The 49,026-nt window shown below is 64.1% G+C and carries 41 protein-coding genes, 3 tRNA genes and 1 other RNA gene (1 of these 45 running past the window's edge); 14 read left to right on the top strand and 31 right to left on the bottom strand.

Annotation, left to right across the window (positions count from 1 at the left end):
- Nucleotides 1-129: 129 nt before the first annotated feature.
- Nucleotides 130-1,641, bottom strand: a complete 1,512-nt coding sequence (locus tag E4J93_RS03720) for an IMP dehydrogenase (RefSeq protein ID WP_147588127.1) — start codon at nucleotides 1,639-1,641, stop codon at nucleotides 130-132.
- A 131-nt stretch (nucleotides 1,642-1,772) separates the two neighbouring features.
- Here E4J93_RS03720 and E4J93_RS03715 point away from each other — a divergent pair, with 131 nt between their 5' ends.
- Nucleotides 1,773-2,111, top strand: a complete 339-nt coding sequence (locus E4J93_RS03715) for a winged helix-turn-helix domain-containing protein (RefSeq protein ID WP_255431900.1) — start codon at nucleotides 1,773-1,775, stop codon at nucleotides 2,109-2,111.
- A gap of 4 nt (nucleotides 2,112-2,115) precedes the next feature.
- Here the strand turns inward: E4J93_RS03715 and E4J93_RS03710 are convergent, their stop codons facing one another.
- The 4 genes from E4J93_RS03710 to E4J93_RS03695 all read right to left on the bottom strand — a co-directional run bounded on the left by E4J93_RS03710 (nucleotide 2,116) and on the right by E4J93_RS03695 (nucleotide 6,259).
- Nucleotides 2,116-2,682 carry a manganese efflux pump MntP family protein gene (locus E4J93_RS03710; protein WP_147588125.1) on the bottom strand — a complete coding sequence of 189 codons (567 nt, stop codon included), beginning with the start codon at nucleotides 2,680-2,682 and terminating at the stop codon, nucleotides 2,116-2,118.
- Nucleotides 2,683-2,740: 58 nt separating this feature from the next.
- Nucleotides 2,741-3,772, bottom strand: a complete 1,032-nt coding sequence (locus E4J93_RS03705; protein ID WP_147588124.1) for a PLP-dependent transferase — start codon at nucleotides 3,770-3,772, stop codon at nucleotides 2,741-2,743.
- Between the two features lie 104 nt (nucleotides 3,773-3,876).
- Nucleotides 3,877-5,637 carry a threonine--tRNA ligase gene (gene thrS, locus E4J93_RS03700; RefSeq protein ID WP_147588123.1) on the bottom strand — a complete coding sequence of 587 codons (1,761 nt, stop codon included), beginning with the start codon at nucleotides 5,635-5,637 and terminating at the stop codon, nucleotides 3,877-3,879.
- Between the two features lie 190 nt (nucleotides 5,638-5,827).
- Nucleotides 5,828-6,259, bottom strand: a complete 432-nt coding sequence (locus tag E4J93_RS03695; RefSeq protein ID WP_147588122.1) for a zinc ribbon domain-containing protein — start codon at nucleotides 6,257-6,259, stop codon at nucleotides 5,828-5,830.
- A gap of 268 nt (nucleotides 6,260-6,527) precedes the next feature.
- On the opposite strand from E4J93_RS03695, the gene E4J93_RS03690 reads away from it, so the two are divergent.
- The 3 genes from E4J93_RS03690 to E4J93_RS03680 are packed head-to-tail and all read left to right on the top strand — an operon-like array spanning nucleotide 6,528 to nucleotide 9,672.
- On the top strand, nucleotides 6,528-7,973 hold the full coding sequence (locus E4J93_RS03690; RefSeq protein ID WP_147588121.1) for an NAD(P)/FAD-dependent oxidoreductase: 1,446 nt from the start codon (nucleotides 6,528-6,530) through the stop codon (nucleotides 7,971-7,973).
- The gene (locus E4J93_RS03685) at nucleotides 7,970-9,295 is read left to right on the top strand and encodes an NAD(P)/FAD-dependent oxidoreductase (RefSeq protein WP_147588120.1); all 1,326 of its coding nucleotides are present in this window, start codon (nucleotides 7,970-7,972) and stop codon (nucleotides 9,293-9,295) included. Before E4J93_RS03690 ends, E4J93_RS03685 begins: the two co-directional genes overlap by 4 nt.
- Nucleotides 9,292-9,672, top strand: coding sequence for a DUF1667 domain-containing protein (locus E4J93_RS03680; protein WP_147588119.1), 381 nt, complete (start codon nucleotides 9,292-9,294; stop codon nucleotides 9,670-9,672). The genes E4J93_RS03685 and E4J93_RS03680 overlap by 4 nt, the downstream gene beginning before the upstream one ends.
- On the opposite strand, the gene E4J93_RS03675 is transcribed toward E4J93_RS03680, so the two are convergent.
- Nucleotides 9,669-10,760 carry a Xaa-Pro peptidase family protein gene (locus E4J93_RS03675; protein WP_147588118.1) on the bottom strand — a complete coding sequence of 364 codons (1,092 nt, stop codon included), beginning with the start codon at nucleotides 10,758-10,760 and terminating at the stop codon, nucleotides 9,669-9,671. The two genes, E4J93_RS03680 and E4J93_RS03675, sit on opposite strands and share 4 nt — an antisense overlap.
- A 381-nt stretch (nucleotides 10,761-11,141) precedes the next feature.
- On the opposite strand from E4J93_RS03675, the gene E4J93_RS03670 reads away from it, so the two are divergent.
- Nucleotides 11,142-12,203 (top strand): RlpA-like double-psi beta-barrel domain-containing protein, encoded by a 1,062-nt coding sequence (locus E4J93_RS03670; protein ID WP_255431899.1) that lies wholly within the window; start codon nucleotides 11,142-11,144, stop codon nucleotides 12,201-12,203.
- Between the two features lie 134 nt (nucleotides 12,204-12,337).
- Here the strand turns inward: E4J93_RS03670 and E4J93_RS03665 are convergent, their stop codons facing one another.
- From E4J93_RS03665 to gdhA, 7 genes are all read right to left on the bottom strand, one after another.
- Nucleotides 12,338-13,711: a folylpolyglutamate synthase/dihydrofolate synthase family protein gene (locus E4J93_RS03665; RefSeq protein WP_147588116.1), complete on the bottom strand. Its 1,374-nt coding sequence runs from the start codon at nucleotides 13,709-13,711 to the stop codon at nucleotides 12,338-12,340.
- 298 nt (nucleotides 13,712-14,009) lie between these two features.
- On the bottom strand, nucleotides 14,010-16,715 hold the full coding sequence (locus E4J93_RS03660; RefSeq protein WP_147588115.1) for a valine--tRNA ligase: 2,706 nt from the start codon (nucleotides 16,713-16,715) through the stop codon (nucleotides 14,010-14,012).
- Nucleotides 16,716-17,017: 302 nt separating this feature from the next.
- Nucleotides 17,018-18,436: an ATP-dependent Clp protease ATP-binding subunit ClpX gene (clpX, locus tag E4J93_RS03655; RefSeq protein ID WP_147588114.1), complete on the bottom strand. Its 1,419-nt coding sequence runs from the start codon at nucleotides 18,434-18,436 to the stop codon at nucleotides 17,018-17,020.
- Nucleotides 18,436-19,062: an ATP-dependent Clp protease proteolytic subunit gene (locus E4J93_RS03650; RefSeq protein ID WP_147588113.1), complete on the bottom strand. Its 627-nt coding sequence runs from the start codon at nucleotides 19,060-19,062 to the stop codon at nucleotides 18,436-18,438. Before E4J93_RS03650 ends, clpX begins: the two co-directional genes overlap by 1 nt.
- Before the next feature lie 147 nt (nucleotides 19,063-19,209).
- Complete coding sequence (gene tig / locus E4J93_RS03645) at nucleotides 19,210-20,502, bottom strand: trigger factor (RefSeq protein WP_147588112.1); 1,293 nt, start codon at nucleotides 20,500-20,502, stop codon at nucleotides 19,210-19,212.
- Nucleotides 20,503-20,577: 75 nt separating this feature from the next.
- Nucleotides 20,578-20,661, bottom strand: a tRNA-Leu gene (locus E4J93_RS03640).
- A gap of 171 nt (nucleotides 20,662-20,832) precedes the next feature.
- The gene (gdhA, locus tag E4J93_RS03635) at nucleotides 20,833-22,188 is read right to left on the bottom strand and encodes an NADP-specific glutamate dehydrogenase (protein WP_147588111.1); all 1,356 of its coding nucleotides are present in this window, start codon (nucleotides 22,186-22,188) and stop codon (nucleotides 20,833-20,835) included.
- A 202-nt stretch (nucleotides 22,189-22,390) separates the two neighbouring features.
- On the opposite strand from gdhA, the gene E4J93_RS03630 reads away from it, so the two are divergent.
- Nucleotides 22,391-22,467: transfer RNA gene (locus tag E4J93_RS03630), tRNA-Pro, on the top strand.
- Nucleotides 22,468-22,470: 3 nt separating this feature from the next.
- A tRNA-Gly gene (locus E4J93_RS03625) sits at nucleotides 22,471-22,544 on the top strand.
- A gap of 271 nt (nucleotides 22,545-22,815) precedes the next feature.
- Here E4J93_RS03625 and E4J93_RS03620 read toward each other — a convergent pair.
- Complete coding sequence (locus tag E4J93_RS03620) at nucleotides 22,816-26,277, bottom strand: exo-alpha-sialidase (RefSeq protein WP_147588110.1); 3,462 nt, start codon at nucleotides 26,275-26,277, stop codon at nucleotides 22,816-22,818.
- A gap of 369 nt (nucleotides 26,278-26,646) precedes the next feature.
- Here E4J93_RS03620 and E4J93_RS03615 point away from each other — a divergent pair, with 369 nt between their 5' ends.
- Both E4J93_RS03615 and E4J93_RS03610 read left to right on the top strand, forming a co-directional pair.
- Nucleotides 26,647-28,005 carry a chloride channel protein gene (locus E4J93_RS03615; protein WP_147588109.1) on the top strand — a complete coding sequence of 453 codons (1,359 nt, stop codon included), beginning with the start codon at nucleotides 26,647-26,649 and terminating at the stop codon, nucleotides 28,003-28,005.
- On the top strand, nucleotides 28,002-28,976 hold the full coding sequence (locus E4J93_RS03610; RefSeq protein WP_147588108.1) for a diacylglycerol kinase family protein: 975 nt from the start codon (nucleotides 28,002-28,004) through the stop codon (nucleotides 28,974-28,976). Before E4J93_RS03615 ends, E4J93_RS03610 begins: the two co-directional genes overlap by 4 nt.
- On the opposite strand, the gene E4J93_RS03605 is transcribed toward E4J93_RS03610, so the two are convergent.
- The 3 genes from E4J93_RS03605 to E4J93_RS03595 all read right to left on the bottom strand — a co-directional run bounded on the left by E4J93_RS03605 (nucleotide 28,973) and on the right by E4J93_RS03595 (nucleotide 33,022).
- Nucleotides 28,973-30,433: an MFS transporter gene (locus E4J93_RS03605; RefSeq protein ID WP_147588107.1), complete on the bottom strand. Its 1,461-nt coding sequence runs from the start codon at nucleotides 30,431-30,433 to the stop codon at nucleotides 28,973-28,975. The genes E4J93_RS03610 and E4J93_RS03605 overlap by 4 nt on opposite strands.
- A gap of 204 nt (nucleotides 30,434-30,637) precedes the next feature.
- On the bottom strand, nucleotides 30,638-31,603 hold the full coding sequence (locus E4J93_RS03600; protein ID WP_147588106.1) for an alpha/beta fold hydrolase: 966 nt from the start codon (nucleotides 31,601-31,603) through the stop codon (nucleotides 30,638-30,640).
- Between the two features lie 138 nt (nucleotides 31,604-31,741).
- Nucleotides 31,742-33,022, bottom strand: a complete 1,281-nt coding sequence (locus E4J93_RS03595; RefSeq protein ID WP_147588105.1) for an O-acetylhomoserine aminocarboxypropyltransferase/cysteine synthase family protein — start codon at nucleotides 33,020-33,022, stop codon at nucleotides 31,742-31,744.
- Nucleotides 33,023-33,115: 93 nt separating this feature from the next.
- Between E4J93_RS03595 and E4J93_RS03590 the strand changes: the two genes are divergently transcribed.
- The gene (locus E4J93_RS03590; RefSeq protein WP_147588104.1) at nucleotides 33,116-33,574 is read left to right on the top strand and encodes a C-GCAxxG-C-C family protein; all 459 of its coding nucleotides are present in this window, start codon (nucleotides 33,116-33,118) and stop codon (nucleotides 33,572-33,574) included.
- On the opposite strand, the gene E4J93_RS03585 is transcribed toward E4J93_RS03590, so the two are convergent.
- Nucleotides 33,571-34,209 carry a YigZ family protein gene (locus tag E4J93_RS03585; RefSeq protein WP_147588103.1) on the bottom strand — a complete coding sequence of 213 codons (639 nt, stop codon included), beginning with the start codon at nucleotides 34,207-34,209 and terminating at the stop codon, nucleotides 33,571-33,573. The genes E4J93_RS03590 and E4J93_RS03585 overlap by 4 nt on opposite strands.
- A gap of 192 nt (nucleotides 34,210-34,401) precedes the next feature.
- On the opposite strand from E4J93_RS03585, the gene rnpB reads away from it, so the two are divergent.
- From rnpB to E4J93_RS03565, 4 genes are all read left to right on the top strand, one after another.
- An RNA gene (rnpB, locus tag E4J93_RS03580) (RNase P RNA component class A) lies at nucleotides 34,402-34,757 on the top strand.
- Between the two features lie 195 nt (nucleotides 34,758-34,952).
- Complete coding sequence (locus E4J93_RS03575) at nucleotides 34,953-36,002, top strand: inorganic phosphate transporter (protein ID WP_147588102.1); 1,050 nt, start codon at nucleotides 34,953-34,955, stop codon at nucleotides 36,000-36,002.
- A gap of 62 nt (nucleotides 36,003-36,064) precedes the next feature.
- Nucleotides 36,065-36,688 (top strand): DUF47 domain-containing protein, encoded by a 624-nt coding sequence (locus E4J93_RS03570; protein ID WP_147588101.1) that lies wholly within the window; start codon nucleotides 36,065-36,067, stop codon nucleotides 36,686-36,688.
- A gap of 8 nt (nucleotides 36,689-36,696) precedes the next feature.
- Nucleotides 36,697-37,233 (top strand): nitroreductase family protein, encoded by a 537-nt coding sequence (locus tag E4J93_RS03565; protein WP_147588100.1) that lies wholly within the window; start codon nucleotides 36,697-36,699, stop codon nucleotides 37,231-37,233.
- 169 nt (nucleotides 37,234-37,402) lie between these two features.
- On the opposite strand, the gene E4J93_RS03560 is transcribed toward E4J93_RS03565, so the two are convergent.
- The 13 genes from E4J93_RS03560 to murB form a co-directional block, all read right to left on the bottom strand.
- A complete protein-coding gene (locus E4J93_RS03560; RefSeq protein WP_147588099.1) occupies nucleotides 37,403-38,059 on the bottom strand; it encodes a DivIVA domain-containing protein in 657 nt (218 codons plus the stop codon).
- Between the two features lie 55 nt (nucleotides 38,060-38,114).
- Complete coding sequence (locus E4J93_RS03555) at nucleotides 38,115-38,384, bottom strand: YggT family protein (RefSeq protein ID WP_147588098.1); 270 nt, start codon at nucleotides 38,382-38,384, stop codon at nucleotides 38,115-38,117.
- A gap of 7 nt (nucleotides 38,385-38,391) precedes the next feature.
- Complete coding sequence (gene sepF / locus E4J93_RS03550) at nucleotides 38,392-39,138, bottom strand: cell division protein SepF (protein WP_147588097.1); 747 nt, start codon at nucleotides 39,136-39,138, stop codon at nucleotides 38,392-38,394.
- A 72-nt stretch (nucleotides 39,139-39,210) separates the two neighbouring features.
- Entirely contained in the window at nucleotides 39,211-39,951 is a 741-nt protein-coding gene (locus E4J93_RS03545) for a YggS family pyridoxal phosphate-dependent enzyme (RefSeq protein ID WP_147588096.1), read from the bottom strand.
- A gap of 183 nt (nucleotides 39,952-40,134) precedes the next feature.
- Entirely contained in the window at nucleotides 40,135-40,971 is an 837-nt protein-coding gene (locus E4J93_RS03540; protein WP_147588095.1) for a PhoU domain-containing protein, read from the bottom strand.
- A 69-nt stretch (nucleotides 40,972-41,040) separates the two neighbouring features.
- Nucleotides 41,041-41,844, bottom strand: a complete 804-nt coding sequence (gene pstB, locus E4J93_RS03535; RefSeq protein ID WP_147588094.1) for a phosphate ABC transporter ATP-binding protein PstB — start codon at nucleotides 41,842-41,844, stop codon at nucleotides 41,041-41,043.
- A gap of 9 nt (nucleotides 41,845-41,853) precedes the next feature.
- Entirely contained in the window at nucleotides 41,854-42,765 is a 912-nt protein-coding gene (pstA, locus tag E4J93_RS03530; protein ID WP_147588093.1) for a phosphate ABC transporter permease PstA, read from the bottom strand.
- Nucleotides 42,766-42,769: 4 nt separating this feature from the next.
- Nucleotides 42,770-43,693 carry a phosphate ABC transporter permease subunit PstC gene (pstC, locus tag E4J93_RS03525; RefSeq protein WP_147588092.1) on the bottom strand — a complete coding sequence of 308 codons (924 nt, stop codon included), beginning with the start codon at nucleotides 43,691-43,693 and terminating at the stop codon, nucleotides 42,770-42,772.
- A gap of 1 nt (nucleotide 43,694) precedes the next feature.
- Nucleotides 43,695-44,642: a phosphate ABC transporter substrate-binding protein gene (locus E4J93_RS03520; RefSeq protein WP_255431898.1), complete on the bottom strand. Its 948-nt coding sequence runs from the start codon at nucleotides 44,640-44,642 to the stop codon at nucleotides 43,695-43,697.
- On the bottom strand, nucleotides 44,528-45,313 hold the full coding sequence (locus E4J93_RS03515; RefSeq protein ID WP_147588091.1) for a polyphenol oxidase family protein: 786 nt from the start codon (nucleotides 45,311-45,313) through the stop codon (nucleotides 44,528-44,530). Before E4J93_RS03515 ends, E4J93_RS03520 begins: the two co-directional genes overlap by 115 nt.
- A 136-nt stretch (nucleotides 45,314-45,449) precedes the next feature.
- Nucleotides 45,450-46,583 (bottom strand): cell division protein FtsZ, encoded by a 1,134-nt coding sequence (ftsZ, locus tag E4J93_RS03510; protein ID WP_147588090.1) that lies wholly within the window; start codon nucleotides 46,581-46,583, stop codon nucleotides 45,450-45,452.
- 222 nt (nucleotides 46,584-46,805) lie between these two features.
- Complete coding sequence (locus tag E4J93_RS08275) at nucleotides 46,806-47,912, bottom strand: cell division protein FtsQ/DivIB (protein ID WP_255431897.1); 1,107 nt, start codon at nucleotides 47,910-47,912, stop codon at nucleotides 46,806-46,808.
- Between the two features lie 508 nt (nucleotides 47,913-48,420).
- Nucleotides 48,421-49,026, bottom strand: the 3' portion of a protein-coding gene (murB, locus tag E4J93_RS03500) for a UDP-N-acetylmuramate dehydrogenase (RefSeq protein WP_147588089.1). Its footprint extends 306 nt past the window's final position; 606 of the gene's 912 nt are visible here — the last part of the coding sequence; the start codon falls outside the window, past its right edge — the gene reads right to left on this strand; it ends in the stop codon at nucleotides 48,421-48,423.

Genomic DNA, 49,026 nt, shown 5'->3' with positions numbered 1-49,026 from the left:
GGTAGCTCCGCGGACGGCCGGGCCGGTTTTGCCTCTTGACAATGTTCAACTCATATTAAAGGGATTGCCCGCGTTGCGGGCAATCCCTTAAAAATGCGTTGTACCGTTTCCGTACGGAAACCGCAGCAATTAGTTGTAGCTCACGCTCTGCTGGGAGTCCTTGACCACGACGTCGTGCGCGCCGCCCTCGACGATGGAGGTAGCGGAAACGAGCGTGAGGCGAGCCTTCTCCTGCAGCTCGGGGATGGAGAGCGCACCGCAGTTGCACATGGTGGACTTAACCTTGTACAGGGTGCCGTTCACACCGTCCTTAAGGGAGCCGGCGTACGGTACGTAGGAGTCGACGCCCTCGACGAAGGAAAGCTTCTGCGCACCACCCAGATCGTAGCGCTGCCAGTTGCGGGCACGCGCGGAGCCCTCGCCCCAGTACTCCTTCATGTACTGGCCGTTAACGTTTACGCGGCTGGTGGGAGACTCGTCGAAGCGAGCGAAGTAACGACCGAGCATGAGGAAGTCGGCACCCATGGCGAGCGCCAGCGTCATGTGATAGTCGTACACGATGCCGCCGTCGGAGCAGACGGGAACGTAGATACCGGTCTCCTCGAAGTACTCGTCACGAGCACGGCACACGTCGATGAGCGCGGTGGCCTGGCCTCGGCCGATGCCCTTCGTCTCGCGGGTGATGCAGATGGAGCCGCCGCCGATACCGACCTTGATAAAGTCGGCGCCGCAATCGGCCAGGAAGCGGAAGCCCTCGGCGTCGACGACGTTGCCGGCGCCAACCTTCACGGAGTCACCGTAGTTCGCGCGGATCCACTCGATGGTGCGCTTCTGCCACTCGGAGAAGCCCTCGGAGGAGTCGATGCACAGCACGTCCGCGCCGGCCTCGACGAGCAGCGGCACGCGCTCGGCGTAGTCGCGCGTGTTGATACCAGCGCCGACCATGTAGCGCTTGTTAGCATCGAGCAGCTCGTTGGGGTTGGTCTTGTGGGAATCGTAATCCTTGCGGAAAACGATGCCGACCAGATGGTCGTTATCGTCTACGACGGGCAGGGCGTTGAGCTTCTTGTCCCAGATAAGATCGTTGGCGTCCTTGAGCGTGATGTCCTTATCGCCCACGATGAGCTCGGAGCGGGGCGTCATGAACTCGGAGACCTTCTTGGAATGATCGTCGCGGCTGGGACGATAGTCGCGGCTGGTGACGATGCCGAGGAGCTTGCCGCGCGGGGTGCCGTCGTCCGTGACGGGCATGGTGGAGTGGCCCGTGCGCTCCTTGAGCTCCATGACCTGCTCCATGGTCATATCCGGCGTAAGCGTGGAGTCGCTCTCGACGAAACCGGCCTTGTGGTCCTTGACGGCCTTGACCATAGCGGCCTCGGACTCGGGGGTCTGGGAGCCGTAGATGAAGGACAGGCCGCCCTCGGTGGCAAGGGCAACGCCCATATCGACACCGGAGACCGACTGCATGATGGCGGAGACCATGGGGATGTTGAGGGTGATTGCGGGCTCTTCACCGCGCTTGAAGCGCGTGAGGGGCGTCTTCAGCGAGACGTTAGTCGGCACGCATTCAGAAGATGAATAACCGGGAACGAGAAGATACTCGGAAAACGTGTGGGACTCACCTGGGAAAAACGTGGCCATGGTACTCCTTACCGACACCGGAACGAATAGGTTGACAGACATTGTAGCGCAGACGGTGCTGCTACAATGGGCTGTATTTGAATAACATGATGTATCAAGAAACTCGCCATGTTGCGAAAGGAGGGCCGACCGTGCATCTTCAGGGTTCCGCGCGCCTGCTCATCACGGCTGCCGACGAACAGCTGCCCGGCGCATTCGGCCAGGGGTGCGCCCTGCTACTCGAGGGCGTGGAACGCGACCGCTCCCTCAACCAGGCGGCCAAGGCGATCGGCATGGCATACTCGAAAGCCTGGAGGCTCGTGCGCGAAGCCGAGGCGCATCTGGGGTTCGAACTGCTCGTGCGCGAAGGCGCGCGCGGCTCGCACCTCACCGAGGAGGGCAAGCAGGCCCTCCTCGCCTACCGCACGCTCCAGCACGAGGTGGAAGAGCTGCTCGAGCAGCGCATGCCCGAGCTATTTGGCAATCGATAGGGCCTTATGCGGCAAACGCCTTGAGACCGATGCAGACCAGCACGATCCCGCCAGCCAGCTGCGCGCGGGCACCGAAGCGCTCGCCCAGGCGGCGGCCCAGCGCCAACACGGCCAGGCAGCACAGAAGCGTCGTGAAGCCGATGGAGGCGCCGTATAGCACGATGTTGGCCCCAGACGCCGCCAGCGATACGCCTACCACGAAAGCATCGATAGACGTGGCGATCGCCTCGAGGAAGATGGTTCCGTACGTGAGCTTCGACGGCGAGCACGCCTCGGGTTCGCGCATCTCGCGCAGCGCCTCCAGCGCCATCTTGCCGCCCACGATCGCAAGGATGACCAACGACACGATGCCGGAATAGGCCTCGATAATCGGGGCGATGAGCGTGCCGCCGAAATAGCCCGCCACGGGCATGGCCGCCTGGAAGAGCGCGAACGCCAGGGGCATCGCGAGCTTCTTGGCCCGGGTCATATCGGGCTCGCACAGCGTGTTGGACAACGTGACGGCCATGGCGTCCATGGCGAGCGCGATACCCACAACGACGCTCTCGATCAATTCTGCAGAACCCACCATTGTCGGTAACGACTCCCTTCAGAAGTGAGCCAGACGATTGCGATTGATGACGGCGGACCTAGCGCGACGGGCATTCGTCGCGAAGCGAGGCTGCAAGGGCGCGATCGAGGTCGTCGATGACGCCCAGGGGATCGTCGGTGCCCGCGAACAGGCGCACCGCGCACCCGTCTACGCCGTCGAGCGCCGACACGCGCGTATGCGCACCGCCGGCCGGGCTCGAACGATAGGCGGAGTCGAGTGAATCGAACAGCATGGAAGCCGTCCAACCACTTGGCAGCTCGATATCGATGGCTGGCCCGGCCCCGTGCGAAAGCACGGTCGAGGCGAGCGAGCGGTCGACATGACTCGAAAGACCCGGGTAGCTCACGGAACGAAGGCCGTCGTGAGCCGCCAGATACTCGGCCACGGCGCGCGCGTGATCCATGTGCGCCTGCATACGCGCCGGCATCGATGCGATGCCGGAGCCCAGGACGGTCGCGAGCTCGCCCGTGCGGCCGGTGACGTCAAGCGAACCCGCGGCACGCATGCGCTCCATATGGTCGAAGGCCCACGCGGCGCACTCATCCGTATAGCGACGGCGCGCGTACCGTCCATGCGGATGCGCGACGCTCACCGCCACCGCGCGACACGGCCCCGCTCCCGCCATGACGCGGTCGAGCGCCTCGAGGACCACGGCCGCGCCGAGCTCGCACGCGCGGCAGCCGAAAAACGATGGAACGGTATTGTCTACCGCGAGCAAGACGTCGAGCTCGCGAGCGCGAGCGGCCAAAGACCGCACGTCGGCCACGCGAAGACCGCGACAACCTACGCTGTTGACGAACCAGATCACAGGCAGGCCAGCTGAACGCGCCTCGATACTTGCTCCAACGAAATCATCGACCACGGGTGCGTTCAGGAACCGCACGCATCGACAGGGAAAGCCGTGGGCAAACGCCTGCTCGAAATCGTTCGCGCACACCACCAGGACGGCCTCGGCCGCCAAGCCCGTGCGCGCGAGCGCCGCGGGCGCATGGGATGCCTCGACAACCCATGCGGAGCGCGCACCGGCGGCTTCAGCGTAACGCGCCTCGACAGATAGCAGTTCTTCCACCTGAGCCCCCTTCGATCATGCCGAATGCGGGCAGCGGCGCCGCCCCGCTCGAAAAGAAACGGGGCGCCCGGGCCATCTGGCCGGACGCCCCGCGCAACGGCGCGTTAGGCGCGTATGCGAGTCTCCTCGACGACCTTTTCGATAAAGGCCTCGATATCCATGGGGACGGTCTCGTTGGAACGGTCGCGGACGGAGATGTTGCCGGCCTCGACCTCCTTCTCGCCCAGGATCAGCATATAGGGCACGCGGTCGACGCCGCGGGCCTCGCGAATCTTGTAGCCGATCTTCTCGTCGCGATCGTCGCACACCACGCGGATGCCGGCCGCCTCGAGCTGCTCGGTAACCTGGTGCGCGTAATCGCGGCTCTTCTCAGAAACGGGCAGGGCCTTGACCTGCATGGGCGCGAGCCACACGGGGAACTTGCCCGCGAAGTGCTCGATCAGGATGCCGATGAAGCGCTCGATGGAGCCGAAGCACACGCGATGCAGCATGATGGGGCGCTTCTTCTCGCCATCGGCGTCCACGTAGGTGAGGTCGAAGTTCTGCGGCATCTGGAAGTCCAGCTGCACGGTACCGCACTGCCAGGTGCGGCCGAGGGAATCCTCCAGGTGGAAGTCGATCTTGGGACCGTAGAAGGCGCCGTCGCCCTCGTTGACCACGTAATCCATGCCCAGCTTATCGAGTGCGACCTTGAGACCCTCCTCGGCAGCGGCCCAATCCTCGTCGGAGCCCATGGAGTCCTCGGGGCGGGTGGAAAGCTCCACATGGTACTTGAAGCCGAACTTCTGGTACACGGAGTCGATCAGGCGCACGACGCCCACGATCTCGTCGGTGAGCTGCTCGGGCGTGACGAACAGGTGCGCGTCGTCCTGGTTGAAGCAGCGGACGCGGAACAGGCCGTGCAGGGCGCCCTTGAGCTCGTGGCGGTGCACGAGGCCGATCTCGCCGGCGCGGATGGGCAGCTCGCGGTAGCTATGCGGCTTGGAGCTGTACACGAGCACGCCGCCCGGGCAGTTCATGGGCTTGATGCAGTACTCCTCGTCATCGATCATCGTGGAGTACATGTTGTCCTTGTAGTGGTCCCAGTGGCCGGAGGTGAGCCACAGGCTCTTGTTCATGATCTGCGGCGTGGAGATCTCGACGTAGCCGGCCTTGTGATGGATCTCGCGCCAGTAGTCGAGCAGGGTGTTCTTGAGGATCATGCCGTTGGGCAGGAAGAACGGGAACCCGGGGGCCTCGTCGCGCATCATGAACAGGTCCATCTCGCGGCCGATGCGGCGATGGTCGCGCTTCTTGGCCTCTTCGAGGAACGTGAGGTGCGCCTCGAGCTCGTCTTTGGTAGCGAAGGCCGTGCCGTTGATGCGGGTAAGCATCTTGTTGCTGGCGTCGTTTTTCCAGTAGGCACCGGAGACGCCGGTGAGCTTGAAGGCCTTGAGGGCCTTGGTGTAGGTGAGGTGCGGGCCTACGCACATGTCGATGTAATCGCCCTGCTGGTAGAAGGTGATGCGGGCGTCATCGGCCAGGTCGCCGATGTGCTCGACCTTGTACTTCTCGCCGCGCTCCTCCATGAGGGCGATGGCCTCCTCGCGAGGCAGCTCGAAGACCTGGAACTTGAGGTTCTCCTTGACGATCTTCTTCATCTCGGCCTCGATGGCGGGCAGGTCGTCCTCGGAGATCTTCTTGTCACCCAGGTCGACGTCGTAGTAGAAACCGTTGTCGGTAGCGGGGCCGTAGGCGAAGTCGGCCTCGGGATAGAGGCGCAGAATAGCCTGGGCCATGATGTGCGCGGCGGAGTGGCGAATGACGTGCTGGGCCTCGTCCGATTCGACCTCGGCCACGGAGCCGTCGTTGTACAGTGCCTTCATATGCGTACCTTCCTTAAGAAGCAGTGGTCACATAGTGGTGTCAAGTTTATCAAGTGTACCCGTTTTGCATCGAAATGGGGACGCTATATGCAGCGGCCCCAAAACGAACGCACCCGCCGGCAAGGAGCCAGGCGGGTGCAAGGACGCTTCCGCTCGGCGCCCCGCGCAGAAGCGGGACGCGTGCAGCGCGTTATTGAATATGTGTTCGGCAGTACGGGCATACCTTCCAATGCGCGTCGAGCGGCTTGCGACAAGACGGGCATACGTTGCGCACCTGGGTGTTGCAGACAGGGCACACCACGAAATCCTTCTCTATCGTGGTGCCGCACTTGGGGCAGGCGCCGTACTCCGCGAGCTGGCGCTCGCGCAGCGCCATCTCAAGATCCATCTCCTCGCGCTCGGACGCATAGGAGTTGGGACGCAGCGCGAGATAGGCGATGAGGCCCACCACGGGGATGAACGAGACGATCCCCCACAGCCAGAACGGCTCGGCGCCGCGACGCTTGGCGTCGATGAACACGTAGATGACGGAGAGCAGGTAGAGCGCGACCACGAAGCCGATGAACAGGTAGAACACCATCATCAGCTGCGGCGACATGAGCTCCTGGATGTACTTGGACATACAAGGGCTCCTTTCACATGGGATGCAGCGTGCACGGTACAGAATCTTTTGGCATTGTATACCGCATCGCGTCCGTTCGTCCATTATTCATCCAGCGGCGGCCCCGATGTTCCCCTGTAAGGACGCAGCGTCCGCTGGTCGGCGGCGCATCCCGTGCCGCCGTTCGCGGAAGGAAGTTGACGGTTCGTCTATACCACGGACCGTGCGGCGCCCGACAGTCTACGATGAAGTAGTTACTGGGCATATGTTCACGAAATCAGGAGGGACTATGCAGCGCTACGACATCGTCATCGTGGGCGCGGGCATCACGGGGTGCGCCATCGCCCGGCAGCTCGCCCGCTATGACGCATCGATCGCCGTCATCGAAGCAGCCAACGATATCGCCTGCGGAACCACCAAGGCCAACGGCGGCCTGGTGCACGCGGGCTACGACCCCGCACCCGGCACCTGCAAGGCCAGCGTGAACGCGCGCGGCTGCGCGCTGTACGGGCAATGGTCCCGCGAGCTGGGCTTCGGCTTCAACCGAACCGGATCGATGGTGCTTGGATTCAGCGAGACCGACCGCGAGCACCTCGAGCACCTACTTGAAAACGGCCGCGCCAACGGCGTACCGGACCTGCGAATTATACAGGGAGACGAGATACGCGAGCACGAGCCGCGTGCCAACGCCGACGCGACCTGCGCGCTGTGGTGCCCGTCAACCGGATACGTCGACCCCTTCGAGGTCGCCATTGCCGCAGCGGAGAACGCGGCGGCAAACGGCGTCGAATTCCACAGGGGCGCGCGCCTCGACGGGGTTGATCGCGACGATGACGGACGCTTCATCCTCCATACCGAAGCGGGCGACTTCAGCGCGAAGACGCTGATCAACGCAGCGGGAAACGGCTGCGGCGAGGTCTCGCGCATGGCGGGCGGCGAGCCGTTCGAGATGGTATGGCGACAGGGCAACATCGCGGTCCTCGACCACGAGGAGACACCGCTCATGCCCCTCTACCCCATCCCGACCCCCGTGTCGAAAGGCGTGATCGTCACCGGCACCGTGCACGGCAACACCGTCATCACCGCGACCGCCGCGATCCGCGAAGCGGGCGACACCGACACCTACGCCGCCGACGTGAACGAGCTGCTGGAGGGTGCGCGCAAGCTCGTCCCCGACCTCGATACGCGCCGGGTGGTGCGCACGTTCGCAGGCGGGCGCGCGGTGATCAAGGGGCTCAACGACTTCTTCATCGCGCCCTCCACGCTCGCGCCCGGTCTCTTCCAGGCCGCGGGCATCCAATCGCCCGGCGTGGCCAGCGCCCCGGCGGTAGCCGAGCGCATGGACGCGCTGCTGCACGAAGCCGGCATCGCGTTGCCCGAGAAACCCGGCTGGAACCCCCTACGCGAGCGACCCGTGGACTTCGATAGCGAGAGCACCGAGCGCAAGCGCGCGCTTATCGAGCGCGATCCGGCCTGGGGGCGCATCGTATGCCGCTGCGAAACCGTACCGGAGGCAGAGATCGTGGAGGCCATTCATCGAACCCCGGGCGCCGTGTCCGTAGAGGGCGTGAAGCGCCGCTGCCGCGCGGGCATGGGCCGCTGCCAGAGCGGCTTCTGCCAAAGCCGAGTCGTGCGGATCCTCGCACGCGAACTGGGCTGCAGCCCGAGCGACGTGCTCCTCGAGGACGCGGGCTCGCAGATCGTGTTCGGTCCGCTCAAGGAGGTACAGGCATGACGAGCACCATTCCAGCGACCGCGGCGGTCGCGCACGCCTATGACGTCGTCGTGATCGGCGGCGGTCCGGCCGGCATGGGCGCGGCCATCGCGGCGCAGCAAGCGGGGGCGCGCGTCGCCATCGTGGAGCGCGATGCCCATCTCGGCGGCATCCTGCGCCAGTGCATCCACCCGGGCTTCGGCCTCGAGCATTTCAAAGAGGAGCTGACGGGCCCCGAATACGCGCAACGCCTCATCAACGAGGTGGCGGCCCTACCCATCGACGTGCACACGGGCGCCATGGTCATCGCCATCGACGGCGATGCGGATACCGTCGGGGGCGGCGCGCACCGCGTCACCTGCATGAGCGAAGAGGAGCTGCTCGAGCTCGATGCGCGCGCCGTGGTCCTCGCCATGGGCTGCCGCGAGCGCACGCGCTCGGAGATCAAGATTCCCGGCAGCAGGCCCGCCGGCGTCTTCACCGCCGGCCTCGCCCAGCGCTATATCAACATAGAGAACCTCGCACCGGGCAGGCGCGCCGTCATCCTCGGCTCGGGCGACATCGGCCTCATCATGGCGCGCCGCTGCGCGCTCGAGGGCATGGAGGTCGAGGGCGTCTACGAACTGATGCCCTATGCCAACGGCCTCTATCGCAACGTCAAGAATTGCTTGGAGGATTTCGGCATCCCGCTGCACCTATCCACCACCGTGACGCGCATCATCGGAGACGCGCGCGTGGAAGCGGTGGAGGTGTCGCGCGTGGACGAGCATCTCTCCCCCATCCCCGGCACGGAGCGGGTAGTGCCCTGCGACACCTTATTGCTCTCGGTGGGCCTCATCCCCGAAAACGAGCTCTCCACCAAAGCGGGCGTCGAGCTGGACCCGCGCACACGTGGCGCGAAGGTGGACGAGTCGCTGATGACGTCCGTCCCCGGCATCTTCTCGTGCGGCAACGTGTTGCACGTCCACGACCTGGCCGATAACGCCACTGCCGAGGCCCAGCGCGCCGGACGCGCCGCCGCCACCTGGGCGCTCCGCGAAAGCGATCGCGAAGACGAGTCGCAGGACGCCATCGCCGTCGAGGCGGCGGGCCTGGCGGGCTACGCGGTGCCGTCGCGTATCAACGGCGTGGACGCCCTCGTAAAGATCTGGTTTCGCGTGCGCGCGCCCATCGAATGCGGGCGCATCCGCATCATCTCGGGCGACGAGACGCTCTTCTGCGGAAAGCCGCGTGCGTTCAAGCCGAGCATCATGGAATCTGTGCCCGTCACACCCGCCATGTTGAAACGCGCGCAGGGCCGCATCACGCTGAGCATCGAATCAATCGAGGAGGACGCACGATGAGCACCACAGAGCGCTTCCACTGCACCACCTGCCCGTCGGAATGCCTGCTCGCCGTCGAGGTTGAGCGCGACGCCGGCACCGCGCTCGTTGTGGACGTGAACGGCAACCGCTGTCCGCGCGGCGAGGCCTTCGCGCGCCAAGAGATCACCTGCCCGATGCGCATCCTCGCTACCACCGTACCGGTGACGGGATCCGACATCGAGCTGCTGCCCGTCCGCACGGCCGAGGCCATCCCCCGCGCGCTGCACGCCGACGCCATGGTAGAGCTGCGGCGCCTGTGCGTGGACGCCCCCGTCCGCATGGGCGACATCGTGCTCCCCAACATCCTGGATACCGGCGTGGACGTTGTCGCCTCCCTCGACGCCGACGAAGTCTAGCGGTCGATTCGCGTAGGCTCGTGGGTGAAGGAGTTGAGCACCTCGGCTCCCTCCTCGCCCACGAGCACCAAGTCCTCGATACGCACGCCGGTGCGTCCGGGGAGATAGATCCCCGGTTCGATCGAGAAGGTCATACCGGGCTCGACCAGCGCCTCGTTGGCCAGCGACACATCGCCCGGCTCATGATCTTGCAAGCCGATCGAATGACCCAGGCGATGAGTGAAATAGGGGCCGTAGCCCGCATCCTCGATAACCGAACGCGCCGCTCGGTCGATATCGCAGAAGCGCACGCCGGGACGGACCATGCGCTCCGCCGCCTCGTTGGCCGCGCGGACGACGTCGTAGATGCGCGAGCTCTCGGCATCGGGCTCGCCCCAGAAGAAGGTGCGCGTCATATCCGAGCAATAGCCCCGATACTGGCCACCGATATCGAACAGCACCACCTGGTTGTCCCCGAGCACGGTAGCATCGGGTTCGTGGTGTGGATCGGCAGCGTTCGCCCCGAAGCTCACGATCGGCGCGAACGAGAAGCCCTCGCATCCTTGCGCAGCGTAGAGATCGAGCAGCTGCGATGCGACCTCGCGCTCCGTCACGCCGGCGTGCACGAGCGCGGGCAGCTGCGCCATCACGGCGTCGTTGATGCGGCTCGAGGCGCGCATGAGCTCCTGCTCGCGGGCGTCCTTGATGGCACGCGTCGCCGCCACGGCGCCCGAACCCAAGAAGTAGGACGCGGCCGCCCCGCGCTCCTGAAGCGGAATCAGGAAGCCGGAACGCATCTGTGCGTCGATGCCAAGCGGACGTGTCGGATCGATGGAGCGCATGAGGACATCGCAGAGGTCGTCTGTATCGGAGAACACCACGACCTCGGCATTCTCATACTCATCGATAGGATAGAGCGCGTTATCGAAGATGACGGGAGTGGAGCCGGCTCGCAGCAACACGCCGGAAAAGCGCTCGTACATCTCGGCATAGAACCCCGTGAGATAGAAGATCGACCAGGGATCGGTAACGAGCAGCTGCGCGCCGGGACGCAGCGCCTCGAGACGAGATAGCACGGAATCGATACGGTTCTGGTGCACGAACGCCATGAATGCTCCTCCTTTACATCCGCATCCAACCGATGCGCAACGTTATTCAAGCCAAGGGTAGCACGCCGCGCATCGCGGCGACGGTCACGGCGACCGTTCGCCATGTCGCCTACATGCAACTGAAGTCTCACGATAAATCAGCAGCTAGACAGGCGTATAGGGGACATCCTGGCCGCTATCGCCAGTCGCAAGGCAGCCATCGACGGTCGTGGTACCCCTGTGAACCTTTAAGTTCAACTTTAAGGTGAGCATTCTACAGCGTATACTTTTCACGAACGTACTCGGTCGAAGGTGAGGTTTATGCACGATCGCGACGCAGCACACGAAATCGGCGCGCCGATACGCAGGCACGCACGCCTGCTCTGTATCGCAGGCCTCAGCATGTCCCTCGGACTCGCTGGCGTACCGGCGGCATACGCCGCATCTGCTCGCACCGACAGCGAGCTCGCCCGGCTTGCAAACGAGGTAACGAAAGCCACTTCGGCCTATAGCCGGGCACGGGCAAAGTCCGTAGATCTACAAGGGCAGGTCGACGCCCTCGCCGAGGAGATCATAGCGCTCGAGCAAGACGTCCTTCCCGCAAAGCGCCGTGCGGCATCGGATGCAGCCGTCGCCATGTACAAGCAGCAAAACGACGGCGCGAACCTGCTATCGATGCTCTTCGGGGCCGGATCGCTCAACGATCTGATCGAGATGGGCAAATACCTCGATACCATCCAGTCACGTCACGTGCGCGCCCTGGAAGACCTCAACGCCGCCCACGATGAATTGCAGGCCAAGCTCTCGAACCTCGGAGCCGCAAAGGACGCCGCGGTAACGCAGCAGCGCAAAGCGGACGAAGCGCTCGCCTCGGCTAGGAGCGCACATGCCGAGATCGAGCAGAAGGCCGCGTCGGAAAACGCCGCGGAAGCCGCCAAGGCGGCGGCGCAGGCGCAGCAGCAGATCGAACAAGTCGAGCAGCAAGCACCCGCTAAGCCCGCCGCACCGGCCCCTGCCCCGCAGCCGGAGCCCGCCCCCACCCCTCAGCCGCAGCCGCAACCAAGTCCGCAGCCCAACCCGCAACCCGCTCCCCAGCCCGACGGCTCGGGCGGCGGTGGCTCCACCGGTTCGAAACCCGACCAGGGCGGCGATGGAGATACCTCCACCAACCAGGGCGGCTGGCTCTCGGGCGTGGCGTCGTACTACGGCATCGGCGATGGCTTTATGGGCGGCACCACCGCCAGCGGCGAGATCGTGACCGAGACCTCCATGGGTATCGCCATGCTCAACGTGCCGTTCGGTACGCGCGTCGAGATCCGCTACGGCGGCCGATCGGTTATCGCCTACGTCAACGATCGCGGTCCCTACGTTCACGGGCGCGTCATCGATATGCAGCCCGCCGTCGCGCGAGCACTCAACTTCGTGAACGTCGGCGTCGGCACCGTGCAATACCGTTTCCTGTAGGTCAAGCAGGATTCAGGCTTCCCTGGCCTGCGACCAACCCGGATGAAGCAGCCATCGAGAGCGCCCCGGTCCACCGCGATGAACGGTGGACCGGGGCGCTCTTGCAGACGCAGCGCGCCTTTCACCAGACGGGCCTATATGCGCAGCAGCCCTGCCACCTCGCCGGCAAGCGTGATCGTACCGGCCGCGACAAGCGCTTCGCCACGCCGGCCGCACTCATCGAGCGCCTCGGATACGGAGCCGTATGCTGCAACGAGGCAGTCGGCAGGCCTACCGGAACGCTCGAGCGCGGCAGCGACCATGCCCGCGAGCTCATCGCATGGAAGCGCGCGGTCGGACGAGGTTTCCGTTACGACGATACGGGGAAACGCCGGCACCAGATGCTCGATGATGCCGTCGACGTCCTTATCTGACAAGGCTGCCAAGAGCAGCGTCGGGCGACCGTCGACGCACGGATCGAGCTCGTCTAAGGCTGCGACGAAGTTCTCGCAGCTCTGGGGATTATGGCATGCATCGACCAGAACAAGCGGATCGCGGCGCACCACATCGAACCTGCCCGGGATGGGGCAGGCATCCAACGCGGACAGGGCGGCCGCCGAATCGAGGGCGCGTCGCAGATACGACTCCGCCACCGCAACGGCGCATGCCGCATTCTGTGCCTGATAGACGGGCTTGGCGATCTGGTACCTATATGAGCCGTACGGGCCCGAGCAGGAAAACCCGACCGTATCGCCCAGATGCGCGGGGCGTTTAGTGAGCTCGTGAGCGGAATACCACGGCTCGATGTCGCACGCTTCGCACCGCTCCCGCATCACGCGCGCAACCGACGGCTCATGGGTGCCCTCGCCCAAAATGACGGAGCGCCCGGGCTTGATCACCGCCGCCTTCTCCCCCGCGATGGCCTCGAGCGTATCGCCCAGGATGCGCACGTGGTCCAATCCGATACCGGTCACCGCCACGACACGCGGATCGGTGGCCGACGTCGCATCCCAACGGCCGCCCATGCCCACCTCGAGCACGGCCACATCCACGCGTGCCTCGGCAAACACAACCATAGCGGCCACCGTAAGCAGGTCGAACGGTGTGATGGTATAGGCATCGAGTCCCTGTGCAGCCCTGCGTGCGTTCACGCGACGACCGGCTTCGGCCGCACATGACACTCCGCGACGAAAGGCGTCGGATGACACAACGGAGCCATCCACCTCCATGCGCTCCTCGTAACGCACGAGCTGGGGAGACGTATAAAGGGCCGTACGAAAGCCCTCGGCGTGAAGAAGCGCGGCGGTAAATCGCGTGGTAGATGTCTTGCCGTTCGTTCCGGCTATCTGTATGCAATCGAAGTGCTCGTCCGGACGGCCGAGCTCGTCGAGCATGTCGACGACCGTTTCGAGAAGCGGGCCCGTCGTTCCCGGCAACATGCCGGTGTCGGCAGCCAGGCGAACCGCTTCGGTGTATGAAAACAGCGGAACATCGAAGGGAACTGAATATGGATCGGAACGCTTTGCCATGTTCTCTCCAAAATCGTCATTTCTTAGGTCGTGCCTGGCAGTAATTGCAATAATTGAGTCCGTCGATCTCGTTTCCAAATTGAAACGAGGACGGCATCCGTCTAAAACCGGTGATTTCAGAGCCGATGACGACTCAAAATGGTCACGTGTACGATTTCGAGCTATATACACGCATGAATCCAGCGCCCGAAAGACTCAATACTTACATTTAGTGCCACGAGGATGCCGGTCACACTGAGACCTCGGCAAAATGGCCCGGAAGCCACGAGGGCGTCCGGGCCAGCACGAGCAACGGTGTTTAGAAATCGGCGAGCTGCGCCTTCAGCGCGGTGATGGTCTCGGCCAGCTCGGCGGCGCGGGCGCGCTTGCCCTCCACGATCTCGGGCGCGGCCTTGGCGATGAAGCCCTGGTTGGAAAGGGTCTTCTCCGCGCTTGCCAGCTCCTTCTCGGCAGCCTTGAGCTCCTTCTCCATACGGGCGCGCTCGGCCTCGAAATCCACGAGGTCGCCCATGACGACGTAGGCGTCGAAATCGGCACCGGGCAGGGCGATGGCCTTATCCGGCTTCACGAAACCGTCAGCATGGGATACCACGAGCTCGCTCACGTTCGCCAAACCGCAGATAAACTCCGACATGCCCTGGATGGCAGCCACCACGTCATCGGATGCGGCCTTGATCTCGCAGCGCAGCGCCTCCTTCGGGGAGATGCGGTACCGGGCGCGGCTCGTGCGGACGCCCGTGACCACGGCGCGGGTAAGCTCGAAGGACTTCTCGGCGGGCTCGTCGATGAACCGCTCGAAATCGGCCGGCTCGGGCCAAGAGGCGATCATAAGGGCCTCGGCGCGCTCGCAGGAGCCGTCGTCGTTCATGTCGAGGTAGCTCGCGGGCATGGTGTCCCAGATGGCCTCGGTGACGAAGGGCATGAGCGGGTGCATAAGGCGCAGCGAGGTATCCAGCACGAAGATGAGGTTGCGCTGGGCCTGCAAGCGGGCGGCGTCGTCCTTGAGACGGGTCTTGGTGACCTCGACGTACCAGTCGCAGACCTCGTTCCAGAAGAAGTTCTGGACGCCGCGGGCCATCTCGCCGAAGGTGTAGTTCTCGATGCCCTCGGTGACCATGCGCACGGCCTTGGCCAGGCGGCTGAACATCCAGGCGTCGGCCGCGGTCTCCGCCACGGGCTCGCCGGGGGTGTAGCCCTCCATGTTCATGAGCAGGAAGCGACTGGCGTTCCAGATCTTGGTGACGAACGCGCGGGCCTGCTCGGTGCGGGCCGAGCCCTTGAGCGCCTTGGTCTTCTTATCGATATCGGCGTCGAACTTGACGTCCTGGTTGGTGGTGCACAGCGTCAGCAGGTTGTAGCGCATGGCGTCGGCGCCATACATATCGATGAGGTCCATGGGGTTCACGCCGTTGCCCTTGGACTTGGACATGCGGCTACCGTCCTTCGCCAGGATCGTCGGGTAGATCACGACGTCGTGGAACGGAACCTCGTCCAGGAAGTACAGCGAGCTCATGACCATGCGGGCCACCCACAGGGCGATGATATCGCGCGCGGTGACGAGCGCCGTGGTGGGATGGTGTCCCTCGAGCTGCTCGGGATGCTGCGGCCAGCCCTGCGTGGCGAAGGTCCACAGCTGGGAGCTGAACCAGGTGTCGAGCACGTTCTCGTCCTGATGCACGTGGGCGCAGCCGCACTTGGGGCACACGGTCACATCGTCCATGCAGGCGTCTTCCCAGCCGCACTCCTCGCAATAGAACACGGGGATGCGATGGCCCCACCACAGCTGGCGCGAGATGCACCAGTCCTTGAGGTTCTCCATCCACGTGGTGTAGGTATCGGTCCAGCGTGCCGGATGGAAGGTCACGCGACCGTCGCGCACGGCGTCGAGCGCAGGCTCCTTGAGCTTGTCGACGGCGACGAACCACTGCTCGGAGAGCCAGGGCTCGAGGGTCTGGTCGCAGCGGTAGCAATGCATGACGGAGTGCTTGTGCTCGTCGATATGGTCGAGCAGGCCGTGCTCCTCGAACCACGCCAGCACGGCCTCGCGGCACTCGTCGCGCGTCATGCCGGTGAACTCTCCGTAGCCCTCGACGACGACGGCGTGCTCGTCGAAGATGTTGATCTTCGGCAGACCGTGGGCCTCGCCCATGGCGTAGTCGTTGGGGTCGTGCGCCGGGGTGACCTTGACGAAGCCGGAGCCGAAATCGGGATCGACGTGCCAGTCGTCGAAGATGGGGATCTCGCGGTCGACGATGGGCAGGCGCACGGTCTTGCCGACGAACGCCGCCTTCTCGGGGTCTTTGCTGGACACGGCGATGCCGGTGTCTCCGAGCATGGTCTCGGGGCGGGTGGTGGCCACGACGATATACTCCTGGCCGTTGACGGGCTCGGTCAGCGGGTAGCGGAGGTGCCACAGGTGGCCGTCCTCCTCCTTGTACTCCGCCTCGTCATCCGAGATAGCGGTAGTGCAGTCGGGGCACCAGTTGACGATGCGCTTGCCGCGGTAGATGAGACCATCGTGGTACCAGTCGCAAAACACTTTGCGCACCGCCTCAGCGTACTCCTCGTCCATGGTGAAGCGCTCACCGTCGAAGTCGACGGAGCAGCCCATGCGCTTGATCTGCTCGACGATGGTGCCGCCGTACTCATGCGTCCAGTCCCAGCAGGCATCGAGGAACTTCTCGCGGCCGATTTCCAGGCGAGAAACGCCCTCGCTCTTGAGCTTCTTGTCGACCTTGGTCTGCGTGGCGATGCCGGCATGGTCGGTGCCCAGAATCCAGCGGGTCGAGCGGCCGCGCATGCGCGCCATGCGGACAATTGCATCCTGGATGGAGTCGTCGGTGGCGTGACCCATGTGGAGAATACCCGTGACGTTGGGCGGCGGAATGGTTACCGTGCAGTCGCCCACGCCCTCGCGGCGCTTATAGTAACCGCCATCGAGCCACTTTTGCAGGATAGCGGGCTCGTTGACCGCAGGGTCGTATGTCTTCGGCATCTCTTCCATGGGGATTTCCTTCCTCCGAGCGAACGCGCCGGCGTCATCGATGAACCTGAACGATCCGACGCGACCGAACGATGGGACATAAGTTCATAACCGGTGCAACAGGATAGCATAGAAGCGCACCTGCTCCGAGGCAGCCATCGCGCTCAAGCGGCTACATAGACAATCTCGATAGGCCGCCTACGACGGCAGCCCGAACGGCGCGTCCGCGTCTTATCGTGGAGCCGATGCAAACAGCCGGCTCGCACAAGACGTGCGAACCGGCTGTACGAATTCAACGCGGCGAATACAGGAGACCGCCAGAGCTAATCCAAGTCGAGCGACTGCGGCTTGGTGGCGGCAACGGCACCGTTCAGGATTCGGATGGGCTGTTCCTCTCCGCGAGCGGCGGCGGCGGTCACCACGACCTTGGCAACGTTCTCCTCGCTCGGGAGGTCGAACATCGTCTGCTGCAGCAACTCCTCGCAGATTGAGCGAAGACCACGCGCGCCCGTCTTGCGGTCGAGCGCCTTATGCGCGATCTCATGCAGGGCATCGGGTTCGAACTCGAGCTCGCAGCCCTCGATCTGAAACATGCGACGATACTGCTTGGTGATGGCGTTGCGCGGACCGGTGAGGATCTGGACCAGGTCGTCCTCATCGAGCGCCTGCGTCTGCGTGATCACGGGCGTACGGCCGATGAACTCGGGGATCATGCCGAAGGCGTTTAGATCCTGCGGCAGAACCTGATGCAGCAGATCGTTCTCGTCGGCGCTGGTGGGACCGGCGATCTCGGAATTGAAACCGATGCCCTTGTTGCCCACGCGATCGGAGACGATCTTGTCGAGACCGACGAACGCGCCGCCGCAGATGAACAGGATATTGGTCGTATCGATCTGCAGCAGCTCCTGCTGGGGATGCTTGCGGCCACCGGTGGGCGGAACGCTGGCGACGGTGCCTTCGAGGATCTTGAGCAGCGCCTGCTGCACGCCCTCGCCCGACACATCGCGCGTAATCGACAGGTTCTCGGCCTTGCGGGCGATCTTGTCGATCTCGTCGACGTAGATGATGCCGATCTGGGCGCGCTCGATGTCGCCGTCGGCAGCGGAGATAAGCTTGAGCAGGATGTTCTCGACATCCTCGCCAACATAGCCGGCCTCGGTGAGGGCGGTGGCATCGGCGATGGCGAAGGGTACCTCCAGAATACGGGCGAGCGTCTGGGCGAGCAGCGTCTTGCCGGTGCCGGTGGGCCCCAGCAGCAAGATATTGCTCTTGGCGAGCTCGACATCGTCCAGCTCGGAGGAACCGGCGATGGCATCGCGGTTGGACGCGTGAGCCCCGGTATCCCCCATGAGAACGCGACGATAGTGGTTGTAAACGGCCACGGACATGGCGCGCTTCGCATCCTCCTGGCCCATCACGTACTGGGACAGCTCGTCGTAGATCTCGTGCGGCGTGGGCACGCGCTTGATGAGCGTAGAGGCCACCTCGTGGGTCGAGCGCGGCGCATCGGCGACGGCCGCGTCATCATCGAACTCCTCCATCGGAATGCCGTACTGGGCGGCAGCCATGAAGTCCTGGGCGAGCGATTCCTCGAGGATCTCTGAGCACGCCTCGACGCACTCGTCGCAGATAAAGGTATTGCTGGGGCCCTTGACGAGCTTGCGCACCTGTTCTTGGGTCTTACCGCAGAAGGAGCAGCGAACGACGTCGTTGCCGTGCTTATCGGACGTGAAATCTGCCATTACTGATTGCTCGCTTTCGCAGCGTCGACACGCGAGGTAACGATACGATCGACCAAGCCGTACTCGAGGGCGGCCTGGGCACGCATATAGTTATCGCGCTCGGTATCGGCCTGGACCTTCTCGAACGGCTGGCCGGTGGCGTCGGAAAGAATCTTGTTGAGCGTGGCGCGGGTCTCGCGAATCTCGCGAGCGGCGATCTCGATCTCGGTCTGCTGTCCCTGGGCGCCGCCGCTGGGCTGGTGAATCATCACCATGGAGTTGGGCAGGCAGAAGCGCTTGCCCTTGGCGCCGCAGCTCAGTAGCACGGCCGCCATGGAAGCAGCCATGCCCACGCAGATGGTGGATACCTGGGGCTTGATGTAGTTCATGGTGTCCAGGATAGCCAGGCCGGAATAGACCTCGCCACCCGGGGAGTTGATGTAGAGCGAGATGTCCTTTTCGGAATCCTGGCTCTCGAGATGAAGCAGCTGCGCGATCACGAGGTTCGCGGTCACGGAGTTGATCTCTTCACCCAAGAAGATGATGCGGTCGTTCAAGAGGCGCGAGTAGATATCGTAGCTGCGCTCACCACGGGGGGTCTGCTCGATAACGTAGGGAACAAGAGCGGATTCGATCCTTGGAAGCATATCCTCTCCTTTCGGCTGGCGTGTATATAGGCGTACGGTGCCCGATCTCGCCTTAGCTGTAAATCGATGCACCGTACGAACGTATCCGGTGATACCCGGTATGATACTTTACCCGAACCCAAGGGCTACGAGTCAAAAGAGGAGGCGCTACTCGGCGTCCTTCTCAGCGGCCTTGGCATACTCGTCGACCTCGGTGACCTCGGCGCCCTCGACCAGCCAGTCAACGGCCTTGGAGCGGCGGATGGAGTCACGAACGGCGGGCATGCGGCCATCGGCGAGGAAGGCGGCCTTAGAAGCGGCGACGTCCTGGATACCGGCGCTGGCGAACTCGTTGTCGATGTCCTCCTCGGTGACCTCGATCTTGAGCTCGCGAGCGAGGGCGTCGAGAGCCAGGGACTCACGAGCCACATCGTTGGCCTGCTGGTGCAGGTCGGCGATGAAGGCCTCGGAGGTCAGGCCGTTGGCGGACAGCCAGGTGTCGAGGGTCATGCCGCGCGCAGAGAGGTTCTGCAGGAAGTTCTGACCCAGCTCGGAGAACACGGACTGCTCGTAGTCGGCATCCATCTCCTCGAGCTCGAGGCGCTCGGCGAGCTTGGCGACGGCGCGGCTCTCCTTGAGGGAGGGCAGCTTGGAGTTCTTGTCGGCCTCGATCTCGATCTTGATGGCGTCGCGCATGGCCTCGACGCTCTCGAAGTCGAAAGACTCCTTAACGAACTCATCGGTAAGCTCGGGAACCTTGCGCTCCTTGACGGTCTTGACGACGACCTGCACGGTAGCCTCCTCGGCACCCTCGGGCGTCCAGGAGATCTCCTTCTCGTCGCCCACATTCAGGCCGAGCAGGCCGGCCTCGAAGGCCTCGGGCAGCGACTGGGAGCCCATGGCGTACATACGGCCTTCGCCAGCCAGGGCCTCGGCGTTCTTGACGTTCTCGATGTCGAGGGTCACGAAGTCGGCGTCGGCGATACCGCGCTCGACGTCCTCGAAGGTGGAGTGGTAGCCCATGAGCATCTCGACCTGGGAGTCGATCTCGGCCTCGGTGACCTCCGCCGGCGGCATCTCGATGGCTACGGCCTCATACGAGGAGAGCACGGGCGCAGGACGCAGGGTGAACTCGACGACATAGGTGTAGTCGGTGCCATCCTGGGCAAGCTCGATGTTCTCGTAGTTGCCCTCCTTCACCGGGACGATATCGAGCTCGTTGAGCACAGCGCCCTCGTTGGAGCCGATAAGCTCGTTCGTAGCCTGGGCGCGGGCGGCCTCGGAACCAAGAGCGCTGTCGATGACGGCGCGGGGGGCCTTGCCGGGGCGGAAGCCCGGGAAGCGGTACTGCTTGGCCATGGCCTTATAAGCCTTCTTGATAGCGGCATCGACCTCGGCCGCGGGAATGGTGACAGTAGCGGTGAGCTTGGCGTCCTGTACGTCGGAAGCAGTGATGTTCAACGTTCCTCCTCAAAAACCATCGGCGTTAACGGGGTGCCGATCTACCCAATTGACAACGAAACTGCAGATGCCGCATGGTGCGGGCGAAAGGACTCGAACCTTCACGGGAATCCCACTGGAACCTAAACCCAGCGCGTCTACCAATTCCGCCACGCCCGCGCACGATACAGCAACTTTTGTATGATAGCAGATACATGAACCCGCGGCACCATGAAGCTGCAAGCGGCCGGCGCGCCACGCCTCATCCATATACGAGTGCGCGCCCGGCTTCGCTCAGCCGGGCGCGCATCCAAACGACGGGCGCTCCCCCGCCGCATCGGCAACGGCTCGTTACACGATGCCCTGCGCCATCATGGCGTCGGCGACCTTCTTGAAGCCCGCGATGTTGGCGCCGACCATATAGTTGCCCTCGAAGCCGTAGGCGGCCGCGGCGTCGTCGCACGCATGGTAGATGCCGCGCATGATGGACTCCAGCTTGCCGTCGACCCCCTCGAACGTCCACGACAGGTGCTCGGCATTCTGGCTCATCTCGAGGCCGGACGTGGCAACGCCGCCGGCGTTGGCCGCCTTGCCGGGCATGAATGCCACGCCGTGCTCGATGAGGTACTCGGTCGCCTCGCTCGTGGTGGGCATGTTGGCGCCCTCGCCCACGACCTTGCAGCCGTTCGCCACAAGCGCCTGCGCGTCTTCGAGCAGCAACGTGTTCTCGCGAGCGCAGGGCAGCGCGATATCGCAGGGCAGCTGCCACACGCCGCGGCCATCGCCCTCGTGCCACACGGCGGTTTCGCTCGCCTCGGTATACAGGGCGAGGCTCACGCCCCGATCGTTGCCCGAGCGCTTCTTGTTATAGATGTCCTCCAGTACGCGATAATCGATACCGGCGGGATCCTCGATCCAACCCTTCGTATCGGACGCGGCGATAACCCTGCCGCCCAGCTGGGCCACCTTCTGGATAGCGTAGATGGCGACGTTGCCGGAGCCATGGACGACCACGGACTTGCCCTCGAACGAATCGCCATGGCACTTCAGGTACTCGTCCACGAAATAGGCCAGGCCGTAGCCGGTTGCCTCGGTACGGGCGAGCGAACCGCCGAAAGACAGGCCCTTGCCGGTGAAAACACCGGTCCACTCGTTACGCAAGCGCTTGTACTGGCCGAACATGTAGGCCACCTCGCGACCGCCTACGCCCAGGTCGCCGGCGGGAACGTCGGTATTGGGACCCAGGTGGCGGTAGAGCTCGTTCATGAACGACTGGCAGAAACGCATGATCTCGTTATTCGACTTGCCCTTGGGATCGAAGTCCGATCCGCCCTTGCCGCCGCCCATGGGCAGCGTGGTGAGCGCGTTCTTGAAGATCTGCTCGAAGCCCAGGAACTTGAGCATGCCAAGCGTTACCGTGGGGTTGAAGCGCAAGCCTCCCTTGTAGGGACCGATGGCGGAGTTGTATTCGACGCGATAACCGCGGTTCACGTGGCACGTGCCGGCGTCGTCGACCCACGGAACACGGAAGATGATGATGCGCTCGGGCTCGACCAGGCGCTCGAGAAGGCCGGCCTGCTCGTAGGCGGGCTCGCTGTCGACGACGGGGGCGATGGAGGTGAGGACCTCGTCCGCCGCCTGGATGAACTCGGGCTGATCGGCATAGCGCTCGTGCAGCTCTGCGATGACACGCTGGGTATAGCTCATGGAAACTCCTTTTGACGGTAGCGCCGTAGATGGCGCGGCGTTTTCTATCATAGTGCAGAATGGCACCGCTACGTATTGTTCCACGCCGCGAAACCGTTATGCAACGAATGTCGACGAGTCGCGGGCCTCGCGAAAAGATGATGGAGGACAAACCAGCCGTTGCCCCGGACGCCTTGAAGCTATATACTTCTTCCTTGGACGTCGGGACGTGGCGCAGTTTGGTAGCGCGCCTGCTTTGGGAGCAGGATGTCGCAGGTTCAAATCCTGTCGTCCCGACCATATGCGGGCGTAGTTCATCGGTAGAACCTCAGCCTTCCAAGCTGATGAGGCGGGTTCGACTCCCGTCGCCCGCTCCAGAGAAGACAGCAGGTCAGAGTACTTAAAACTCTGGCCTGTTTTCTTTTTATCTCTCATGCGCAATGGCGATAGGAGATCAACGAAAAAACAGCGGCCCGGGATGTTGCGCGTCCTGGGCCGCATTCGTTTGAGCAAGATGCGCCGGCGCGGAGCACCCGTGCGCGCGAAGGCGCTCGAATCCATTGCCGGGGCGATCTGGTATCGCCCCGGCAATGGCCGAGCGCTCCAAAGCCGCACCCAGACGCCCGACGTCGAGCGCCCGGCAACGCGTTACCGACGCTTTCGACGGACGCCCCAGGCAGCAAGGGCGGCGCCAAGCGCACCGAAGACGCCTGCCGCAGCGGCCGCGTCGCCGGTAGCGGGCAACGCGGAGGAGCCGTTCGTCCCGGGCCGCCCATCGGGACCGTCGGCACCCTGGCCCGGTGCCTCGGGCTGTTCGGGCTCGGGCAGCGTGCCGGGCTGCCCGGGAGCCGGATCGGGCAGCGGGTCGAGATCGGGCCCGCCGATCGCGGGCAGCTCGACGATCCGCACATCGGTATACGTCCGGCCATCGCGCTCGACGGTGGCCGTGTACGTGACCCGGCCGGGCTTGCTCGCCGTAGGCTCGACACGCTCGCTGGTCACCGTGCAGTCCATCTCCACGGCATCACCGCCCTCGGCGCGCTCGAACGTGGCGGTCGCATGGGAGTAATCGTCACTCCAGCTGAACGTGGGCGCCATCAGACCGCGGACCGTGACGCGATAGACCGTGTCGCCCACCGCGATATCGGTCACGCCTGGGGCGACGCCTGTGATGGACAGCGTCGTGCTGGTTCGCTCCGGATCGACCTTCACCACGTGGGCGTACTTATTCGACGTGCTGAGCGACGGGTTGAGCGCATAGAGCGTGTCGGCCGCGCCGTCAGCTCCGTCGACACGCGCCACGATCAGCAGCTTGTCGCCGTTCTTCACCGTATCTTTGCCGTTCAGGCGCTCGTAGCCCGCGATCTCGGACGACGCGCCCTCGGTCTTGCGGTAGAGCTCGTAGCAGTCCGCGCCGCTCGTATCGTTGGTGCAGCGGTCGAACACCGCGGTGCCGTTGCGATGGAAATGCAGATACCGGTTGGCGGCGGCGTCGTACAGCTTGACCGTGCCCTCCTTCTCCCCGACGCGCAGATCGATCTTCCTGGGCGCGGCGTTACCCGGGAAGCCCGTCGAATCCAGGTTCAGATAAACCGCCTTGCCGTCCGAAACGGTACTGGCCACGGTCCACCCGTCGCCGTCGGCCGTGAAGGTGAACAACGCACGGCTCAGCGCGATGGCCTCGCCCGTGAACGACGCATCCGTGCCCAGGCTGCCGGGCACCTCGCCGATCACGTCGACCAGCGGGCTGCTCGCGAGCTTCGCGGTAGCGATCGCCGTGTCGGGATCATGCGTGATGCCGCCCCCGATCAGCGCCTCGGAGATGGTCTGACCCGGATCGACCGCACGCTCGACCAGCTGTCTAGGCGCCACGCGCACGGTGTAGACGGCGCCGCTCGACTCCTCGGTGAAGCGAACCTCCCCTTCCGCCTTGCCCGTGTAGGCCACGGTCTTGGTGCCGTCCTCGTTGTCGGTCACGCGGATATCCACGATAGAGCGGTCGATATCCCCGTATCCCGTGAACGCGCCCTCGACGGTATGGCTGAACGTGCCGTACAAAGGCACGGTGACCAGGCGCTTGTTGCCGATGAGCGCGCCGGGCGCCACGTCCTCGATCGCAAGGTCGCGGTAGATAATGTCGGCGTTGGCGGCCTCATAGAGCAGACCGAGGGAGCCGTCCTGTTTCTCGGCAAGGCAGGAGTAGGCGAAATGCGATCCATTCGCGGTGACGGGCACGTTGTACTTCCAGGTAAGGGAGCCGTCCTTCTCCACCAGGCCCACGAAGACCTTGCCGTTCGCACGGCTGCCGCCGGTGGGTGCCGAGAGGATGATGGCCGTCTTGCCATCGATCTTCTGGGAGTACGTGAGAGCATCGACCTGGCATGTCGTGGTGATATCGAGCCCGCTGCTCGCAAGCGTCTTCTCGTCCTTCCACGTAGCGCCGTCATCGTCGGATACGGCGTACCAGCCATGGCGCGCAAACAGGTACAGGCGACCGTCGGCCTCCACCACGGTGGCCTCGGACGTCTGGCGGGCGATATCGCTGCTGCGCTTCCAGGTACGGCCGTTGTCGTCGGAGTAGATGACGCTGCTGTTGCCGTCGCCGTGGCCGCGCTTATAGGTGTAGCACGGCAGGATGATGCGGCCCGTGGACGTCACGAGGCCGCGACCCGGGCCGACGCCGTAGAAGCAATCGTTCGAGGAGCGGCCCGCGCGCACCTGCTCGTTGAGCATGTTGGGAGCCGACCAGGTGGCGCCGCCGTCGGTCGAGGTGATATGCCACAGGTACGACGTCGCCATGACGTGCAGGGTCGCGTTGAAGTAGAACACGTTTTGCTGCACGTAATCGGAGCTGCCGATCTGCGGGCAGTAGATGGGCTCGCCGTCCTTGTTGAACAGGAAGAACTCGCGATCCACATAGTACTCGACGGTGTTGTCCGAGACCTTGATCACGGGCGCCTTGCCGTCGGCGGCGAAGTCGCCCACATAGTGCGTATAGCCCTCGCCGCGCTCGGCGCCGGCCGCGCGTTGCTCGTCGGCATCGGCGGACGCATAGAGCACTAAACGCTGCTTGCCCTCGATCTGCACGTAGCCGCTGCCGTTGACGGGGTTGTTCTTGAATGCCGAGTTCAGCGCCACGCCGCCCGGCCACAGGTCGACCATCATATGGATGGCGCCCGCGTCGTCCTGGACGACCACCGGGTCGATGAACGCCGTAGCCTTGTTGTTATAGGCATCGGTGCTGTCGTTGAAGTAGTTGGGGAAGCTGTACGACCAGGTCTTGCCGTTGTCCTTCGACGTGGAGATGATCGTGTCAAGACCGCCGGCATCGGCCTGGGTGTTCCAGCGCGCGTCGATGGCGGCGAACAGCGTGCCGTCGGCCAACGTGGTCAGCGCCGGGATGCGGTAGTTCTGGCTGCCGCCCGTACCCTTGGCGAACGGCTGACTCTCCGTGGTACCCGTATCGCCCTTCCCGTTGGGAACGACCTGGGGCGCCACCATGGTCTGACGGTAAAGCGAGATGCCGCAGGGGGTATCGGAAACCGACCAGCCGCCGGCGGTGTAGGCCAGGTACTTCATGGCCCCGCCCACCTGGCGGCCGATGCTGAAAGCGCCGTCGTCCATGCGCTGGATCTGCAGGGCCTGCGCGCCCGCAGCGGCCTCGGCCTTGCCCGACTCGATATGCACGTAGTGGCCATCGCCCGTCTTGCTTTGGATGGCGAAGCCGCCGTCCACGCTCTCGATCCCCCACTCGTGGGTGTGCTTGCCAGATAGACCGCCCACCTCGCAGTCGACGGGCGCGAGGACCTCGCCCGTGTTCTTGGCCGCGCACCGGTCGAGTTTGGCCTGACCGTCGGTGCGGTGCATGATGCGCAGCTTGCCGTCGTTGGACGACGTGGACACGAAGGAGTACGTGCCGGCCTGAACCGTCGCATCGCTTACCTTCACGTATTTCGCCACCTGCGGCAGACCGTTATCCGCGGTAGCGGCGTAGGCCGCGGGCACCCAGCCGCCCATGCTGGGCACCAGCGCCTGAGACGGTCCCAGGGTAAACGCCAGCAGCGCTCCCGCCGTGGCAACCGCATATGCGTGATGACGCTCGACGTTCATGCGGCGTCCTTTCTACTCAGCCATCCAAGGCATCGAATATCCACAGTAAGGATGTAGTCTACGGCGCCGCCCGCACTCGCGGCGGCGACGTCCTAGCGAGCGGGTAAATAGCCCCCTTGAATGGTTGCCAAAAGATACGCCCCGCTCAGGCACGGGGGAATAGCGTCTCAAGCACCGACCCTCATGGCGCATGGGCGGCGGCGGAACCGCCAGGGAGCAGGCAGGCAGCTCTCCGGCGCCACGCCATTGCAAGGCGCCCTCCCCGCTCGCACGGCCTGGCGGACTAAACGATTGCGCGCCGGTGTAAACACACCCGTAACCGGCCGCGGCGTATACTAACCTGGAACCCGACCCCCCTTCGGAGGCACCATGCCCAAGCAGCTGTTCGAATCAACGAAAGAAAACCTCAAGCAGGGCGCCCAAGGCATGGCGATCGATGCGCGGCGCGATGCGGGCAACGCCTGCGCCAGCCTGCGCGTATTCGTCCTCAGCCTACTCGTAGCCGCCCTCATGGGCGTAGCCGGCTGGGCGTTCCTCGCCGCCCTGCGCTTTGTCACCAACCTGCGCGAAGCGCATCTATGGCTCTTCGCGCTGCTGCCCGTGGTGAGCGTGGCCACCGCATGGATCTACCGCACGCACGGCCTGCGCGCGCAGCGCGGCAACAACCTCGTGATAGACAGCACGCTTACCGGTACGCCCATCCGCAGCCGCATGGCCCTGCTCACGTTCTGCTGCTCGACGGCGACCCACCTGGTGGGAGGCGCGGCTGGCCGCGAAGGCGCAGCCGTGCAGCTGGGAGGCACCATCGCGAGCAACGTGGCGTCGATCTTCCACGTGGAGGGCCACGACCGGCGCGACCTTATGATGGCGGGTATCTCGTCCGCCTTCGGCGCGGCGTTCGGCACCCCGCTTGCAGGCGCGTTCTTCGGTATGGAGATGTGCTTCATCGGCAAGCTCGACTATAGCGCGGCGCTCTACTGTCTTGCCGGCTCGTTCGTAGGCAACGCCGTGAGCCGCGCGCTGGGCACGCCGTTCTCGTTTGCAACCATCGCGTCGGTGCCCCCTATGAACCTTGGGAACCTCGCCATCGCCTGCCTCGCGGCGGTGCTCTTCGGTCTCATGGCCCGCCTGTTCACCTTCTGTATCCGCTCTGTCAAGCGCCTCTACGCGCGGCTGTTCACGAACTACCTCGCGGCCGCGGCTACCGGCGGCATCCTGCTCGCCGTATTGTTCCTTGTTTTCGGCCTGCATCGCTTCGGAGGCCTATCGGAATGGATGACCGCGGCCGCGTTCGACGGATCAACCACGCCCGTCGACGCGCTGCTCAAGCTCGTCCTCACCGCGCTCACCGTGGGCGTGGGCCTGCAGGGCGGCGAGGTGACGCCGCTATTCGGGATCGGAGCGGCGCTCGGCGGCTGGATCGGCTCCGTCGCGCTGGGCGAGCCGAGCTTCATGGCCGCCCTGGGCATGATCGGGGTCTTCGGCGCGGCGCTCAACGTACCCGTGACCACCATCATGTTGGGAATCGATATGTTCGGCGCTCACGCGGGAAGCTACTTTGTTATCGTTTCGTTTATCAGCTACCTCGTCGCAGGGCACCATGCCGTCTATCCTGCACAGCGCATCGTCACGCCCAAGCGTCGCTCTCTCAAGAACGACGCCGACCTTACCGTCGAGCACGCGCAAGAACGCCACCGTCAAGAACTCGAACAGCTGGAGCGCTCATGAGCACCAACCGCAGTCCGCTAGGCAAGACCCTTATCATCGTTAACCCCACGGCGCAAAGCGGCGCGGCGGCCACCGCGGGCGAGCAAGCCCAGAGGTTCTTTTCGCTCTACCTGCACGACCCGCGTGGCTTCGATTTGGTTAAGACCGAACGGCCGCGGCACGCCACCGACCTGGCCGCGCAGGCCGCGGGATACGACACCGTGCTCGCCCTGGGCGGCGACGGCATCATCCATGAAACCGCCTGCGGCCTCATGCAGATCTCGCCGGACGCACGTCCCGCGCTCGGCATCATCCCCGTGGGATCGGGCAACGATTACGCGCGAACGCTCGGCATCACCGACCGCACGGGACGCGACCTCGCATGGCTCTTCGAGGCCGAGTGCAGCCGCATGGACGTGGGCCGCATCGACTTCGACGGTTCGCAGGGTAGCGGCAGCGAATACTTCGTGCAGACGTTCTCGATGGGCCTCGATGCCGCCGTAGCCATCGGAACCTATGGGCTGCGACGCAAGACGGGCCTTACCGGCGACCCGCTCTACCTCGCCAGCGGATTCAACGTGTTCGGCCTCAACTACCGCACGTATCCCATGCGCATGAGCCTGGACGGGGGCGCATGGCTGCAGCTTGAATCGCTCATCACAGCCGTGCAGATCGGGAAGACCTATGGTTCGGGCTTTCTGATCACGCCCGAAGCCGATCCGAAAGACGGCCTCTTCGATGTGTGCTATGCGCACGGGCGCGTGCCGCGCGCCGTAGCGCTTCCGGTGTTCCTGGGCGCGAAGAACGGTCGGCATCTGGGCAATCGTCATGTTCGGCTCGAGCGCGCCCGCGAGGTGCGCCTCGAGTTCGAAGCAGACGACTACCCCATGCAGGCCGACGGCGAGCAGATTCACGGTCGCACCGCACGCATCACCAGCATCCCGGGCGCGCTCACCGTCCTGGTGCCGCGAATGAACGAAAACGCGATCTAGCCCCGGCGAGCCCGTGACCGCGAGCGCTTGCGCACGTAGCGCGCGAGCGCCAAAGAGAACCCGGCGAAAACCAAGATGGCGGTGACGACGTACACCCAGCGGTACCCATACAGGAAGATGTCGGGGCGCCCCGCCACATACGCCGTCACGCGCCTTCCAGCCGCGACGCTCATCTGGCCGTAGAGCAGCGACGTTGATCCCGTGATGCCGACGGCCATGCCCAGGTAGCGCGCCAGCGCGGCGACGCTGCCGCCGAAGCCGAGCGCCTCGGCGGGAAGCGATCCCATGACCAGCGAGTTATTGGGCGACTGGAAGATCGAGGTTCCCAGCGACGCCGCGCCCAGGCACGCCAAGATGACGGGAAGCGTGGTGCGCTCATCGAAGAAGCCCAGCGAGAGCAGGCCCAACGCGAAGACGAACAGGCCGAGGATGGCCGGCCGCTCGCAGCCGATGCGATCGGAGACCGCGCCCGAGATGGGGCCGGCTATCGCGTTGGCCAGCGGAATGACGCAGAAGATGAGGCCCGCGACGTCCGGCGCGAACCCGCGCGCGTCCTGCAGGTAAAAGGGCGTCATGAGCTCGTAGACGCCGATGGCGACGAAGCTGATGAACAAACACACCAGATTCGCCACGAAGCCGCGATCCTGGAAAACCGAGAACATCACGAGCGGATCTTTCACGCGGCGTTCGACCATCGCGAACGCGACCAACAGCGCGAGACCGATTCCCAGCATGCCCAGCACCTGCAACGTGACGCCGGCCTCGAGCAGCGTGATGGAGACGAAGGTGAGGAACAGACCGGGAACGAGCAGCAGCGAGCCGGCCACATCGAGGCGCCGCCCGTCGCGCTCGGGGGCGACGTGCGGAAGGGTCTTGAATCCGACGAGCAGCGACACCACGCCCACCGGCACGTTGATGAGGAAGATGTATTCCCATGGCAGCGAGCTCACGATGAAACCACCCAGTACCGGCCCGCACATCATGCCCAGCGCGACGAAGCTCGCGAGCAGCCCCAAGGCGCGCCCGCGCTCGCGTGCAGGAAACGATTCGGTGATGATACCCATGTTGTTGGCCATGGCCGCGGCGCCGCCGATGCCCTGGATGGCTCGGGCGACGACAAGGAACTCGAGCGTGCTCGCCATGCCGCACAGCAGCGAGCCGGCAGCGAACACCGCCACGCCCACCTGGAAGAAGCGCACCTTACCGTAGATATCGCCCAGGCGACCAAAGACCAGCAACGCCGCGCATGTGGTGAGCAGGTAGACCGAGGACACCCACTGAATCTGGTCGAGGCCCGCATCGAGGGCCTTGCGCATAACGGGCAGCGCCACGTTGACGATACTCGAATCGAGCGTGGCCATAAACGTCATGACCAGCACGGTAAACAGGATGGCCCACTTGTTCTTGCCGTGCGTGTTGCCCTCCACCGCGTCGTGGATGCGCTGGGACTCGTTCATACGTACCTCGCATATTCGCTGATGGCGCCGCGCGCTCTGATGACGGCCCGCATGCAGGCGGACCCCCATGAGCCGCGCTATCGTTCCCGCGGCCGCGTAGATACGCCAGGGAGCCGCGAGGATGCACCCCGCAGCCCCGCTGCATAAGTATTTGTTTGTAACACAGGCAGCGCCCAAGCAGCAAGTCCCCGCCCGTGCGCGCCGCTATGCAAGCACGTCGTCGAGCCATGCGCCGACATCGCGATGGACATCGCCCCGAATCGGCTCATTCAAGATCTCGTGGCGTGCATCGGGATAGATCGACACGTCCACCCGCTCCACGCCTACGCGGCGATACATCGACGCAGCCCGCTCCACACCGCGGCCGCATTCGCCCACCGGGTCGTCGGCGCCGGCAATAAAGAGCATGGGCAACGCATGCGGAATGCGCTTGGCAAGATCGGTATCGGTAGCATCGGCTACCAGCGAGGACAGCGTATGGTACGCGCCCACGGAAAACTTCTGCCCGCATAACGGGTCGTCCCGGTAGGCGTCGACGACGGCGGGATCGGTCGAGATCCAGTCGACGTCGGTGCGCGCGTCCTCGATGGCCTTGCCGTAGCCGCCCGCACCCATGCTGTCCACCAACTCGCTTACATACCGCTCGCCGCGATGGCGTGCGATACCGCGGGTCAGCGCTTTGCCGGCAGCGGAGAGAGCGCGCGGCTGCTGGCCCGTCCCGCAGATGACGGCCGCGCGCACGCCCATCGCGTAGCGCGTGAGGTATACGCGCGTGATGAAGCTTCCCATCGAATGGCCGAAGATGACATAGGGGATCGCGGAGGCATCGCCCTGCGGTCCGGCCAGGCGGTCCAAGACGAGGGCCCGCAGCGCATGGACGTCGTGCAGAAGGACCTCCTCGCCCGCCTCGAGCGGCATATGGCCCAAGTCATCCTCGCTTGCAACCGACTTTCCATGGCCGATGTGGTCCTCGGCGCACACCGCGAACCCGCAGCCGCAGAGGAACTCGGCGAAACCGGCATAGCGCTCGATGTGCTCGGCCATGCCATGGACGATCTGCACGAGGCCGCGAATGCCGCCGGGGGCGTCGGCCGCATCGGGTTCCCAGAGCAGCGCGCGAATGGACGAGGCGCCGTCGTAGCTCGAAAACGTAATGACGGTGGTCTTCACGAGAAGGGCCTCCAAACGAACAAATGAGGATTATATCTACCAGGTCCATCCTACCCGAAAAGCACGACGACCCCGCCCCAACCGGATAGACGGCGGGGACGGGGTCGCCCGAATGCGCTTCTTGCGCGGCATGCGACGCTAGATGGTGTCGAGCGCCTGGGCGATATCGGCCAGCAGGTCCTCGGTCGCCTCGATACCGCAGGAAAGGCGAACCATATCGGGCGTGATGCCGCAGGCGGCCAGCTCGTCGTCGTTCATCTGGCGATGCGTGGCGTTGGCCGGATGCAGGCAGCAGGTGCGCGCATCGGCCACGTGCGTGGCGATTTGCGCGAGGCGCAGACTCTTCATGAACTGCTCGGCGGCGGCGCGTCCGCCCGTGAATCCGAAGCTCACCACGCCGCAGCCGCCCTGGGGCAGATACTTCTGCGCGAGCTCATGGTACGCATCGCCCGGCAGCCCCGGAAAGCGCACGAAGCTGATCTTGGGGTGCTGCTGCAAGAACTCGGCCACAGCCTGGCCGTTCTTGCAGTGCTGGGGCATGCGCACGTGCAGGCTCTCGAGGCCGAGGTTGAGCAAAAAGGCGTTCTGGGGGCTCTGGATGCACCCGAAATCACGCATAAGCTGCGCGGTGGCCTTGGTGATGAAGGCGCCCTCCAGACCGAAGCGCTCGGTGTACACCACGCCGTGGTAGGAGACATCGGGCGTGGTGAGACCGGGGAACGCATCGGAATGCTCGTTCCAGTCGAAGCGGCCGGCGTCGACGATGGCACCGCCCACGGCCGCACCATGACCATCCATGTACTTGGTGGTGGAGTGGGTCACGATATCAGCGCCCCACTCGATGGGACGGCAGTTCACCGGCGTGGGGAACGTGTTGTCGACGATCAGCGGCACGCCGTGGGCGTGGGCCGCCGCGGCGAAGCGCTCGATATCGAGGACGGCGAGGGCGGGATTGGCGATGGTCTCGCCGAACACGGCCTTCGTGTTGGGCCGAAACGCCGCTTCGAGCTCCTCATCGGAGCAATCCGGGGCCACGAACGTGCACTCCAGCCCCATGCGCTTCATGGTATGCGCGAGCAGGTTATACGTTCCGCCGTAGATAGCCGAGCTGGCCACCACGTGATCGCCGCAGCCCGCGATGTTGAAGATGGCGAAGAAGTTCGCCGCCTGGCCGGAGCTGGTGAGCATGGCGGCCGAGCCGCCCTCGAGCTCGCAGATCTTGGCCGCCACCGCATCGTTGGTGGGATTTTGCAGGCGCGTATAGAAGTATCCCGACTCCTCGAGGTCGAAGAGCTTGCCCATGTGCTCGGACGTGTCGTACTTCCAGGTGGTGGACTGGTAGATGGGGACCTGACGGGGCTCGGCGTCGCCAGGGCGATAGCCGCCCTGCACGCAGGTGGTTCCAAGATGCTCTGCCATAACCTTCTCCTTCTCGCACGGCGCGTGCGCCGCCCGCTCTCGAATATACGAGTAGAATGGTATACCCACTCAACCTATGCGAAGGACTTCAGTATGGCTGTCAACATGGATGTAACGTCAACGGACCGCGCCGAGCTGCTCGCCCGGGCCGCGGCCTATCACGAGCAGGGCTACAACTGCGCGCAATCGGTGGTATGCGCGTTGGCGCCGTCGTTGGGCATCGACGCGGATGCGGCATTTCGCCTCGCCGAGGGTTTCGGCGCGGGCATGGGAGGCATGACCGAGACCTGCGGCGCCATCTCGGGCGCGCTCATGGCCGTGGGCCAGGCGTCGAGCACGGGCACCGGGCACGTGGGCAGCAAGGGGCACACGTACCGTCTCGCACGCAGCCTGTGCGAGCGCTTCGCCCAGGCCAACGGCTCGACCGTGTGCCGCGAGCTCAAGGGCGTGGGCAGCGACCACGGCCCGCTGCGCAGCTGCCAGGGCTGCATCGACGACGCCCTGTGCCTGGCGCTCGATATCCTGGAGGAAGACGCGCAGCGCTCTGCTTAGAACTGCGCGAACCGCGGGGCGCTCGCCGTCATGCGCTCGCGCCCCGCCAGCAACTCGGTGAGCAGCGGGCGCAGGGCGAGCTCCTCGCCGGCTTTGTAGACGGCGTGAATCGTCACCTCGTTGGTGAAATCGGTGGCGGCCACCTTGCCGCCGGTATCGGCAACCAAGCGGGCAACCTGCTCGTACTGGGGATAGGCAACCGTCACGTCGACCGACACCACGCTCGTCATCTCCACGATATAGCCGGCCGCGCGGGCCTGCTCCACCGCGGCCTGCGCGGCAGCCGTGTAGGCTCGAACCAGCCCGCCGCTCCCCAGCAGCGTGCCGCCGAAGTAGCGCGTGGTCACGCAGCACACGTTCTTCAAGCCCGCTCCGCGCAGCACCTCCAGCGTGGGCATGCCGCTCGTGCGCTGCGGCTCACCGTCATCGCTCGCGCGCTCCGTCCCGTCGGCCAGCGCGAACGCGGGCACGTTATGGCGCGCATCGTAATGCCTGGAGCGGACCGCAGCCTGGTGCGCCGCGGCCTCATCGACGCTCTCAACGTGGATGAGCTGGGCGATGAACCTGCTCTTGCGGTCCACGAACTCGCCCACGGCCTCCACGTCGCGTCGAAGCGTCAGATAGCTTTCGGCCATAACCACCCTCCCCTAGCTCGCGCAGCCCCCACCGCATCGGGCGCAGCACTTCGTCGGATATCGATTATATGTTAGGCGGACCGTCCATGACGGCGCAGACCCCTCGCGAAAGCGAGATCAACTGAACGCGTGTTATGTGCCTGCGCTGGCGGCGGCCCCGACATCCCGGCTTCGTGGTACAATACCCCCCGCAAAGCGGGCCAGGCGATCGCGCGTGCGGCATGTTCGCATGTGAGGAAAGTCCGGGCTCCACAGGGCAGGATGCTGGCTAACGGCCAGGCGGGGCGACCCGACGGAAAGTGCCGCAGAAAAGAAGACTCCCACCTACGACTCGTCGTAAAGGGAAAAGCTGAAACGGTGGTGTAAGAGACCACCAGCGTCGTGGCAACATGGCGGCTTGGTAAACCCCATCCGGAGCAAGCGCAAATAGGAACGCGATGGGCCGGCCCGGTCCGCGTTCGGGTAGCGTGCGTGGAACTGCACGGTGACGTGCAGGCAAGATAAATGATCGCCCGCGACAGAACCCGGCTTATCGGCCCGCTTTGCCTTCTTCGAATCCCGAAAATAGCCCCGGCGCGCCAACGACATCCCGAGACGCGCCCAAACCATCATTTCCTTTACTGATTCATTACATTCGCTAGCTGTATTAACTGCTCGTTAGCTTTGTGTAAGGTGTTATCCTTAGAGACGCTTTACAAAGGTGCGCGCCTCGCATGCGCCGCACGATAGGAATGTGGTTATTCGTGGACGTCTCATTCTCCTATTTCATCTCCCAAGTCTTTTCAAATCCAATCCTCGCCATGACGGTCCTGCTCACGCTCGGCGTGATCTTCGTCAACGGCTGGACCGACGCGCCCAACGCCATCGCGACGTGCGTCACCACGCGCTGCCTGCCGCCGAAAGCGGCCATCATCATGAGCGCGATCTTCAACTTCCTCGGCGTCTTCATCATGACGCACATCAACGCCAGCGTCGCCTCGACCATCTCCAACATGGTCGACTTCGGCGCGAACACCCAGATCGCGCTCATCGCCCTGTGCGCGGCGCTCTTCTCCATCGTGGTGTACTCCGTGGGCGCGAGCATCTTCGGCATCCCCACGAGCGAGAGCCATAGCCTCATCGCCGGCCTTACCGGTGCGGCCATCGCGCTCGGCGGCGCCGAGGGCGTCAACATGAACGAATGGGTGAAGGTTCTCTACGGCCTGGTGCTCTCCCTCGGCCTGGGCTTCGCCATGGGCTGGGTGACCTGCAAGATCGTTACCATCCTTTTCGCCAACAGCGATCGGCGGAAGTCCAACACCTTCTTTCGGTGGGCGCAGATCGCCGGCGCCGCCGGCATGAGCTTCATGCACGGCGCTCAGGACGGCCAGAAATTCATAGGCGTCCTCTTCCTGGGCGTCGCCTTCTGCAACGGCCAGCCCTCCGTCGAGAACATGATCATCCCGGTGTGGCTCATGCTGCTGTGCTCCGTCGTGATGGGCGTGGGCACGTCCGTCGGCGGCGAGAAGATCATCAAGTCCGTGGGCATGGACATGGTGAAGCTCGAGAAGTACCAGGGCTTCTCCGCCGACCTCTCCAGCTCCCTGTGCCTGCTTCTGGCCACCCTTACGGGCATCCCCGTCTCCACCACGCACGTCAAGACAACGGCCATCATGGGCGTGGGCGCCGTGAAGCGCATCTCGGCCATCAACTTCGGCGTGGTCAAGGACATGCTGCTCACCTGGGTGTTCACCTTCCCGGGCTGCGGCCTCATCAGCTTCCTCATGGCTAAGCTGTTCCTGCTCTTCATCTAGCCGATTCGCCTGTTCCAGGCGAATCCCCATCCGCAAACATCCCCGCAACCAAAGGACTCATCATGGCTAAGAAAAACGACGCGTTCTACTACGATTGCTTCGCCTCGGCGGCCGAGCTCGCCTGCAAGGCGGCCATCAAGCTCGACACCATCATGCATCACTTCGATCCCTCCAAGATCGAGGAGGCCGTCGCCGAGATGCACGAGATCGAGCAGGAAGCAGACGAGCTGGTCCACGAGATCAACGACGCGCTGATCACCGCCTTCATCACCCCGATCGAGCGCGAGGACATCGCCACCCTGGCAAACTCCCTCGACGTCGTGATCGACCGCATCGAAGGCGTCTTGCACCGCATCTACTTCACCAATATCCAGCAGATGCGCCCGGACGCCCTGGAGATGTCGGCCAAGGTGGTGCGCGCTACCGAGCAGATGCACGACCTCGTGCTCGAGCTGCCGCAGTTCAAGCGCTCCAAGAGCCTGCGTGAGCACGTCATCACCGTGAACACCATCGAGAGCGAGTGCGACGACATCTACATAGGGGCCATGCGCGAGCTTCACACCGCAGACCTCGATCCCCTCACCATCATTTCCTGGCGCGACGTCTATACGTTCCTTGAGTATTGCGCCGACTCCTGCGAGTTCGTTGCCGATACCGTCGAGTCCATCGTGATGAAGAACAGCTAGGAGCCCCTATGTCATTCACCGAGCTTACGCGCCAGCGCTATTCGTGCCGGCACTATACCGCCGATGCCGTCGAGCCCGAAAAGCTCGCGGCCATCCTCGAGGCGGGCCGCATCGCCCCCTCCGCATGCAACAATCATCCCGCACGCGTGCTGGTATGCGACACGCCGTCGCTCCGCGAGGCCGCGGCGAAGGCCGCCTATCGATTCGAGCGCGACGGCAGCGTCTTCGGCGCTCCGGTCGTGCTGCTCGTATGCGCCAAGACCGACGAGGCCTGGGTACGCAAGTACGATCAGCGCAACGCCTCCGATATCGACACCGCCATCGTCGTCGACCAGATGATGATGCAGGCCACCGAGCTCGGCTTGGGCACGTGCTGGGTATGCCATTTCAACCCCGAGGTCGCTCGCGAGGTATTCGACCTGCCCGAGGACGTCTACCCCATCCACATGCTCACCGTGGGCTACGCCGCAGATTCGATCGCCGATCCCGAGGTGCGCGAGGCCCGCACCATAGCCCTTGCAGACTTCACCAACGTGCACGCCTAGCAACGCCTTGTAACGCCGTATTCGGCCTTGTATGCGAAAGAGAGAGCCCGCACCTCCCTATCGGAGATGCGGGCTCTCTCATAGGCTTTCAAGACCGTTACACACAAAAACGGCCGCCGATACATGACCGGCAGCCGTACACGTTGCAAAGATCTTGAGAGACCGAAGGCTAGTCCAGATCGTCGGCCACGAAGTTGTCGAGCGGAGCGAACGGATCGGCCACGGGCGCAGTCGCCATGGGCTCGGACACCGGGGCCGCGACGGGAGCCACGGCAGCAGCGGAGCCCGTAGGGGTATTGGCGAGCAGCTCAGCCGGGAAGGAGTTCTGGGCTTCGTCCATGAAGTGCTGGATGAGCTTCATGTACTCGTTCTTGAAGTCCTCACGGGAAGCCTTCAGGCGATCGATCTCGTCGATCTGCTTCTGCTTCTCGGCAAGAGCCTGACGAATGACCTCGCGCGCCTTCGCGTCGGCCTCGTTGCGGATGCGCTCGGCGTTCTCCTGGGCATCGTTGATGATGGCATCGGAGGTCTGCTGCGCGGCGATGAGGGCAGCGGAGATCTGGCGCTCGGTGGCCGTAAAGTCGGGAGCCGGAGCGGGCGCGGGTGCCGGAGCGGGCGCGGCGGCATTCTGCGCGAGGGCGGCCTGGGCGTCGGCGAGCTGCTGCTCGGTTGCGGTGAGGCGGGTCTTCAGGTCGACGATCTTATTGAGCATAGCGTCGACCTCGGACGAGATCTGCTCGAGGAACACGTCGACCTCGGCGGGATCGTAGCCGCGCTTGGCCTCGGAGAACGTCTGAGCCTGGATATCAGCGGGAGTAATAGCCATCGAAACAATCCTTTCCATGCACCTGGCGGCCCTAGCGAGCACCGCCATGCGTTTCCTACAAAAGTATACCTATGAGAAGCCGCTCGATAAGGGTCAACGCAAGAACAGCAATAACGGGCGAGAAATCGATACCGCCCATAGCCGGCATGAACCTGCGAAAGAAGTTGAGAAACGGTCCCACCAGGGACTCGAGCACCGCCCCGATGTCGGCGAGCAGGCCGTTGGGATTCATGGGGATCCACGTGAGCAGGCAGTACGCCAGAATCAGGAAGTTATAGAACTGGAAGAGCGATTGAATGATAGAGACAAGGGTGTACGGGGTCACGGTTCTCCTACTTAGACTTGATGTAGCCCTCGGAGCGAAGCTTGGCCAGGTCGGATTCCTTGACCTCGCAGCCCTGGGGCAAGACGATGAACACGCGGTCGGCGACTTCCTTGATGCTGGCGCCCAGACCGCAGGCGAAACCATAGCTGAAATCGAGGACGCGCTTAGCCACCTCGGTACGCACGCCAACGAAGACGAGTGCGACGGGCTGGCGCGTGCGGACGCGGCGAACGACCGTCTCCACGTCGTCGTAGCTCTCGGGCCGCAGGATGTAGGCAGGCAGCTGGGGCGTATTGTTGACCACGGCGCTCACCTGCGCCGACACGTCGGAAGCGGGGGCCGGAGACGCCGGCGAGGGCACCGAGCGAAGGGTCTCGGCATAGCTGGACGGCGTATCGTACGCGCCGGGGCGATAGGCCTCCTGGCCGCGTGCGGGCGGGTTGTACGTGGTGGCGTGGCGCTCGGCATCGCCGACGGGCTGACCGCTGCGCGTATACACGGCGACGGACGCCGCCTCGCCGCGATGAGTCTGACCGAGCAGCCCCGAGCTCGAGTCCTCGTCGGTGTACTGGGAAGCATAGCCCGTGTCGGCCTGGGCGCCGTAGCCCTGGTCCTGATAGCCATCGGTGGCGTATGCATCCGAGCCGCCCTCGTAATAATCGTCATAACCGTCCTGGCCGTAGCCTTCCTGGCCGTAGCCGGACTGGTTCTGACCGAACGGGAGCCTGCTTTTGATATCGTCTAAAAAGCCCACGTTTCTCAACCTCTCTGCCCTAGGTTTCGTTTGATCTTCGAATGGTGCAGGTCAAACGCATGCCTGACCTGCTTATTCTACTGCAAAACCAGGGTCGAACAACACCCTACCAAGGCGAACGATGGTAGAACCCTCCTCGAGCGCGATATCGAAGTCCTCGCTCATGCCGCACGACAGCTCGCGCAGGTCGAGCGCCGGGTCTTGCGCCGACAGCTCATCGCGCAGCTCGCGTAGGCCCGAGAAACATGCTCGCGCCCTCTGCTTATCCCCGCGAGGAGCCATCGTCATAAGCCCTCGGATGCGAATTCCACAAAGTGCGCTCAGCTCGGGGAACAGCTCGCGAAGCTCATCGGGAGAAAACCCCGACTTGGAGCGCTCACCGGCCACATTTACCTCGATCAGCACGTCCTGAGGACCAGGAAGCGAACCCTCCGCGATATGGCGCTGCGCGCGCGTTGAAACGGCTTTGGCGAGGTGGAGCGAGCTGATGGAGTGGATGAGCTCCGCACGGCCCAGCACGGCGTTGATCTTATTCGTCTGCAGGTTGCCGATCATATCGAATCGCACGCATGGCGCATCTGGAAGGGTTGCAACATGCTGCGTCTTCCTGATGAGCTCCTGGGGCCGATTCTCACCGAATCGCCTGAACCCGGCAGCTATAGCCGCTTCGACCTCATCGGCCCCAACCGTCTTGGAAACCGCGACCATGTCGACGTCGGCGAAGCTGCGGCCGCTGCGATCGAGTGCCAGCGCCATACGGGAGAGGATGGCCTCTCGGCGACGTTTAAGATGTTCGAGATATGCCATATCCATAGCGGGATTCCCTTCGCAGTGGTTCGCAGCCCATACTACCGCAGCGGTCTGCGGCGAAGCAGCTTCATCGCCATCGCTACACGTTTGCATCATGAAACGCCGCTTATGCAAAAACCGCCGGACAAATCCTCGTATCCGGATTCGTACGGCGGTTTGCAAACACATGGCCCGACAGGCAGCAGGCTAATCCGTAGTCTCAGCCGCCTTGCGGATGAGGGCGGCCAGCTGGTCGCCCACCTCCTCGAGCGGAAGCTCGGCTACATAGCGCGCATCGGCAGCGGGATCGAGGATGACGCCCTCGCCCGAGGGGATACGCATGCTCTCGAGCTCGCCCTCGTCTGCTTCGGCCAGGTCGGCCGCCGAGGCGCGCTGGCCCGTAAGCAGGAAGACCAGGCGATACGCGCACTCCATGGAGATGGATGCGATGCGGTCGAGATAGCGCGAAACCATGATGGTGCGGCGGAAGTCGTCCATCTGCGCGTCGTCGGCCACATCCATGGTCTCGGTGCGATTGAAGACGCGGAAGAACTCCTGATACGCACCGTGCACGGCCTCGTCCTCATCGGAGAGAGCCAGCACGATCGACAGGTCGTTGTTGACGAGCGCGGAGATGGTGGCGCCCAGCACGCGGAAGACGCCCTGCGCTTCGGCATCGATGAGCTGCACCATCTCGACGGGCACCTCGATATCGTTTTTCACCTTGCGCTTGGCGGCGCGAGCGATACGGCGGACCTTGTCGCACATGCGCTGCAGGTTGAAATCGATGTAGATGATGGTCTGCAGCAAGCGGAAATCGGACGCGACCGGGCTCTGCGTGGCAATAAGGTTGTAGCACACGGCCTCGAGGTTGGCGCAGCGGGCATCGATCTGGAACGTTGCCTCCTGCGTCGCGGCGGCGAGCTTCTTATCGTCCTCTACATAGGCGCGCACGGCATCGTGCAACGCCAGGTCGACGGCCTCGAAGATGGAGAACATCTCGTGGCGAGCCTCGACCAGCTGACGGGAAAACAGTTTGCGCATTCTAGGCTCCAATCAGACGCGCGCGGACGTGCTACATCCGCAACCAGTACGAGCCGGGCGAATCGGTGACTAGCCGAAACGACCGGTGATATAGTCCTCCGTACGCTTATCCATCGGACTAGTGAAGAGAGCGTCGGTTTGACCATACTCGATAAGTGTAGCAGGCTCACCAGCGACTTCCTGTAAGAAGAATGCAGTGTAATCGGAGATACGCGCGGCCTGCTGCATGTTATGCGTAACGATGATGATGGTCATCTCAGGCGCGAGCTCGGCCATCAGGTCCTCGACCTTCTGAACGGAGGTGGGATCGATGGCCGAACAGGGCTCGTCCATCAGGAGCACGTCCGGCTGAACCGCCAGGACGCGGGCGATGCACAGTCGCTGCTGCTGTCCGCCGGAAAGCGCCAGACCGTCTTTCGAGAGCTGATTGGATACCTCTTTCCAAAGGTTGGCGCGCTTGAGGGACTCTTCGACTATGTCGTCGAGGTCGCTTTTGCTAGTCACGCCCTGCAAACGCGGGCCAAAAGCGACGTTCTCGTAGATGGATTTGGGGAAGGGGTTGGGCTGCTGGAAGATCATGCCCACACGGCGACGCAGGTCGACGGGATCGACGCCCTCGGCATAGATATCGGCGCCGTCGAGCGTCATCGAACCTTCGATGCGCGTCCCCTCGATCAGGTCGTTCATACGGTTCATGCAGCGAAGGAAGGTGGACTTGCCGCAACCGGAGGGGCCGATGAACGCGGTGATCTTGTTCTTGGCGATGTTGAGGTTGACATCGGTAAGGGCGTGGAAATCTCCGTACCAGAAATCGAAATTCGCCGTGGATATAGCGCTGATCTCGGGCGTGGGCGCAGCTTGGTAAACGGTCACGGGAGCTCCTTACTTGCTCTTGCGAGAGAGATGGCGTGCGAACAGGTTGAAGGCGAGGATGATGATCATCAGCAGCAACGCGGTGCCGTAGGCGGCGTTCATGTTGATGCCGTCATTGGCCAGAAGGTACAGGTGCACCGTCATGGGGCGGCCGGAATCCATGGGCGTGATGGGCAGGTTGATAGCCTGGCCCATGGTGTACAGGACGACGGCGGTCTCGCCGATAGCGCGGCCGATGCCCAGCACGATGCCGGTCGCGATGCGACCGAAGGCGGACGGGAGCACGATGCGGGAGACGACCTGCCACTTGGTGGCGCCCAGGCCGTACGCACCCCAACGGATGTAGCGCGGCACGGCGCGGATAGCCTCCTCGGTGGTGCGCATGATGATGGGGAGCATGAGCAGCGCGAGCGCGAGGGCAGCGGAGAACATGGACAGGCCGAAACCCATGGCCTCGACGAACAGCGCGTATCCGAACAGACCCATGACGATGGAGGGCACCGATGCAAGGGCGTCGGCGGCATAGCGAATAATGCCGACCAGGCGACCTTGCTTGGCGTACTCGGCGAGATAGACCGCTGCCAGCACGGCGATGGGCGTGCAGATGAGCATGGCGAGCGCGGTGACGTAGACGGTCGAGACGATGGTGGGCCAGATGCCGCCCTCGGCGTTGACGCCGTGGGGCCAGCCGAAGATGAAATCGGGCGAGATGTGCGGCAGGCCGTTGATCACCACGTAGGCGATGATCGCGACCAGCACGAGCGTGGTGATGGCGGCCGCAACGCGAAAGACGCCGAGCATCACCTTGTTGGACGTGTTCTTAGAGATGCGTCCCTGCTTGCCGTGGGACAGGGCGCGCTTGATGCGCTGCGAGGAGCTCAGCTGCTCGTCGGCGGCGCGAGAAGTCTGGTTGATAGCCATAGCCCTATCCCTTCCTCATCTTGGACAGCAGGCGCACGATGCCCACGAGCGATGCGGAGATGATGAACAGCACCACGCCCATGCCGAACAGGGCCGTACGGTGCAGACCCGACGAATAGCTCATGTCGAGCGCGATCTGGCTCGTGAGCGTGGATACCGGGCTCGAGATGGACTCGGGGATGACGGGGGCGTTGCCGACGACCATGAGCACGGCCATGGTCTCGCCGATGGCGCGGCCCATGCCCAGCACCACGGCGTCGACGATGCCGAATCGGGCGGCGGGCAAGACGACCTTGTAGATGGTCTGCCACTTGGTGGCGCCCATCGCATAGGAGGCCTCGCGAATGCCCATGGGGATGGAGTTGAGCGCGTCGATGGTGAGCGTGGTGATGGTGGGCACGATCATGATCGCGAGCACGAGCCATGCGGTCAGGGCGCCGAAGCCCATCCCGCCGGTGAGCTCCGCCACCACGGGACGGATGATCACCATGCCGAAGAAACCGTAGATGATCGAGGGAATGCCGGCCAGCAGGTCGACCGCCGGGCTGATGAGGGCGCGCACGCGGTCGGTGGCGATCTCGGTAAGGTAGACGGCGGTGCCCACGCCGAGGGGGACGCCGAGCACGAGCGCGCCGACGGTGACGAGGCCGGAGCCCGCCAGCAGGGACATGATGCCGTACTGGCCCTCGGTCGGAGCCCAGGTGAAGCTGAAGAAGTTCGCCAGCCCGATATCGGTGAACACCGGCGCGGCCTGCATCATGGTGAACGCGAAGATGAGCAGCACGGTGACCACGGCCAGGAAGGCGCATGCGAAGAAGAGGTACTGCAGGCCCTTCTCCTTAAGATAGGTGCTGCGCGAAACGAGGGCGAGCTCGCGCTTGCGCGGAGCCTGGTTCTCGCCTGCGTCGGAACGGTCGACGCTCGTCATGCTACATCCCCTCCCCTGCATCGTTGCTCACGGGAATGAAGCCCGCCTCGCGAATCTGGTCGTCCATCTCGTCGGACAAGACGTACTCGATATATCCCTGCGCCTCGTCGGAGGGCTCGCCCTTCGTGAAGAAATACAGGTCGCGCGAGATGGGGTAACCGCCGCTGGCGACGGTCTTCTCGCTGGGCTCGACGTGGTTGACGCTGATGGCGCGAACCTGGGTCTGAGCGTACTTGGACTCGACGAAGCCCATGGAGATGTAGCCGATGGCTCCACGCGTGCGGCTTACGACGTCGCGCACCTGGCCGGTGCCTGAGAGCACGGCGGCCCGGCGGTCGAACGGCGCACCGTCCATGATGATGGACTTGAACGCCTCGCGCGTACCCGAAGCCTCATCGCGATTGACGAGTTGGATGGGCAGGTCCTCGCCACCGACCTCGGACCAGTTGGTGACCTCGCCGGCGTAGATGGCGCGCAGCTGGTCGACGGAGAGGTTCTGGACCGGGTTGTCGGGGTTCACGATCACCGCGATGCCGTCGTGGGCGATGGGGATGGTCGTGAGCCCCAGGTCCTGCTCCTGGGCGTTGAGTCCGCGTGAGGAGGTGGCGATATCCGCGGTGTCGTTGGAAACCGCCTCGATACCCGCGCTGGAACCCAGGCCCGACACGAGCACCGACACACCGGTCTGCTCGGTATAGGACTCGGCAGCTACCTCGGCGATGGGTAGGCAGGTCGTGGAGCCCGCAACGGTGATCGACCCCGTGGATACGGTCGTCGAGCACGCGGAGATGGATACGGCTGTGACAAAAGAGAGGGCCCCGGCGGCAATGAGCGCTAGAGGGCCACGGCTATGGCGGCGTGACGACCACAGGTGCCCGCCTCGGCCCGGTACGAGAAGAACCGGGTGTTGAGACGCACGGTCGAAAGCCGCAAGTCGTGAATTTCGCACGGAGGAACTCCAATTTCTTCGAGCGACGATACGATGCACGCGGACAGGTCGAGCAGCCGCGATGCAGTATCCTCAATGTTATCAAACCGTAATGAGAATGTGTGCAGCAGGTCAGCTGAGACCTGATATTCGTCACCTTGGATATGCGGTCCGATATACGCGCGAATATGGGATGCATCGAGCCCGGTCTCGCTGCATAGGATTCGAGCGGCTTTGGCCGCGATGCGCGCATACGTGCCCTTCCAACCGGAATGGACCACTGCAAACGCGGTATCTCCGCAGGTCAGAAGCACGGGAACGCAATCGGCGAAACACAGCAGCACGGGCACGTTCAAAGCGGTGCACACGATGGCGTCCGCCCCGGCGGCGATGCGCTCGCGTATAACGGCAAGCTCGCGCTCGTCGGAATTTCGAACGACCACCACGTCATCCCCATGAACCTGGTTGGGAACGAGCAGGCGCGGCGCATCGGCCTCGCAACCAAGGGCCGCGAGCGCGCGACGACGGTTCTCCTCGACCGCGGCCAGATCGTCCCCTACATGGCTCCCCAGATTAAGCGATGCATACGGAGGCTTCGAGACGCCGCCTGAGCGCTCGGTAAAGGCAAGGCGCACGCGGCCGTGGTCGGCCCGATGCAGCACGACGCCCGATTCGTATTCCACTCGATCCATAGATACCTCCTCCGCCGCACATCCAAAATGATGTTGTGCGGGATAACCGATTGACGGGCGCTATCCCAAGCGCCGTAAAGAAAAACCCGCCGGGGATATTCCCGGCGGGTTGCAGGTGCATGAGGACGAAGCGACCTTAGAAGTTGCCGCGCTTGAGGAAATCGGGCAGCTCGAACTGGTCGTTGCCGAAATTGGGAAGCTCGGTGCCGCCGACGTTGCGCGTGGGGGCAGCCTGCGCGGCATGAGCGGGAGCCGCGGCCTCGGCCTTAGCCTGGGCCTGGGACTGGGCGAACAGGTCGTCCTGGCGGTTGACGTTGGAATCGGAGAAGCCCGTGGCGATAACGGTGATGCGCACCTGATCGCCCAGGGACTCGTCCACGACGGTACCGAAGATGATGTTGGCCTCGGGGTCGACGGCGTTGGCGACGAGGTCGGCGGCGTCGTTGATCTCCTGGATGCCGAGGTCCTTGGAGCCTGCGATGGAGAGCAGGACGCGCGTGGCGCCATCGATGGAGCTCTCGAGCAGACGGCTGGAGATGGCCTGCTGGGCGGCGTCGACGGCACGGGAGTCGCCGGAGGCGACGCCGATGCCCATCATGGCGGTGCCGGCCTGGCGCATGATGGTCTTCACGTCTGCGAAGTCCAGGTTGATGACGCCGGGGACGGTGATGAGGTCCGTGATGCCCTGGGTGCCCTGGGAGAGGACGCCGTCTGCGTTGGAGAAGGCCTCGAGCATGGTGGTCTTCTTCTCGGCGATGTCGAGCAGCTTGTCATTGGGGATGACGATGAGGGTGTCGACGCTGTCGGACAGGGTCTTGATACCCTCCTCGGCCGCCTTCTTGCGCTTGCGGCCCTCGAAGGTGAACGGCTTGGTGACGACGGCCACGGTCAGCGCGCCGACCTCGTTCATGGCGATATCGGCGACGATGGGGGCCGCGCCGGTACCGGTGCCGCCGCCCTCGCCCGCGGTGATGAACACCATATCGGCGCCGGCAAGGGCCTCGGCGATGTCGTCGCGGCTCTCGTCGGCGGCCTTGCGGCCGACCTCGGGGTTGGCGCCGGCGCCCAGGCCGCGCGTGAGGTCGGTGCCGATGTGGACCTTGATATCTGCATCGGAGATCGCGAGCGCCTGCGCGTCGGTGTTGATGGCGACGAACTCGACGCCGCGGATACCCTCTTCGATCATTCGGTTGACCGCGTTGGTGCCGCCGCCGCCCACGCCGACCACCTTGATGACGGCAAGATAGTTGTTGATCTCGTTCTCGTGCATGTGTCGGTCCTCCGAACATCGCTCAACGTAATGCTTGCGAATAGAAAACGGTACTGGTAACCCTCAAGTTCAGATTAAACGTAGAGGTAAAACACTGTATGTTTGCATGTTTTTGCGGCACTTGTCAAACGTATACCGCATCAATTGTGAATTTGGTAATCAAATACCAGGTAAATCATGGAGCCGTTCACCGAGTCGCAGGTAAACGGCTCCCCTGCTCGCCTATTTGGGCACGCTGCGAAATGTATACGCGTTGGGCGTTCGCACATCGATGTACGTGACGCCCGGCTGCTGCTCGAGAAGCGTGGTGACGACGCGTTCCTTCAGGCCGATGTCCTCTGGCGCTCCCAGCGCGACCTCGATGCCCGATACGAGGTTGGCGGCGATGGCCTCCTTGGACGGCACGGAAAGATACTTGATCTGCGCTTTGAAATCCGAGGAGAACTTCTTCGCGTAATCGAGGCCCGCCAAGATGATGGGCGCAGACACATCGGAGCCGCTTGAGGGGGCGACATCGGAGGCCACATCGGTGAGGAGAAGCGCTCCGAAATGGCGCGCGAGGGCCTCGGCGGCCCCCAGACCCGCAAGATCTTGCTGGTCGGCGGGCTCCCCATCGCCATCGTCCTCGGCCGGCTTGTCCTCATCGGCGGGCGCATCGGACCCCCCATCGTCGGAGGCGGAGCCATCCCCGGCATCCGAGGCGTCGGCCGCCCCGTCTTCGGAGGCGTCGGCGCCGTCCGCCGATGGATCGGCGCGGGTGTCTGTCGGAGCGCTCGCGCCGCCGTCCTCGGCCTGGTCGGAGATGGCGGTGGAGACGATGCCGCTCTCGACGATCGCGCCGGAATCGTCGACCGCGACCGCCAGGGAAAGCGGCGCGATCCAGCAGCCGTCGTTGCCGATCGCCCAGGCGATATCGTCGGCCGCCACGTACATGATGGCGCTCACCGCGCGCTCGCGCGGGGTGATAACGAGCGTATGCGGGTATTCGCGCTTGACGTCGACGCCCGCCACCCAGGGGTTCTGCTTGAGGGACTCGACGATCTGGTCCTCGTCCACGTTGAGGAGCGTCGTGCCCTCGGGCAGGTTGATGAGCTGCTCGGCAGCATCCTGGGCAACATGCTCGCTACCGACGATCCGGATATCGGTGGCTGCAAAGAGGCTGGAGTTGACCACGACGACGACCGCGAGGGCCACCAGGGCGAGCACGCCCGCGACAGCGACGAGCGCGATATGCGCGCGCGACAGGCCCGCGGAGCGACGAGGGCGCGCCGAAGCCTGCTCGGAACCGCGGGGAGCGGCCGCGACATGCGTGAGCCTCTTGGCCTCCATCGGTCCGCGCCGCCGAGCGGGGCCGGCCGCCGGGGTCGGCGGTCGATGCGCGTCCGCGGTTCGCAGCGGCTGGACGGGACGGGAAGCCGAGGCGCGCTGCGGCCGGGCTCCACGCGTCGCGGGCGCGTACGCGGGCCGAACCTGGCGAGCTGGAGCCGGCACGCGCTGAATAGCCGAACCACCCGCTCGAGCGGGCAGCGCGCGGGAAGGGCCCGACGGCAGGGATGCCGGGCGTCGCGTGGCGCCGTTCTCGCGCGACCGCGCAGGCAGGGAGTTTGCGGGACGCTTGGTGGGCCTGGGCGCCGACGGGGCGCCCTGCGCCTTTCGCAGGCGCTGCTCGCGCACGACCGCTGCGGCACGTCGCGCGGTGTGCTGCCTGGACGGAGCGGTATAGGCGCTTATGGCTTTGGTGGGAGCGGGAACGCTGCTCGGACGCGGCGGTACCTGGGAGCGCTGCGCGGGTCGCGGAGCCCCCGCCCCGGCACGACGAAACGTGGGCTTCGGTGCTTTAGAACCCGAGGAATTTAACTTCCGGTTGGAGCTCGACGCCATACGTTTCCTTAACCTTTTCATATACATGCGAGATCACGGCCGAGACGTCGGCTGCGCTCGCGGTGCCCTTGTTGACAATAAAGTTAGCGTGCATGGTTGAGACCTCGGCCCCGCCAACGGAAAAACCCTTCAATCCACAATCCTCTATCATCTTTCCAACACTCATGTTGGCTGGATTGCGGAAAACCGACCCGCATGATGCCGATCCGATCGGCTGCGTACGACGACGGCGCGCCAGCGATTGCTCCATCTTAGCCCGGATATCGACCTTCTTGCCGGGAGCGAGCCGAAGCGTGACCTCGAGGATGATCTCGTCACGGGGAAGCGAGGTGACGCGATACCCCCACGTAACGTCCTCGCGTCCGTAATGCCTGATACCCGCAGCGGGCTTATAGGTCACCACATCCTGCACGACGGCGCCGATCCACTCGTCGCGCGACCCCGCGTTCATGGAGATCGCACCGCCCACGGTACCCGGGATGCCAACGGCGAACTCGAGGCCCGACAGCTCGCGTGAAAGCGCCTCGTTGACCAAGCGCGCCAGCATGGCGCCTGCTCCGGC

This window comes from Collinsella sp. BA40, assembly GCF_008014645.1.
Classification (GTDB): domain Bacteria; phylum Actinomycetota; class Coriobacteriia; order Coriobacteriales; family Coriobacteriaceae; genus Collinsella.
Note: the sequence above shows the minus strand (reverse complement) of the source record. Positions and strands in the feature narration are given on the sequence as shown.

Coding starts and splice junctions, on each gene's coding strand:
- E4J93_RS03685 (WP_147588120.1), top strand. CDS start 7,970: ATGACGAGCACCATTCCAGCGACCGCGGCGGTCGCGCACGCCTATGAC.
- E4J93_RS03515 (WP_147588091.1), bottom strand. CDS start 45,313: ATGGATCGAGTGGAATACGAATCGGGCGTCGTGCTGCATCGGGCCGAC.
- E4J93_RS03595 (WP_147588105.1), bottom strand. CDS start 33,022: ATGGCAGAGCATCTTGGAACCACCTGCGTGCAGGGCGGCTATCGCCCT.
- E4J93_RS03660 (WP_147588115.1), bottom strand. CDS start 16,715: ATGGAAGAGATGCCGAAGACATACGACCCTGCGGTCAACGAGCCCGCT.
- E4J93_RS03720 (WP_147588127.1), bottom strand. CDS start 1,641: ATGGCCACGTTTTTCCCAGGTGAGTCCCACACGTTTTCCGAGTATCTT.
- E4J93_RS03695 (WP_147588122.1), bottom strand. CDS start 6,259: ATGTCCAAGTACATCCAGGAGCTCATGTCGCCGCAGCTGATGATGGTG.
- E4J93_RS03615 (WP_147588109.1), top strand. CDS start 26,647: ATGCCCAAGCAGCTGTTCGAATCAACGAAAGAAAACCTCAAGCAGGGC.
- gdhA (WP_147588111.1), bottom strand. CDS start 22,188: ATGAGCTATACCCAGCGTGTCATCGCAGAGCTGCACGAGCGCTATGCC.
- E4J93_RS03545 (WP_147588096.1), bottom strand. CDS start 39,951: ATGGATATGGCATATCTCGAACATCTTAAACGTCGCCGAGAGGCCATC.
- E4J93_RS03590 (WP_147588104.1), top strand. CDS start 33,116: ATGGCTGTCAACATGGATGTAACGTCAACGGACCGCGCCGAGCTGCTC.
- E4J93_RS03560 (WP_147588099.1), bottom strand. CDS start 38,059: ATGGCTATTACTCCCGCTGATATCCAGGCTCAGACGTTCTCCGAGGCC.
- thrS (WP_147588123.1), bottom strand. CDS start 5,637: ATGAAGGCACTGTACAACGACGGCTCCGTGGCCGAGGTCGAATCGGAC.
- E4J93_RS03620 (WP_147588110.1), bottom strand. CDS start 26,277: ATGAACGTCGAGCGTCATCACGCATATGCGGTTGCCACGGCGGGAGCG.
- E4J93_RS03690 (WP_147588121.1), top strand. CDS start 6,528: ATGCAGCGCTACGACATCGTCATCGTGGGCGCGGGCATCACGGGGTGC.
- E4J93_RS03540 (WP_147588095.1), bottom strand. CDS start 40,971: ATGCGCAAACTGTTTTCCCGTCAGCTGGTCGAGGCTCGCCACGAGATG.
- ftsZ (WP_147588090.1), bottom strand. CDS start 46,583: ATGCACGAGAACGAGATCAACAACTATCTTGCCGTCATCAAGGTGGTC.
- clpX (WP_147588114.1), bottom strand. CDS start 18,436: ATGGCAGATTTCACGTCCGATAAGCACGGCAACGACGTCGTTCGCTGC.
- pstC (WP_147588092.1), bottom strand. CDS start 43,693: ATGACGAGCGTCGACCGTTCCGACGCAGGCGAGAACCAGGCTCCGCGC.
- E4J93_RS03680 (WP_147588119.1), top strand. CDS start 9,292: ATGAGCACCACAGAGCGCTTCCACTGCACCACCTGCCCGTCGGAATGC.
- E4J93_RS03605 (WP_147588107.1), bottom strand. CDS start 30,433: ATGAACGAGTCCCAGCGCATCCACGACGCGGTGGAGGGCAACACGCAC.
- E4J93_RS03585 (WP_147588103.1), bottom strand. CDS start 34,209: ATGGCCGAAAGCTATCTGACGCTTCGACGCGACGTGGAGGCCGTGGGC.
- E4J93_RS03665 (WP_147588116.1), bottom strand. CDS start 13,711: ATGGCAAAGCGTTCCGATCCATATTCAGTTCCCTTCGATGTTCCGCTG.
- E4J93_RS03675 (WP_147588118.1), bottom strand. CDS start 10,760: ATGGCGTTCGTGCACCAGAACCGTATCGATTCCGTGCTATCTCGTCTC.
- E4J93_RS03610 (WP_147588108.1), top strand. CDS start 28,002: ATGAGCACCAACCGCAGTCCGCTAGGCAAGACCCTTATCATCGTTAAC.
- E4J93_RS08275 (WP_255431897.1), bottom strand. CDS start 47,912: ATGGAGGCCAAGAGGCTCACGCATGTCGCGGCCGCTCCCCGCGGTTCC.
- E4J93_RS03565 (WP_147588100.1), top strand. CDS start 36,697: ATGTCATTCACCGAGCTTACGCGCCAGCGCTATTCGTGCCGGCACTAT.
- E4J93_RS03570 (WP_147588101.1), top strand. CDS start 36,065: ATGGCTAAGAAAAACGACGCGTTCTACTACGATTGCTTCGCCTCGGCG.
- E4J93_RS03710 (WP_147588125.1), bottom strand. CDS start 2,682: ATGGTGGGTTCTGCAGAATTGATCGAGAGCGTCGTTGTGGGTATCGCG.
- E4J93_RS03650 (WP_147588113.1), bottom strand. CDS start 19,062: ATGCTTCCAAGGATCGAATCCGCTCTTGTTCCCTACGTTATCGAGCAG.
- pstA (WP_147588093.1), bottom strand. CDS start 42,765: ATGGCTATCAACCAGACTTCTCGCGCCGCCGACGAGCAGCTGAGCTCC.
- E4J93_RS03670 (WP_255431899.1), top strand. CDS start 11,142: ATGTCCCTCGGACTCGCTGGCGTACCGGCGGCATACGCCGCATCTGCT.